Raw genomic sequence first — 57,671 nt, 5'->3', positions numbered from 1 at the left:
GGCGAGGGAACGGTGCCGAGGTTGTCTGAATTCGAAATTGAAGCGTAGCGGAACCCCTGTTCGAGCAGGGCATCAAGCACGCCCGAGGTGAGAAGGGCCGTGTAAATATCGCCGTGGCCCGGCGGGCACCATTCCAGCTCCGGGTTCTCGGGGAATTCGACGGGCGTGAGATCGTCGCGGCGAAGCTTCGGTTCCTTATTCTGAAGGAAGTCGAGCGGCAAATCCCCCACCTGAAGGTCGGGATATTTAGCGAGCACCTCGAGAGTGTCCTCGCGCGTGCGGAACGAGTTCATAAACAGCAGCGGGAGGCGGGCGCCAGTCTTCTTTCGAGCGGCGAGCACCTGTTCGACGATGATCTCGAGGAAGCTCTTGCTATCGCGAACAGGGAGGAGCGACTTCGCGCGATCCATGCCCATCGAGGTGCCAAGCCCACCATTGAGGTTGATGACAACGAGCTTCGAGAAAGCATCCTTCGCAACCTCGGGATCAACCTCGACATCGGCGAGTCGATCCACCTCGGTCAGTGGCGAGATCGTCTCTTCCGGGATCGAACCGGTCACGCCCTGCTCGAGCTGGTGGTAAAAGTCGCTGAAGACGTTAATGGCAGCTTCCGCCACGCCCGCCTCGCGCATTTTCTGCTGAGCGAGGGTGAGTCCGGTGGCATTCGTGTCGTTGTCGTAACTCATGCCCCCAGGATAAGGCGCTTCCCTCATAAAAAGTCGTAGAATTGGAGCCCTATGAGTACTGTGCTTTCTGCTGTTGCCTGGCCCTATGCAAATGGACCCCGCCACATCGGCCACGTTGCCGGATTCGGTGTCCCTTCCGATGTGTTCTCGCGCTACATGCGAATGGCCGGGCACGACGTGCTCATGGTCTCGGGAACCGACGAACACGGCACGCCAATTCTCGTGGCCGCTGATCAGGAGGGCATCACGGCGCGGGAACTCGCGGACCGCAACAACCGCGTGATCGTCGAGGACCTCGTCAATTTGGGTCTTTCCTACGACCTTTTTACTCGCACGACCTCGGGCAACCACTACGCGATCGTGCAGGAAATGTTCACGACTGTGCGGGACAACGGCTACATGATTGAGCAGGTCACCCGCGGCGCAATTTCCCCCTCGACCGGCCGCACTCTCCCCGACCGCTACATCGAGGGCACGTGCCCTCTGTGTAAAACGCCGGGTGCTCGCGGCGATCAGTGCGATGCGTGCGGCAACCAGCTCGACCCGACCGATCTCATCGACCCGGTCTCCCGTATCAATGGCGAAACCCCGAAGTTCATCGAAACAACGCACTATTTCCTAGACCTTCCCGCACTCGCCGACGCACTCGGAGCGTGGCTTGACGAGCGCGAGGCGACGGGGCTGTGGCGCCCGAACGTCATCCGCTTTAGCCAGAACATCCTCAAGGACATCAAGCCGCGCGCGATGACCCGCGATATCGACTGGGGCATTCCAGTTCCGGGGTGGGAGGATCAGCCCACGAAGCGCCTGTACGTGTGGTTCGATGCGGTGATTGGCTATCTTTCGGCGTCAATTGAGTGGGCACGCCGCTCGGGTGACCCCGAGGCCTGGCGCAAGTGGTGGAACGATCCGGAGGCTCTTTCCTACTACTTCATGGGCAAGGACAACATCGTCTTCCACTCACAGATCTGGCCGGCCGAGTTGATCGCCCACAACGGGGGCGGCAGCAAGGGCGGTGAGCCCGGCAGGCTTGGCACGCTTAATCTTCCGACGGAGGTTGTGAGCTCGGAGTTCCTCACGATGGAGGGGAAGAAATTCTCGAGTTCCAAGGGCGTCGTTATTTATGTGCGCGATGTTCTCGAACGCTACCAGGCCGATGCACTGCGCTACTTCATTTCCGCGGCGGGCCCTGAGAACCAGGATGCCGACTTCACGTGGAGCGAGTTCGTGTCACGCACGAATAACGAGCTCGTTGCCGGATGGGGCAATCTTGTGAACCGAACGGCCGCGATGATCGCGAAAAACGTCGGTGAGATTCCCGCCGCCGGTGAATTCACGGATGCCGATAACGCCCTTCTCGCGAAGGTCACCGAGGGCTTTGACACCGTCGGAAACCTCATTCGTACCCACCGCCAGCGTGCCGCGATTAGCGAGATTATGCACCTCGTGGGTGAGGCAAACGCTTATGTCTCGGCGACCGAGCCGTTCAAGCTCAAAGCGGAGGAGGAACGGCCCCGCCTGCTCACGATCCTTCACGTGCTCGCGCAGGTCGTCACCGACCTCAACACCATGCTTGCGCCGTTCTTGCCGTTCTCTGCGAACGAGGTGGAGAAGGTGCTGGGCGGCACTCTTGAGGTTGCGCCGATGCCGCGCATCGAAGAGGTCGACGATCTCGACGCCGACGGCTCATACCCGATTATTACGGGCGACTACACGAACGTTCCTGCGTGGGGCCATCGCCCGGTCACGGTCGGGGCGCCTGTCGCGAAACCGAAGCCGATCTTCCGCAAGCTCGATCCGAGCATCATCGAAGAGGAACTCGAGCGCCTCGGTGTCGATAAACAGTAGGTTCGGGAGCTGGGCGTGAGCACATCTGTTCTTCTCGCGACTGCTTTCGCTCTCGCTCTGTGCCTCACTTTGACGCTCGCGCTCCGGCGTGCGTGGAGCATTCCCAAGTGGGCGGATCCTGCCGTGGCCCTCGTGCGGGCACTTTTGCAGCTTGCGATCCTCGCAAGCGTCCTTAGCCTCGCGATCACGAACGTTGCGTACGTCTTTCTCGCGCTGCTCGTCATGCTCGGCTTTGGCATCTGGACCTCGTCGAGGCGACTTGGCGGTGATGCACGCACCGTTGTGCTCGTCGCGATCTCGATGAGCACGGCTGTAGCGGTGTCTGTTCTTACCGTCTTCCTCACGGGGGCACTGTCCTTCACGGGACAAAACCTCCTTGCCTTCGGCGGCATTATTACGGGTAATGCCATGAGCGTCGTGACCCTCTCAGGCCGTAGGCTCAGCCAGGACGTCGCGCAGCATTGGGGTGAGATCGAGGGGTGGCTCGGTCTCGGTGCAACGAATCGCCGGGCGGTGCGCGATATCGCGTCCAAGGCCATGAGCGAAGCCCTCATCCCGAATGTGGATCAAACCCGTGTCACGGGAATTGTGACCATGCCAGGGGCGTTCGTGGGGGCCGTGTTCGCGGGTGCTTCCCCGCTTGAAGCTGGCCGGTTCCAGCTGCTCGTGCTCGCGGGCATCATGGCAACCGGCACGATCGCGGCAGCACTCATAATGTGGGGATCCGATCCCGTTGCCGCCGGCCGGCCGGGGCGCGCCGATAATATCAAGGAAGCGCACGTCGGGTAGGGTTTTTGGCATGACGTTATCGACCGCCCCCGCATTGATAGGTATCGCCCACGGAAGCCGCAACCCCGATGCCGCAGCCGTGACCGAGTCCCTCGTTTTCGCTGCGGGAGCCCGCCTCGGCGTCGAGGCTCACGCTGCCTATCTAGAGGATTTTGCCTCGCCTTCAATTACCGAGGTTGCGAAAATGCTCGCTGAACACGGGTATTCCTCCGCTGTCGCGGTGCCGCTTCTATTCACCGAGGCCTATCACGCGACTGAGGACGCACCGAGCGAGCTGCGCGAGGCGAAAGCCGCCCACGGGATCGAACTCGTGCAGGCCGAGGTGCTCGGCACGGGCGCAGAGATGGTGGACGTCCTCGCAACTCGGCTCGACCAGGGCGAGGGTGAGAATCCACGCGGCGAGATCATCCTCCTCGCGGTTGGCTCGTCGCGCCCGGGTGCAAACGAAGCGGTTCAAGCGCTCGGCGATGACCTCGCCGCATCCACGAGACGGAGCGTCCACGTACGTTTTGCCACGTGCGAGCCGCGCCTCAACGATCGCCTCGAAAACGCCAAAGGCCCAGGAACTGTGCTGCCACTATTTGCCGCCCCCGGCTTGCTGCTCGATAGGGCGCGCGAGCGCGCCCGGGACGCGGGCTGGGTGGTCCTCGATCATCTCGGCGACGCCCTCGCTCCGATCGTGGCTGCGCGCTACGAAAGCGCGCTTTCTCGACTCAGCGCTCGCGAGACCTGAGCTTCTCTCCCATGAGCTTGACCATTGCGCCGAGCCTTTCGCGCTCGGGGTAAAGCGGGCGCAGCCCCTCGTCCTCAAGCGGCTCGGCGGTCACGTGTCCGACGGCAACCGGGCACACATCGCTGTCGAGAGCTTCGAGAAGCTGTGTGCGAGCCCCCATCTCCTCCGCGACTTGGAAGAGCGCGACTACGGCTGGCGCCGCGGTGAACGTCACCGCATCGACCTCTCGTGCGATGATCGCGTTCACGAGAGTGTGGACCGGTGCGAGGTCCTCGGCGAGTTCCCACCGATACGGTGCCACAACGTAGAGTTCACGGTCGCCGAGCGGCGCGAGAGCCTTGTCTGGGACGTATCCGTGGCGCTGAAGCCCCACTGGCCCATCGGCGATACCGAGTTCGAGCGCGAGCTCGACCATCGACGTGCTCGTTTCCTTCTCGCTGCTCGGAGCGTCGGGAAGCCCCCACTTGCGAACGGTGCCACGGCCTTTAGATCCGCGGCAAATGATCTGTGTCGTGGAGAGGTAGTCGAGGACCTGCTGCTTGAGAGGATCCTCAAGGATGTCGAGCCATGAATTGATGCCCTGCCCGGTCGTCACGAAGAACGTCGGCGGGGCTGCCTCAAGAAGAGCATGGGTTTCTTCGATCAGTGCCGTGTCGTCTTCGACTGGAACGATGCGCATCGTGGGAGCGTGGAATGCTTCGGCTCCGGCGCGCTCGAGAGCAGCGATTTGGTCGTCGGCACGTCGTGTAGCGGTCACGGCCACGCGCAGACCGGCAAGAGGACGCTCAGTTGGTTCGGCTGCGGCGGTCGGGTTAGGGATGCTCATGGGAACTCCTCTTATTCGGTAGCGGCGAGCGGGGTTGTTTCGGCGAGTTCTGCCGAGGTTTCCCGGACGTTGACGACGTCACCGATCACGATTATCGCCGGGTTCGTCACGTTGCGCGAACGGGCATCCTCGATCGCAGCGCCGAGCGTTGTAAACGTATGGCGCTCGTGGGCGGTGTAACCCTGCTCTAAGAGCGCGACGCCAGTGGACTCCGGCAGACCAGCCGCTCGCAAGCCCGCAACGGTTGAGGGGAAGGTTGCCACTCCCATGAGAATCACGATCGTCCCGCCAAGCGCGACGAGGGCCGAAAGCTCGGCATTGTTAAACGGCTGGTGGCCCGAGATGATCGTGACCGCGCGCGTTACATTGCGATAGGTTGCCGAGACGCCCGCATGGGCGGGAACGCTGAGCGCACTCGTGATTCCAGGGACGATGTCGACGCGGATGCCGTGAGCGGCGAGAAACCGCCATTCTTCTCCCCCGCGCCCAAAAATGAACACATCGCCACCCTTGAGCCGCACCACCCTCGCCCCTTCGCGCGCAAAGGCGAGCATTGTGTCGTTTATGCGCTCTTGCGACATTTTGTGGCGTCCCGGGGCCTTACCAACGTCGAGAACGAGTGCGCCAGGCGCGAGATCCATGACATTGAGCGCCACGCCCAGACGATCGAGAAGAATGACGTCGGCGCGCAGGGTCGCCTTGAGCGCGGCTACGGTCAGGAGGTCCGGCTCCCCCGGCCCTCCACCCACGAGGGTGACAGCGCCGGGCGTGTGGGCGCGATTGTCCGACGGTTCCTGGTCTTCGGAAAGCGTCACTTTCTCGGCGTGAGGCGGGCAAGCGTCGGAACGAATCTGCCCACGTGGCTCGCTCGCCCACTGAAGCACGAGCGCCTCGTGCCCGAGTTCCCGCGCCTGTTGATCGAAACTGCACGCGCGCTCGTGCTGGGCCGCATCACCGAGGTAAACAATGGCGCCTTCGCGGGCAAGCGCCTGCGCAGCACGCCAACCGGCGGGACCGCGGTGATCCGTCAGATCAACGACGCGGCCCCGCCACTGGTGTGCAACAGAGAGGTCAGAAGCCTTCACGAAGCTACTGGCGTTCGAGGACCTGCTCGGCGGGAACCTCTTGGCCGTGCGCATCGCGGAAGGAGATCACTGGACCGGAGATGAGCACCTGTTCGCGCTCCTCGAGCGTGGCCGGGCGGTTCTGATCGCGCATCGGCACGCGCGCGAATAGCGGATCTGGCGTGTCGGGGGCGTTGATGAAGGACCGGAAGCGCGAAAGCTTCTGGGGATCCTTCACGGCCTCGACCCATTCGTCCTTGTGGTTGTCCACGAACTTCTGCATCTCGTGCTCCCACTGCTCGCCCATGCCGAGTGAATCCTCAAGCACGGCTTCCTTAACGTGGTCGATGCCCCGAGCCTCAACCCATGAGGCAGTGCGCTGAAGCTTGTCGGCATCCGAGATGTAGTACATGAGGAAACGGTCGACGTACTTTACGAGCTCTTCGTCACTCAAATCGTGCGCAAACTCGTCGGCGTGGCGCGGCGTGAAGCCACCGTTGCCGCCAACGTAAAGGTTCCAACCCTTATCTGTCGCGATCACGCCGATGTCCTTGCCGCGCGCCTCCGCACATTCGCGCGCGCAGCCCGACACACCGAGCTTGAACTTGTGCGGCGAACGCAGGCCCTTGTAGCGGTTCTCGAGGAGCACGGCCATGCCAACCGAGTCCTGCTGGCCGAAGCGGCACCAATCCGTACCCACGCAGCTCTTGACCGCGCGAAGGCTCTTGCCATAGGCCTGGCCCGATTCAAACCCGGCCTCCACGAGGCGCGTCCAGATATTCGGAAGCTGCTCAAGGCGGGCACCGAACAGACCGATGCGCTGCGCGCCTGTGATCTTCGTGTACAGGTTGAAGTCTCGTGCAACCTCAGCGAGGACAACGAGAGCTTCGGGGTTCACCTCACCGCCAGGCATGCGCGGGATCACCGAGTAGGTGCCGTCCTTCTGCATGTTCGCGATGAAGCGGTCGTTCGTGTCCTGAAGCTCCTGGAGCCCTTTGCCGAGGATGTAATCATCGCGGAGCGACGCGAGGATCGACGCGACGACGGGCTTACACACGTCACAGCCATTGCCCTTGCCGTAGCGGCCAATGACTTCGGGGAAGCTCTTGAGGTCGTGTTCCTTAACGATCTGGAAGAGCTCGGCGCGAGGCATCGAGAAGTGCTCGCAGAGGCCGCGCGACATGGCAATGCCGGACTTCGCGAGCTCGTTTCCAAGGATCTTGGTCAAAAGCGGCACACACGAGCCACATTGAGTTCCGGCCGTCGTTGCGGCCTTGATCGACGGAATGTCGTGGCACGCTTCGGCGAAGTCACCCTCACCGTTAATCGCTGCCTTGATGGTGCCCGCGGAAATGTTGTTGCACGAGCAGACGATGACGTCGTCGGGCATGTCGCCGGAATCGGGAACTTCGCCGCCGCCGGCTGCAAGATACGCCGCCGGATCTCCCGGAAGTTCACGACCGATGTAGGCGCGAAGCGTCGAGTAGTTAGAAGCGTCGCCCACGAGGATGCCGCCGCGGAGGACGGCCGCGTCAGGACTCATGACGAGGCGCTGATAAATGCCGCGGGTGGGATCGGCGTAGACCACGTCGAGCGAGTCTTTCTCGGCGCCCTTCGCATCGCCGAAGCTCGCGACATCGATGCCAGAAAGCTTGAGCTTGGTCGAGCCGTCAATTTCGCCGAAGAGCTTCTCGCCACCAAGGAGCTGATCGGCGACGACCTCGGCCATCGTATTGGCGGGGGCAACGAGACCGATCGTGCGGCCTTCCATCGCGGCGCATTCACCAATCGCCCACACGTGTTCGACCGAGGTGCGGCAATCCTGACCGACCATGATGCCGCCGCGCGGGCCCATCTCGAAGCCGTTGACCTTACCGAGTTCGTCGCGAGGGCGGATGCCAACAGCGAGGCACACGAGATCGGCGTCAAGCTCGGTCCCATCGGAAAGTTTGACGCCACGAACGTTTGAGGCAGCAGCGTTAATGGCCTCTTCGTCCGCGGTATTGCCCTTGCGGTACTCAATGCGCGGTAGAACTTGCTCGAGACTCACACCCGTATGGAGCACAATGCCGCGCTGCTCGATAAGGCGGTTGAGGAGGTTGCCACCGCCTTCGTCAAGCTGAGCCGGCATGAGCCATCCGGCGAGCTCAACGAGGTGAACTTCGTAGCCCTCGCTCGCGAGGCCACCGGCGGCTTCGAGGCCGAGGAGACCGCCGCCGAGAACAATGGCCTTACCCGTGCGCTTTTCATCGTCCTTGAGCGCCTCAACCGTCGCGCTCATGCCGTCGACGTCGTCAACGGTGCGGTATACGAACACGCCCTTCGTGTCCCAGCCATTGATGGGAGGCGTAAAAGCGTTAGATCCGGTCGCCAGTACTAGCTCGTCGTAACCGTACACAGTGCCGGAGGAGGTGCGCACGAGCTTCGATTCGGTATCGATCGAGTTCACGCGATCGCCGAGGCGCAGGTCAATGTGCGGGTCTTCCCACAGCGAGCGATCGCCAAGTGTCAGGTCGTAGCTCTTATCCCAACGCTTCGCGAGATTGACGCGATCGTAAGGCTCAACCTTCTCTTCCGAGATGACTGTGATCTTGTAGGCGCCTGCTTTATCGCGCGCCTGCATCGTTTCCGCGAAGCGTTGGGCGGCAGGTCCGCCACCAACGACAACGACGTGCTTGACGAGAGTTTCCTCGCCAGCGGTTTCAGAGTTGGGGGCAACGTCGGCAGTGCTCACGGCAGCTCCTACATCAAGGCTAGGGGTGTAGACGTGGTCTCACCCTACACAAAATCTGCCGTCGTTTTCGAGTACAGTGGAGTTGCAAGAACGAGGGATTTTTGCGTCACCCCACAGGAGTCCCGCATGGGACTTTGGTCCGCGAAGTCGCAGGCCAGATACCGTACTGGCCGCATTCCCCCGTCATCGACATTGCCCGCCACTTGAGCCGACAAGCGAGGACACCCATGAGCAACTGGCAGAGCATCTGCAAGGAGAACGACATCAACCAGGATCTGCCTGAAGCGGCACTTTTCGGCACCGAGCAGGTTGCCGTAGTGAAGGCCTGGGACGGCAAGATTTACGTCGTCTCAAACGTGGATCCGCGTACCCAGCAGGGCGTCATGTCACGCGGGATCGTGGGCGATCGCGAGGTAGACGGCATTCATCGCGCTACCCTCGCAAGCCCAATTTACAAGGAGGTGTACGACCTCGAAACCGGCAAGTGCTACGCGAGCGATGACTACACCCTTCCCGTTTACGCCTCGCGCGTGACCGACGGTGTCATCGAGGTCGATCTCGATTCAAAAACTCCTGCCTGAGCTCAGTCTTCTTTATCGCGCCACGGCGCAAGTGCGGTGACCGTCGGAATCAAAAACACCTGAGCTTCCTCGGCGAGGCGATGTGACGAGATGCGTGTCCACGATTCCTATCGCCTCCATCAGTGCAAAACAGGTTGTCGGTCCCACGAAAGAGAACCCTCGTGCTTTGAGATCCTTTGACATCTGCGTCGAAGTCTCATCGCGCGAGGGTATTTCTTCTTGCGTCCGAGGAGCGTAGGTCCTTTCGGGAACGTACCTCCACAGGAGCGTGGCGAGGTCAGTACCTTCTTCGCGCAAGGCCTGTGCGGCGCGAGCATTGCCAATGGTCGCCTCAATTTTCCGACGGTTACGGATGATCCGCCGGTCCCCCATGAGGCGCTCGACGTCGCTCTCCCCCATCGCTGCGACCCGGTCCACCTCGAAGGAGTGAAAAACCTCGCGGAAAGCCTCGCGTCGTGCAAGTATCGTTGACCACGAGAGCCCGCATTGGAAGACCTCGAGACTCACACGCTCAAAAACGCCGGTCTCATCAGTCACAGGGACACCCCATTCCGTGAGGTAGTAGTGCTCCATAAGCTCGCTTGTGCGTGCCCAGCTTGGCAGCGTGGTGAGAGTGCTGTTCATGTTTCGAGACTAGCGACTGTTCTTCGCAGCATGTTCTCGGCAGTGCAAGTACTTGGAAAACACCAAGGTGTGGAGCACGAGCCGTAGCAAGACCGCCCTCAGTCGGGGTCGATGCGACCGATCGCTTCGCGCTTTTCTGCCTGGAATCGATCTTCCACTCGGCCGAGCGCCCAATACGCCGAGATCGAAATGTCTTCGCGCGCAATGCCTCTTTCGCGCACGAGACGGGCACGCAACTGCTTCGTGAGGCCGCGTTCGGCGTGACAAAAGACATGGACGCCACGCTTGTCGATGATGTCGTGTGGAATATCGAGCGTTTCGACAGCCACGAGCAGCCCCTCGCGCGCTCCAACAACCCATTGGAGCGAAAAGCCCTCCGGGTGAGAAAGAGGGAGGATATCGGCTTCGTCTTCGATGTGAATGACGGCGTGGCCCCGCGCGCTCGACGGCATTGCTTCTAGTGCGGCGGCGATCGCCGGAACTGTTGCGTGGTCTCCAATGAGCACGTGGAGATCAGCGTCCAGTTGCGGAGAGTAGCTCCCACCTGCACCCAACAGCGCGATTCGGTCACCTTCTTGCGCACGTGCAGCCCAGTCGGATGCAAGGCCGTGCTGACCCGGAGCGTTGTGCACGACAACGTCAATCCAAAGCCTCTCGTTCGCATCATCCCAGCGGCGGACCGTATACGTGCGGCGTGCGGGCAAGAGTTCGGGGGCTTCGTCTCGGAGCCGCTCCATATCGAAAGGTGCTGCAAGACCGCTTCCGGGCTGCGGCAAAAGGAGCTTGACGTAAGCATCCGTACACGAATTGCGATTGAGCTTTACGTAGTCAGAGCCGCCAAGGCAGAGCCTCACGAGATTCTTACTCAACTGCGTCTTGTCCTGAACGGTGAGCACCGCCTGCTGGCGCTTAGGTTTGCTACGGGGAGGGAGCGCGGAGCTTTCCGATGTCATGCGCAGCACTATACCGACAGCTCCCCATTTTCAAAACCGTACACTTTCAAAAAATAAGGGGGAAGGGGCTCGTCTCTTCTGGCGAGCCCCTTCCCTCTTACAAAGAGCGAGTGCTTACTTGCCCTGCTTTGCCTGCTGCTCTTCGTAGGCCTTGCGGACCTCATCCATGTTGAGGCCGCGCACCTGCGCGATGAGCGAGTCAAGATCAGCCTGACGAAGGGCGCCGGGCTGGCCGAACACGGGGATGCCATCGCGGTACGCCACGATGGTGGGGATCGACGTTGCGCCGTACTGCATTTGCAGTTCGGTTTGGTCCTCCGTGTCAACCTTCGCAAAGGTCACGTCGGGGTTCTCCTCCGAGGCCTTCTCGAAAATCGGGGCGAAGCGCTGGCACGGGCCGCACCATTCTGCCCAGAAGTCGATGAAGACGATCCCGTCCTTGACGAGTTCGTCGTGGTTTTCCTTGGTCATCTCTACGGTAGCCATATCGTTTCTAACTCCCTTAAAAGCGTTCTTATTTCAGGTTATTTGGTCGAGGTGGTCGCCACCACACGCGCGGTCATGTCGTCTTTTGGCGGCTGCCACGTGTGCGCGTCGGCTGGGGTCTGTTCGCCGCTACGAATGTCTTTAACTTCTCCCCTGCCATCCTCGGAGGGGAAGAACACGAAGGGAATCCCGCGGCGATCCGCGTACTTGATCTGCTTGCCGAACTTCGCAGCACTCGGTGCGACTTCGGCAGAAATACCTCGCGAACGAAGCACACGGGCGACGTCGACGCTCGCCTCACGGTGCTCCTCGTCCGCTACCGCGACGAGTGCAACGGTCGGCACCGCTCTCGTGGAGGTCGCGAGCGACCGCGTCACGAGCCGCGAGACAAGACGAGAAAGACCAATCGAAAGACCGACGCCCGGGTAGGAGTGGCGGTTGTCGGTTGCGAGCGTGTCGTACCGACCGCCCGAGCAGATCGAACCAAGATCCTCGTGGCCTTCTACGAAGGTTTCGAACACCGTTCCCGTGTAGTAGTCGAGACCTCGCGCGATCGAGAGATCGGCGATGCAAGCGCCCGGCACCGAGGCGTTGACGGTGCGGATCACGAAGCTCAGCTCCTCGAGTGCATGCGTAATCGCCTCGCTTGAGACGCCAAGGGCGTTGACTTTCTCGGCGAGGTCCTCATGGGTCGCCTTGATCCGCGCGAAAGCAAGGCAGCCGTCAGCCTGTTCTTCGCTCGCTCCCGCGTGCTCGATGAGGAGTGTGCGCACCTCCGCTTCGCCAACCTTGGCGAGTTTGTCGAGCTGCCTGAGGACACCTTCGATATCGGTGAGCCCCAGTGCCTCGAAGACGCCCTGCGAAAGCTTGCGATTGTTCACCGAGATCGTGAAGCCAGGAATCGGGAGTTTCCCGAGCACCTCGGCCATCACGATCGCGACATCGGCATCCATGTGAGGAGGCAGCGTATCTTGCCCAATGATGTCGATATCCGCTTGATAAAACTCGCGGAAACGGCCGTCCTGGGGGCGTTCGCCGCGCCACACCTTTTGAATCTGGTAGCGGCGGAAGGGGAACGCGAGATCGTTTTGATGCTCGAGAACGTACCGCGCAAGCGGGACGGTGAGGTCGAAGTGAAGGCCGAGCTTCTGGCCCTCCTTATCGCGATCCTCATCGTCGGCTTGAAGACGTGAGATCAGGTAGACCTCTTTACTGGTCTCCCCTTTGCGCAACAGTTGATCGAGCGGCTCAACCGCACGGGTCTCGATATTGGAGAAGCCGTGCAGCTCCGCGACATCCCGGAACGTGTCCATCACGTGCTGCTCGATGCGTCGCTCGGCAGGGAGCCATTCGGGAAATCCGGAAAGCGGCGTCACTTTCGCCATGGGGCAATTCTCCTTGACAGATTGTGGTGTCTTCTACGCTGATCCAGCCTCAGAAGGCGGTGCGCAGGTATCCATTATCCGCCAGTTCGTCCCGGAAAATGCTCAGGGGACCGTGGCCCGGCACAATCACTGCCTCAGCATGCTCAAGAGCGAACCCTCGAAGCTTCGTAAGCGAAGCCTTCATCTCTTCGGGGTTGCCGCCCGGAAGATCGGTGCGTCCGATCGTTCCCTTGAACAGCACGTCTCCAGTGAAGGCCAAGGCGGGCGCGGTGAGGGCACGCAGCGTCACCCCAACGAGCGGATTGATGTGTACGGGACCGTCGAAGAAATAGAGTGTCGAGCCTTCCGTGTGTCCGGGGTGCGCGTGTGCGACGAGACGCAGGTTCCCCGCATCGAGGGCATCGCCATCCCCAAGGGGGCGCACGTCCGCGGGCTTAGACCAGCCGCGCGCGTCCCAGCGGGGTCGGATCTGGTTGGTAAATGCCGACGGCAGCTGGCCCATAGGGTCCTCCAGCCTGTATTCGTCGCGAGCGCCCACGTACACCGGTACGTCGAACTGCGAGGCTAGGAGGGCGGCGTCGGCAACGTGGTCGAGGTGGCCGTGAGACACGAGGATCGCTCGCAGGTTGAGGCCCTGCTCCTCGAGCACGTTCGTCACTTCAGCGTGGACCTCGAGCCCGGGGTCCACGACGAGAGCGTCGGTTCCGTCATTCAGGATCGAGCACGTGGCACTCAAATAGGGGGACAGCACGAAATCGAGGGTAGCGCGCAGATCAGTCATGCCTACTATCGTGCCGCGTTTCCCATGCCGCGGCATCGAATTCCGTTCGCAGTGTTATCCGCGATACAGTTTTAGGTAATGCCGTGGCTAATGCGCCGCCGTTGGTGCGAGGCAATATGCCCCGTCCCCTGTCCGAGGCACCCCGGTGCCCTCGAATCCTAGGAGAAGCTCGTGAACGAGAACGACCAGAACACCCCCGAGAACCCCGCCGTGCCCGAGGCCCCTGCGACACCTGAGGCCCCTCAATCCCCTCAGGCCACGCAGACTCCTGAATCAGCAGAGGCAAGCGCGCAGGCCACCGAAGCAGAAGCGCCGCAAGCGACTGAGGCGTCGGAAGAAACAGCCGAGACGCCGTCACCGAAGCCGAGTGTTCCAAAGCCGGGAGCACCGAAGCCCAGCGCACCTAAGCCAGGCTCCCCCGCACAGCTCAAAGGTAAGACTCCGCGCACCCCGCTCGTTCCTATCGTTCCCACCGCAACAAGCTACGACGACGCCAAGGTTGCCGAAGCCCTCACGTTCGGCGACGTGACCGACGAAGGAACCGTCACGGTGAAAGACGGCACCCAGATCCGCGAAATCGGCACCGTTGAAAAAGGCACCGAGCGCGAGAAGGCTCTCACCCCCTTCGCCCACGCCTACCTCGATCTGAGCGCCTTCCTCGACGTGGTCGAGCAGAAGCTCCAGGTTCCCGGGCTCACCCAGGCAGACCTCAACCGCATCCTCGAGCAGATGCGTAAGAACATGAAGGAGCCGAAGGTCGTCGGCGACATCCCCGCGCTGCGCGAACGCGCCCACGAACTTCGAGAGAAGGCGAAGGAGCTCATCGGCGAACTTGAGAAGGCACGCCTCGCTGCCCGCGAGGAGTCGACCAAGAAGCGCACCGCGTTCGTCGAAGGAATCGAGGAGCTCGTCGCCACCGACTCCCACCGCATCTCCTGGAAAAAGGCCGCCGAGACGATGCGCTCGATGGTGCCAAATTGGAAAGAGATGCAAAAGAACGAGGTGTCGCTCGAACGGGAAGTCGAGGACAAGCTGTGGAAGCGCCTCTCAGCCGCCCGAAGCGAATTTGACCGCAAGCGCCGGGCGCACTTCAGTGAGCTCGATGAACAGCACGCGAAGGCGGAAAAGATCAAGGCACGCCTCATCGAACAGGCGGAGGCTATCCGGGACTCTGAAGACTTCGGCCCTACGGCCCGAGAGTTCCGCTCGCTCATGGATCAGTGGCGTGCTGCTCCCCGCGGTAACCGCAAGAAGGACGACGCCCAGTGGGCAAAGTTCAAAGCCGCGCAGGATTCCTTCTTTGATCGCCGCAACGCCGACCTCAAGAAAATCGAGGCGGAACAGTCCGAAAACCTTAAAGTGAAGGAAGCCCTCCTCGCCGAGGCTGAGGCTCTTTTGCCCATCACCGATTTGGACAAGGCAAAGGAGCAGTTCCGCTCGATCGAGGACCGCTACGACGCCGCTGGCCGTGTCCCCCGCAACGCGATGCGTCGCGTCGAGGACCGTATCCGCGCCGTTCGCGCCGCGTTCCAGAAGGCTGAGGACGACGAGTGGCGCCGGACCGACCCGCGCACCAAGGCGCGCGTCGAGGGCGCCTCCTCGCAGCTGCACGCAGCCATCGCGAGCTACGAAGAGGATCTCGAGAAGGCCAAAGCCACGGGTGATGCAAAGAAGATCGAGAAGGCGCAGGCCGCTCTTGACGCTCGACGCGAATGGCTCGAAGTGATCGAGCGTAGCGCTCAAGATCTTGGTTAGGCGTTGAACTTGCTCAACAGCTAAAGTTCTCCACAATGAAAGGCGGGGGCCCTGCGGGCTCCCGCCTTTCATGTGATTCTGGTGCCATGACTCGCCCCGCACAAGCCATCGCGACAACATGCCTCGCGCCTCACCTTCGCGAAGCAGGCCGCGCGCCGTTCGCCTTCGACGTGGGGCACGCACTCCTCCTCGAGCCCGGCGCATCGCTTCCGTTTCTCGCGCGAGACCTACCGCTCGCCTCACTCGGCTCGGGATTCGCCCTGGCCCTCACTCCCACGGTAGGCGTACGCGAGCGGGCAGCCGCCGTCGGCGTTGCCCTCGAACGGATGTCCCCTACCGCGACCGCGCCGGGGGCAGTCATCGCAGATCACACCGCGGCTTGGGTATGGTGTGGCGGCGACTACTCCCCTTCACGCCTCATCGTCGCCTCAGAACGGCACAGCCAACGCTATGACGACCTCGAGCTTCGCAAAATCACCCTCGCCACCGGAGACATCGCCTATCCCGCGGGAATCCCCACGCTCGCGCCCCACCGCGCTTTCGCTGAACTCGCACGCAAAGGCGCAGACGAAACCGCCCGCATCTATGCCGAAAGGCTCGTCGCTCAGGGATGGGTGACAAGCAGCGACCTCACGCGCATCGCCTATCGCGCGTGTCGCTCAGGCCGGGGCAACGGTTACTCGGGACCACGGACGGGGCGAGCCCGCTACAAAAAGCTCGCAGCACTCGCTAAAGAGATCGAAAAGACGCTCGAAGGTCGCGCTGCCAAAACGCACCATCAGACCGCAGATCACATCGGCTTGCCATCGCTCGTCACGCGGTAAGCATCGAATACGCCCGACACCTTCCGCACCTGCGTGAGCACGTTACGAAGATGAGAGGGATCCGCAAGCTCAAAGGAGAAGAAGACGACACCGATACGATCCGGAAGCGAGTGCGCTGAGGCCGAAAGGATATTGACCTCAAGCTCGGAGATCACGTCAGCGAGATCAGTAAGAAGCCGTGATCGATCAAGTGCCTCGACCTTGATATGAACCATGTAGGCCTGGTTCGTCGCGCCAGACCACCTCACCGGCACGAAGCGATCGGCTTGCTTCTCACGCATCTGCTCCGCATTCGCGCACGCTGCATGGTGCACGCTCACGCCATTGCCACGCGTCACAAAACCCACGATGTCATCACCGGGCACGGGGGCACAGCACTTTGCGAGCTTCACCCACAAATCACGCTGACCATCCACAACGACGCCCTGATCGGCATGTGAGGCGCGGCGCGGCTTCGCGAGCACCCGCGATGGCACGACAGATTCGGCCATGTCGTCCTGAACGCCCTCGGCGCCGCCCACCTCAGAAATGAGGCGACCCACGATATTCTCGGCGCTCACATGGTGCTCACCGATCGCCGTATACAGCGCGTCGACCGAGTCGTAATTGAGGTCCGCCGCGACGTTTGTGAGCATCTCGTGCGTGAGCATGCGGCGCAACGGCAGATTCTGCCGGCGGAGCTGAAGCGCAAGCTCGTCACGGCCTCGCTCGAGCGCCTCTTCGCGTCGCTCTTTCGAGAACCACTGTCGAATCTTCGTGCGTGCACGAGTCGACGCCACGAAATTCAGCCAATCCTGGCTGGGACCTGCACCCTCTGCCTTCGACGTGAAGACCTCGACGACGTCGCCCGTGTTCAGCTCCGATTTAAGCGACACGATCTTGCCATTCACGCGCGCGCTCATCGTGCGGTGGCCGACCTCCGTGTGGACCGCGTACGCGAAATCGACGGGAGTCGCCCCCTGCGGGAGTGAGACAACATCGCCCTTGGGCGTAAACACGTACACTTCATTCGAGGCCATCTCGTAGCGCAGCGACTCGAGAAATTCATCGGAATCCGTCGTGTCCTTCTGCCAGTCAAGAAGCTGGCGAAGCCACGACATATCCCCGCCGACGGCAGAGCTCTGCGGGGAATCCTCGATCTTTTCGCCGCGGGCCGTAGCGGCTTTGTACTTCCAGTGCGCGGCAACGCCGTACTCTGCGCGGCGGTGCATATCCCACGTGCGAATCTGTATTTCAACGGGCTTGCCGCCAGGTCCGATGACCGTCGTATGAAGCGACTGGTAAAGGTTGAATTTCGGAAGAGCGATGTAATCCTTGAAACGCCCCGGCATAGGGCTCCAACGCGCGTGCAAAATACCGAGAACCGCGTAGCAGTCGCGTACCGTGTCCACGAGCACGCGGATCCCCACAAGGTCATAGATATCGCTGAACGAGCGCCCGCGCACGATCATCTTTTGATAGACCGAGTAGTAATGCTTCGGCCTACCCGTCACCGTGCCTTCGATGTGCGCGGATTTAATGTCTTCCTCGATAGTGCCGATCACGCCCGCAAGGTACTCTTCGCGCGCCGGAGCGTGCTCGGCAACGAGCGCCACCACTTCGTCATAGAGCTTCGGATAGAGCACCTGGAAGCTCAGATTCTCAAGCTCCCACTTAATCGCGTTAAGTCCAAGGCGGTGCGCGAGCGGTGCATAGATCTCGAGTGTCTCTTTTGCCTTGCGCTCGGCGCTCGAACTCGACACAAACTTCCATGTGCGAGCGTTGTGAAGACGATCCGCGAGCTTGATGAGCAGAACACGAATGTCGCGGCTCATCGCAATGATCATTTTTCGCACGGTCTCGGCCTGCGCGGCTTCGCCGTACCGCACTTTGTCGAGCTTCGTGACGCCATCAACCATGACGGCGATTGTCTCGCCGAAATCAGTCGTGAGCTCTTCAAGCGTGTATTCGGTGTCCTCAACGGTGTCGTGAAGAAGGGCCGCCGCGAGCACATCGGGCGGGGAACCCATGCCCGCGAGGATCGTCGCGACCGCAATCGGGTGCGTAATGTACGGCTCGCCGCTCTTGCGAAACTGGGGGCGATGCCAGTACTCGGCGACGTTATACGCGCGATAGACGAGGGAAAGGTCGGCTTCCGGATGAAGTTCACGGATTGCGTCGATGAGCGGCAGGAGAAGGGGATCATCTTTCGTTCCCCAAACTTTGCGCGGGCGGGAGTCCTCACGATCCGCATCCATGCCGCTCACCGCCTTCCTCGTGTCGGAATTATCCCAGTTTAAACCCAAAAACGCCCGTGGCCATGTCCAGGGCACTCAAAGTCAGTTCTGGATGCTCCACACGGTGTGCAGCGGGATGTCACCGAGCTTTTCACGGCCACCGAGTCCGAGAAGCTCGATGAGGAAGCTGGCAGCCACGACCTCGGCACCGAGCGATTCAACGAGCTGGATAGTCGCCGCGGCCGTGCCGCCGGTTGCCAGAAGATCGTCGAGAACGAGAACGCGCGCCCCCTTCGGGACGGCGTTTTCCGCGATTTCGATCGTTGCTGAACCGTATTCGAGGTCGTAGGTGAGAGAGTTCGGCTTCCCCGGAAGCTTGCCTGCCTTTCGCACAGGCACAAAACCGCGGTCCATCTCGTACGCGAGCGGGGCACCAAAAACGAAACCACGTGCCTCCGTTCCCACAACCAGATCAACCTCGGCGGGAACGGTGCTCGCCCAGTACTTGATGACGGTTTTCATCGCTTTGGGGTCACGCAGAAGCGGGGTGATATCGCGAAAGAGGACGCCGGGCTGCGGAAAATCCTGGTAGAGCCCGATGTGTGTGCGTTCGATTTCGGCAATTTCGGGGGGTACTGGCGTAGTGGTCATGCCGTGACAACGTCCTTTTCATGTGTGCGCTCAACGCGCAGTGTGTGGTCCTTGATAGATTTTTCGCCCTTACGCAGGTCCACGAGGAAGCTCGGCGCAAGGAAGATGGATGAGTAGGTGCCGGCGATGATGCCCACGAACAAGGCGAGCGAAATATCCTTCAGCGTTCCGGCTCCAAGAATAAATGCGCCGATAATCAGGATCGAGCCGACGGGCAAGAGCGCAACAACCGACGTATTGATTGAACGCACGAGCGTTTGGTTCGTCGCTCGGTTGACGAGGGTCGCGAAGCTCGCGTCAGTGCGCTCGAGGAAGCCCTCAGTGTTCTCTCGCACCTTGTCGAAGACGACGACCGTGTCATAGAGCGAGTAGCCAAGGACCGTAAGAAAACCGATCACCGTGGCGGGGGTGACCTCGAATCCGATCGCGCCATACGCCACGATTGTGAAGAGAAGGTCGTGGGTGAGCGCGGCCATCGCGGCAACCGATGACTTGAAGTTTCGGAAATAGAGCGCCATCACAATGGTCACGAGCAGCATGAAGATGACGATGCCCTGAATAGCCTTCGCGGTGACGTCCCCGCCCCAGTTGGGCCCGACGAATGAGCTCGAAACATCCTCCGCAGGCACGTTGTAGGCCTTCGCGAGGTCTGCGCTGAGCGCCTTCGTCGCATCGGTGGAGAGCTCTTCCGTTTGAACGCGCAGAATATTGCCACCCACCTGCGAGATGCGCGGCTCGTTCGAGGGCACGTGTTCGCGCACAACATCACGGGCGAGAGCTTGGTCCGGGTTCTTCACGTGCGAGATCTGGAACTCGCTGCCACCCGTGAATTCGATACCCCAGTTCACGCCCCGCACCCCCGTGATCGCTGCGAGGATCACCAGGATGAGCGCAGAGCCCAAGTACCACCATTTGCGGCGAGGAACGATGGGGATTGAGCGTTGACCGGAGTGGAGTTCGTTGCCGAACGTGGAAAAGCGCGACATCAGCGGTCCTCCTTCGGGGTTGTGTCCTCGGGCGAGGAGGCTTCGGTGGTCGCTGAGTGCGAGCCGGTAGGAGTGGCGTTGTGGTCGGCACCATGCGAGTCCTCCGCGGCTTCGCGTGCGAGGCGCGCCTTGCGCTCGGCAAGGGTTTCAGTTCCGACGCCAGCCGCGCCCCTATCGCCGCCCTTGGCTTTACGCCCCTTTCCGCGTTCTTCGGAGCTGCGGAAGCGCGCGCGGCCCGCATACGCTGGAACGTCGCGCCCGAGCAGTGCGGGGTCGAGGCCCGAGGCTGGGTGCCCTTTCCCGAAGAAGTTCGTGCGCCCAAGGCTCTGCAGGAGCGGGTGCGTAAACAAGAACACCACGAGAAGGTCGAGAACCGTTGTAAGACCGAGCGTGAAGGCGAAGCCGCGTACGCTGCCCGCGCTCACGAGATACAGCACGACAGCAGCGATGACGTTGACGGCGTCGGACGCGAGGATCGTACGCTTCGCCCGGTCCCAGCCGTGGTCGATCGCTGCGACGATGCCGCGCCCATCGCGGATTTCGTCGCGAACACGTTCGAAGTACACAATGAACGAATCCGCAGTGAAGGCAATCGACACGATAAGGCCGGCAACTCCTGCAAGAGAAAGGCGATAGCCGATCTCAGGCATGTTCGACATGAGCGTGATGATGAGGTAAGCGAGCACGCCCATGATGGCAAGCGATGCGGTTGTCACGATTGAGAGCACTCGGTATTGGAATGCGGCATAGATGACGACGAGAGCAAGGCCGATAAGACCCGCGATGAGGCCCGAGGTGAGCTGATCGGAGCCGAGCGTCGCGGAAATCTGTTGTTCTGACTGCACCGTGAACTCGAGCGGGAGCGCGCCAAACTTGAGCTGGCTCGCAAGTTCCTTCGCCTGATCGGCCGTGAAGTTGCCCGTAATCGTGGATTGGGTTGTCGTCACGGCCTGGACCTGCGGTGCAGAGATCACGAGGGAATCGAGCACGATTGCGAACTGCTTAGTCGCTCCCTGATCGCCGTAGAGCGCCGAACTCATTTCGCCGAAGGCCTTACCGGCCGCATCGTTAAAGGTCAGATTGACTGCATAGAAACCCGTATCCTGACCGGTTTTGTTCTTGTCCGCACCGGCGCTCGCGTCCTTGATCGCTTCGCCGCTGACGACAACTGGACCGAGGATCAGCTTCGAGGTTCCACCGGCTCCGCAGGCGACGACCGCCTCGTCGTCGCGGCCTGTAACCGAATGGTTGTTGAGCGTGTCGGGGTCGGTGCAGTCGAGCTTGGCGAACTCTTTTTGGTCGACCGTTGAGAGCCATTCTTGACTCCAGGCCTTCGCCCCTTTATAGGTGTTCACGCCTTTGCTTGCAGAAGATGAGGATCCCTCTCCCCCGCCATCCGAGGCAGGTGCAACGTCCTGCGCAACGGGACCGAGCGACGCAGCATCCTCGCTCGTCCCGTCGCTTGCCCCGCCTGCATCGGAAACACCGGCGTTGGGCGCCACCTGCAGAAGCACGGGACGGAAGCTCATGGTGGCGGTGCGCCGCAGTGCATCGCTCGTAGCCTCATCGAGTTTCCCGGGAACGTTCACGACAATATTCGTGCCGCCTTGGACGGAGATCTCCGTCTCCGCCACGCCCATCGCGTTCACGCGCTGGGAAATGATCTGGCGTGCCTGCTCCATCTGCTCAGGAGTGATCGCCTCACCGCCGTGAGACTTGGCTTGCAGGATGACCTGAGTGCCTCCTTCGAGATCGAGCGCGAGCTTCGGGGCGGCCTTCCACCCGTTGTTCGCCACGCCGAAGCCAAGGATGCCCCCGAGGACGAGAATCAGGACGGTGAGCGTCGTAAGCGCTATGCGTCGTGCTGGCATGAACGGTCCTTTAAGTCATACGAAGGCGACGCACGTGGGTACCGCGCGTCGCCTTCTTCGATTCAGTTCTTGCTGTCGTCAGCGAGGAAGTCCGAGCTCTTCTCCGCGTCACTTCGCAGGTCGGCATCGGAGGCGGGAGCATCGCTCAAGGTCGCTTCGGTCGAGTTTTCGCCGAAGCTGTCGACACGCTCGGCGATCGCGTTGCGGTTCCACTTGAGCTGCGAGCCGTCCTCGGTTTCCAGGATCACCGTGTCGCCCTCTTCTTCGACGATCATGCCGTAAAAGCCCGAGTGGGTACGGACTTCATCACCAACGCCAAGAGACTTCACAAGTTCCTGGTGCTGCTGCACCCTCTTGCGCTGACCGCGCGACATGAGAAACATCGGTACAGCCATCACGACGAGCATGATGATCATCAAAAACATGGGGTTTTGCACGAGACGAGCCTTCCATCGGGAGTCACAATCCGTTCCACTGTACCCGCGTATGGCCGCTATTCCCCACTCAGTTAAAGCGACCGTCCTCACGTCCGGGCTCATCGAAGAGTGTTCCGCCACGCGCGGGGTCGACGGCGGGAACGTCAAGCCCCAGGTGCTCCCATGCCGCGGGTGTCGCGATGCGGCCTCGCGGGGTGCGGCCGAGGAGACCTTCGCGAACGAGGAACGGTTCGACGACGGTCTCGACGGTCTCTGTTTCTTCCCCTACCGCGATCGCGAGGGTAGAAAGGCCAACCGGTCCGCCGCCAAACTTTGTGCACAGTGCTTGCAGCACTGCTCGGTCCAAGCGATCGAGGCCACCGGGGTCGACCTCGTACACCGTGAGCGCTTCGAGAGTGGAATCCATCGTGATCGCGCCGCCGCCGCGCACCTGGGCGTAGTCGCGTACGCGCCTCAGAAGTCGATTAGCGATACGCGGCGTACCGCGCGAACGTGAGGCGATCTCGTGCGCGCTTTGAGGATCGATATCTATCTCCAGCCGCGCGGCACTCCTTGCGATGACAAGGGCGAGTTCTTCGGCCGTGTAGTAGTCCAGGTGACCCGTAAATCCAAACCGGTCGCGAAGAGGCGAGGGAAGCATCCCGGCGCGCGTCGTCGCTCCGACCGCCGTAAATGGGGGAAGTTCGAGTGGGATCGCCGTGGCCCCGACCCCTTTGCCCACCACAACATCGACGCGAAAATCCTCCATAGCCATGTAGAGCATTTCCTCGGCGGGGCGTGCGAGGCGATGGATTTCGTCGATGAACAACACCTCACCCTCTTCAAGCGACGAGAGAATGGCGGCGAGATCACCGGCGTGTTGGACGGCTGGCCCGGACGTAATTTTGAGCGGCGAGCCCAGCTCGTGCGCGATGATCATCGCGAGTGTTGTCTTCCCGAGGCCCGGAGGCCCCGAGAGGAGCATGTGCTCAGGAGGCGTTCCCCGCAGCGATGCGGCATCGAGCACAAGCGAGAGCTGTTCGCGCACCTTCTTCTGCCCCACGAAGTCGGCAAGCTCACGGGGCCTCAGGGCACCCTCTGCTGCGCGGTCAAGGGCGCCGGCTTCCGCACCGATGATCCGCTGGAGAGTCTCGCCTGTCTCAGCTCCCTCGCCGCTCACCCCGGAATGTTCAATCATGAGCGACCACCCAGCTGACGGAGCGAAAGACGCAGCAGCACACCCGAATCGAGGCTCGCACTCGATCCTTGCTCGGACTCTTCATAGCTCAGCAGCACCGCCTCGACGGCCTCCTTGGCTCCCTTCTCGGGCCATCCGAGGCCCTGAAGGCCCTGCACGACGTCTTTCGCGGCGCGCGAATCGAGAACCGAACTTTCGTTGGTCTCCGGCGCCGAGGGTACGGGGGCTGCGCCCTCCGACGTGCCCGCCGCGAAGGGAGCGACCTTGTCCTTCAGCTCGAGGGTCATGCGCTGAGCCCCCTTCTTTCCGATTCCAGGCACCGAGGTCAGGGTTTTGAGGTCCTCGTTGAGGACCGCGCGCGCGAATGTTGCGGGGTCCATGACTGCAAGCACGGCGATCGCAATTCGCGGACCGATCCCCGAAACCGATTGAATCGTGCGGAAGAGATCGGCTTCGTCTTTCGTCAAGAAGCCGTAGATCGTCATCGAATCCTCGCGCACCACAAGCTCCGTGTGCACGAGCACCTCTTGCCCCGTGCGCACAGCAGACAGCGTTTGTGGTGACGTGTTGACCAGGTACCCCACCCCGCCAACATCGAGGACGAAAGAATCGAGAGCGATGGCGCTCACGGCGCCGCGAAGGGAAGCAATCACGCCCCCGATTTTAGAACACGCGTACGACTACAGGCGGGAGGTCGACCTCTCCTGGGCGAGTCGAGCCTTTCGCTCGGCCTCGGCCCACTGAGCTTGGGCGCTTGTTCGCCGGGCACCGTCGGAACCTAACTTGACCGGACCTGAGCCTCGCCACAGCTGCGTGATCCCGATCGCCACCGCATCCGCCGCATCCGCGGGCTTGGGCGGCGCATCCAAATGCAAAATCTTCTGGACCATCGTTTGAATCTGCGCCTTGTCGGCGCGGCCGTTGCCCGTGATCGCGCGTTTAACCTCGGAAGGAGTGTGCATCGCGACCGGGATTCCCCTCTCGGCCGCGAGCACAATCGCGAGACCCGACACCTGCGCCGTCCCCATGACGGTCGAAACGTTATTTTGCGAGAACACACGCTCGACCGCGACGATATCCGGTGCATACTGCTCGATCACGTGCACGAGTCCCTGATAAATCTCGAGGAGGCGTGCATCCACGCCGGCGTCCCGGGCCGATGTGATCACGCCAACGGCTTCAAGGCGCACGGATCGGGCGGGGCCGCCATCGACGACCCCAAACCCGCACCGGGTGAGACCGGGATCAATTCCCAGAACTCGCATACAGCCCTCGTGTGGGCCGACTATTCGGCCTCGAGCTGCGCGGCAACGTCCTCGGGGATATCGAGGTTTGAGTACACGTTCTGCACGTCGTCGCTGTCTTCGAGCGCGTCGATAAGGCGCAGCACCTTTTGGGCACCTTCAAGATCCACCGCAGTTCGCATGGTCGGCACGAACGAGGCCTCGGCACTGTCGTAGTCCACGCCGGCTTCCTGGAGTGCGGTGCGGACGCTGACGACGTCCGACGCCTCCGAGATGATCTCGAAAACCTCGCCCTCGTCGTTGATCTCTTCGGCACCAGCGTCGAGCACGATCTCGAGCAGCTCATCTTCCGTGTGGCCGGCCTTGGTGACGGTCACAACGCCCTTGCGGTTGAAGAGATAGGACACCGAGCCGGAGTCAGCCATGTTTCCACCGTTGCGCGTGAAGGCCACGCGCACCTCCGAAACGGCGCGGTTCTTGTTGTCGGTAAGGCACTCGACGAGAAGCGCGACGCCGCCGGGGGCATAGCCTTCGTACATGAGAGTCTCGTAGTTGACTCCAGCGCCATCGAGCCCGCCGCCACGCTTAACCGCGCGATCAATGTTGTCGTTCGGGACGGAGCTCTTCTTAGCCTTTTGGATCGCGTCGTAGAGCGTGGGGTTACCGGCGGGGTCGGGGCCGCCAATGCGCGCCGCAACTTCAATGTTCTTGATGAGCTTCGCGAAGAGCTTCGAACGCTTAGCATCGATCGCAGCTTTCTTATGCTTCGTTGTTGCCCATTTAGAGTGACCTGACATCGGTTTCCCTCATTCTTCGGAAATTATCGCTGAACCATTGTACGCGCCGGCGCAACCGGATACGTGAGCGCGGCCAGCACTCGTCGCGTTTCAGTCAGTTGCGAAAGCAACATGGCTTCGGATTCCTTGATCCTGGAGGACGTGTGTCCCGCAAGCGCAGCTTGCCGCTGTGCGGCGAGGCGCAGCGCCACGCGCTGGAACTCTTTCATCGACCAAGCGGTAACTGCTCCATAGCTTGCGGCCCAGGCCACGGCGCGGCGACGGCGGCGCAGGCCCACGAGCATGTCAACCTCGCTCGGGGTAAACCACCCGGCACGCCCGTAGTCGGAAAGACGCCAGCGCAGAATCCGCCTCTCGCGCCAACGAAGGAAAATGAAGAGCAGCGCAAGTGTGAGGAAGATCGGCACCTCGATGATCGCGTACCAGAACAAAAGCCCTTTCAGACTCGTCACGCCATTGAGTGCGAGGAGCATCGAACCGCCATTCCACAGGGCATGCAGGCCCATACCGAGACTCAGTCCGCCGGCTCCTAAGAAAAAGTAGAGAGGAAGGCTCCGGCGCTCCGCCGCGATACCGACACCGAGCCCGACGAGCGAGGTGAAACTCGCGTGCGCAAACGGTGAAAGAAGCCCACGTAAGAAGAAGGTCTGCCAGAAAACAGTCGAGTTACCCTCGACTTGAGCAGCCGCGAATGACCGTGCGAAATACGTGATGTTTTCGGTAAAGGCGAAGCCAGCAGCGATGAGCATCGCGTAAATAACGCCGTCGATCGTCCCAGAAATGTAGCGCCGCCCGAAAAGGAGGAGCAGCACGAGCCCAAACGCCTTCGTCGACTCCTCGACGACCGGGGCCTGGAATGCCACCGCGAGGAATTCCTGAGAGCTTGCATCCTTGGCCTGCATGGCGATCAAAAAGATGACGGCCGTGCCGAAAATATACGTCATGGCAATGGAGCCGATAGATCCCCACAAATAGGCATAGGTCTTTGTGAAGCGCGGCTGAGGGGTATTACGGTCAAGCCACCACACGGCGCTGAGCACAATGCCGAACGGTACGAGGGCGGCCGTGAGCGAGACGAGGCTCGTCCCAATCCCCTGCGGCAGGATCACAAAGTAGAAGAGCAGCAGTGCGGTGATGGCGAGCGCGAGAAAGGCGAGAAAAAAGATGATCCACGTGGCGACCTTGCCGCGCGGCTTCTTTTTCGCACGTTCCCCGAACGATGGCATCGCATGGGCGATGTCCTCAGGGACATCGCGGTAAACGTCGTAGCCGTAGCCGCGCGACTGCCCTGTAGTGCTCACGTGTGCTCCTTTGCGCCTTTCTTCCCTGCCTCGGGCCACGCTTCAGCAAACATGTCGCGTGTGTGCGAGAGCAGGAACGGGAGGGCCTTGGTGCGCCCCACGATTGGAAGGAAATTCGCATCGCCGAGCCACCGCGGTACGACGTGCTGGTGAAGGTGCGCGGCGATTCCAGCCCCGGCAACCTCTCCCTGGTTCATCCCGAGGTTGAAGCCCGCGGGATTGGACACGGCACGTACCACGCGCATCGCCGTTCGCGTGAGCTCCGCGATTTCGAGGTATTCCTCGCGCGTGAGGTCGGTGTAGTCGCTCACGTGACGGTAGGGGCACACGAGAAGGTGCCCGGAGTTGTAGGGGAAAAGATTGAGAATCACGAACGCGAAGTCGCCTCGGTGAACGATAAGTGCGTCCTCATCGCTCTTGTCCGGCCCCGTGCAAAACGGGCATTCGTCGGTAGCCTCCGCGCTCGAGGGTTTCCCCTCCCCCTGAATGTATGCCACGCGGTGCGGTGTCCACAGGCGCTGGAGGGAGTCGGGGGTGCCGGCGAATGCGTGGGCGTCCTCGAAGGCCTCCCCGACTCGAGCCTCCTGCTCACCGTTCATCGGGTTCACACTTGAGCCTTCGTGCGGATCGCTTCGAGGATGCGCTCGACTGCATCGTCAACCGGAATGCCGTTGTCCTGGCTTCCGTCGCGCATGCGGAAGCTCACGGCTCCGGCGTCGCGATCCTCACCGCCAGCGATCAGCATGTACGGCACCTTTTCCTTGGTGTGGTTGCGGATCTTCTTCTGCATGCGGTCATCAGACGCATCGACTTCGACGCGCACGCCGTGAGCGCGAAGCTTCGCTGCAACCTCCTCGAGGTAGGGCACGAATTCTCCCGCTACGGGAATCCCCACGACCTGCACCGGCGCGAGCCACACGGGGAAGGCACCCGCGTAGTGCTCGGTGAGAACACCGAAAAAGCGCTCGATGGAGCCGAAGAGCGCGCGATGGATCATGACGGGTCGCTGGCGCGAGCCGTCAGGCGCCGTGTATTCGAGATCGAAGCGTTCGGGCAGGTTGAAGTCGAGCTGAATGGTCGACATCTGCCACGTGCGCCCAATCGCATCTTTCGCCTGAACGGAAATCTTGGGGCCGTAGAACGCTGCGCCACCCGGATCGGGAACGAGATCGAGCCCGGAGGCGGTCGCGACTTCTTCGAGCGTTCGCGTCGCCTCTTCCCACACGTCATCGCTACCCACGAACTTCTCGGGGTTCTTCGTCGACAGTTCGAGATAGAAGTCGTCGAGGCCGTAATCCTTGAGCAGGTCGAGCACGAAGGTCAGAAGCGTTGTGAGCTCATCGCGCATCTGCTCGCGCGTGCAGTAAATGTGGGCGTCATCCTGGGTGAAACCCCGCGCACGCGTGAGACCGTGGATCACGCCGCTCTTTTCGTTGCGGTACACGGTGCCGAACTCGAACAGTCGCAGGGGAAGCTCACGGTAGGAGCGCCCGCGGGCGGCGAACACGAGATTGTGCATCGGGCAGTTCATGGGCTTGAGATAGTAGTCCTGGCCCTGCTTGGTGACGTTGCCCTCAGCATCGCGTTCTTCATCGAGATGCATCGGGGGGTACATGCCGTCGCGATACCAGTCGAGGTGCCCGGAGGTTTCGAAGAGCTGCCCTTTGGTCGCGTGAGGGGTATACACGAAGTCGTACCCGGCCTCAACGTGCCGCTGACGGGAGTAGTTTTCCATCTCCATGCGTACCATGGCGCCCTTGGGGTGGAACACGGCAAGGCCAGAGCCGATTTCATCGGGGAAGCTGAACAAGTCGAGCTCGCTGCCCAGCTTGCGGTGATCGCGCTTTTGCGCTTCCTCGAGGCGGAACTTGTAGGCCTTCAGGTCGTCCTTCGTCGCCCACGCCGTTCCATAGATGCGCTGGAGCATGGGGTTCTTTTCACTGCCGCGCCAGTAGGCGGCTGCGGAGCGCATGAGGGAGAAGCCATTGCCGATGAGGCGCGTCGAGGGCAGGTGCGGCCCGCGGCACAGGTCGGTCCACACGACCTCGCCCTTCTTATTCACATTGTCGTACATCGTGAGGCCACCGTCGCCGACTTCGACGCTCGCGCCTTCGGCGGCGGTATCGGCATTCGATTTCAGGCCAATCAGCTCAAGCTTGTACGGCTCGTCCTTTTCCTCTTCACGCGCGTCGGCGTCATCGATGTCGCGGCGCTGGAAGCGCTGCCCTTCCTTGACGATACGCTGCATGTCCTTCTCGATCGCTTTGAGATCTTCGGGGGTGAAAGGCTCGGCGACGTCGAAGTCATAGTAGAAGCCGTCCGTAATAAACGGGCCGATACCGAGCTTGGCGTTGCTGTCGCGACGCTGAACGGCCTGCGCGAGAACGTGTGCGCACGAGTGACGCAGAATGTTGAGGCCATCCTCACTCGCGATGTCCACGCCCTCGACGGTGTCGCCTTCGGCGGGCGCGATGTACAGGTCCTTCAGTTCGCCGTTGATGCGCAGGGCGACGATCTCGCGGCGACCCTCGTACAGCGTTTCTCCCGTGGTCCCCTGCTCGATCGTGGTGGGTGAGCCGTCGAGGACGATGGAAAGCTGGGACACGGATGACTCCTTTAGTTCTCGGGTGCGAACCGACCTACACTGCCGGCTCCACCGCCCAGTCTAACGAGTGAGGTCTCAAGGTTTCTGCGCCTGCGAGAGGGAATCGATCGTGTGAAAAGAGGATCACTCACTTGCCAAAGGGCCTCGCGCTAGCGAACCATAAAAACATGACTGCTCCCCTTGTTTCAGCTGGATCTCCCTCCACTCGCCCCACCAAGATCGCCGTGATCGGCGCCGGCAGTGTGGGCTCGTCCGTCGCGTACGCCGCGATGCTGCGCGGGAGCGCGCAGACGATTGCCCTGTACGACCTCGCGACCGCTAAGGCCGAGGCCGAGGTTCTCGATCTCGCTCACGGCGCACAGTTCGGTTCAGGAGCGACGATCCTTGGCGGGAGCGACATTTCGTGCGTGGCCGACGCCGACGTCGTCGTGATCACCGCTGGTGCGCGTCAAAAGCCCGGCCAGACCCGTCTCGATCTTGCGGGCACCAACGTCAAGATTCTTCGCTCCCTTATGCCGCAGCTTCTCGAGCAGGCGCCCGAAGCGATGTTCATGCTCGTCACGAATCCGTGCGATGTCCTCACGGTTGCCGCCCAGCAGGCCACTGGACTCGATCCGTCTCGCATCTTTAGCTCGGGAACCGTTCTGGATTCGAGCCGGCTCAAATGGCTCTTGAGCAAGCGGATCGGCGTGAACCCACGCAGCGTGCACGCACGCATTATTGGTGAACACGGCGATAGCGAGTTTGCCGTGTGGTCAAACGCCAATATCGGCGGCATTCCGCTTCGCGAGTGGAGGAATTCCGACGGTTCCCTCGCCTTCACCGAGGCCGAACTGGACGCGGTGCGCGACGAGGTCGCAAATTCGGCGTACCAAATCATCCAGGGCAAGGGCGCAACAAACCTGGCGATCGGGGTTTCCGCGGCCCGGATTTGCGAGGCCATCATTAATGACGAAAAAGCCGTGCTGACGGTCTCGACGGTCCTGAATGACTACCGTGGCGTCAGCGGTGTGGCGATGAGCGTCCCGAGCGTCGTGGGCCGTGGCGGTGTCGAGCGCGTGCTCGACATTCCGCTCGATGAGCACGAAACCCATCTGTTGAGGGCGTCGGCCGGTCAGCTTTCCGCCATCCAGGAGGAGCTCGGCCTCGAGCTCGAGTAGGGCTACACGAGTCCCAGCTTTTCGAGCGCGTCGGCAAGACCGCCTTCGCGCGGCCCACTCATGACATAAGCAGGGTCGCTGATGGCGCGGGAGGCGTCAGACCCCTCGACCGGCACCGGGACTCCCACCCCGCTAAGCATGCCGACATCGTTCACGCCGTCGCCGAATCCCACGGCACGCTCGAGCGGGATGCCCACGTGCTCGAGCACACGCTTCACGCCGTCAATCTTGTCGATCGCCGCGAGCTGGAGTTCGCCGGAGGTTTCTTTATCGTCGCCGATCGAGTAGGGCATGTCGCGCACTTCGGGACCAATCTTGCGGGCGACCTCGGTGATGCTCATCGGGATTTGCCACGCGACTACCTTGGCGAACGAGATACCTGCGAGATCGTCGCGCAGAACGAAGGCATCGAGCAACTCTGACGCTCCCCCGCCCAGAGTCCCCTCCTCTTTTGCGGGCAGCTTCCCTGATTTTTGGAAGGAACGCGTGAGGCGCTCGCGAATGTACCGTTCGGCGGTGCTATTTCCGACGGTTGCCTCGGGGGATTCGAGTACAAACGGGAAAGTGCCCGCTTCCTCAAGAACGCGCAGTGTGCGCTCGGCGAGGTCATCGGGAAATCGCGAATCCTCAAGAATCGTATCGCCAATTTTCACATAGGCACCCGCAGAGCCGATCACTCCATCAAGTGCGACTTCGACATCGTGCGGGATGAGGGAATGGGGGCGGCCCGTGCAGAGGAAGGCGAGGTGGCCGGCCTCTCGAACTCGTTTCAGGGCGTCGACGTGAGCCTTAGGGACGATTCCGTGGTCGGCAAGTGTGCCGTCGAAGTCGAGAAAGAGTGCGTGCTGTCCGCTCATACTTGTACTCTCTCACGGCAAGGGAAACGAGAGATGACAATAAAAAAGACGCCCCGCGGGGCGTCTTTATCTGTGGGCGATACTGGACTCGAACCAGCGACCTCTTCCGTGTCAAGGAAACGCGCTAACCAACTGCGCCAATCGCCCTTATGAGACCGTGCGGTCTATTTTGCGTGGCTGCGGGCCACACGAGAGGTGGGTACGGGATTCGAACCCGTGTATACGGCTTTGCAGGCCGCTGCCTCGCCTCTCGGCCAACCCACCACGTGGAAACCTGAGATTCCAGAGCGGATGACGGGACTCGAACCCGCGACCCTCACCTTGGCAAGGTGATGCTCTACCAACTGAGCCACATCCGCATTTTTGGTCGATCTCTCGAACCAACGAATAGATACATTACGTCAGGATCGCGTTCCGCGCAAAGTAGGCCGCCCGCTTTTGACTCAAATCACCTCGAGCAGCTTTGCGAGCGTGTCAACTCGCCCCTCACGGGCGATTTTCCAGCCATAGAGCTTCATGACGCAGCGCAAGGAGCTTCATAGCGCAGCGCGAGCCGCGAGCGAGCGCCACACTTGCGAGCCTCACCACAAAAGACCGTCACGAACCCCACCACAATTTGGGGCCGCGCGCCGGTGGTGTATTGTTGTCTAGTCGCAAAGAGCGAACAGGCGAGTTTCCGCCGGCTCTTATGCGGGCGATTGGCGTAGTGGTAGCGCGCTTCCTTCACACGGAAGAGGTCACTGGTTCGATCCCAGTATCGCCCACGCGGATGTGGCTCAGTTGGTAGAGCATCACCTTGCCAAGGTGAGGGTCGCGGGTTCGAGTCCCGTCATCCGCTCCACTTCAAGGCCCCGTGCACGTGCACGGGGCCTTTCTCATTCCACGAAACTTCGGGCTTCTGCCAGCCCATCGGGCCACAATGTCGATACACACATGTTTTCGCGCAGCCATTGGCTGCCTCAGCGCAAGGATTCTTCGACAGTGCAGATTTGGCCAGGCTCCCCGTACCCGCTCGGTGCAACCTTCGACGGAAGCGGCACGAACTTCGCCCTCTACTCAGAAGTTGCCGAGAGAGTCGAACTTTGCCTCATCGGCGACGACTTTTCGGAACGACGTGTAGAAATGACGGAAGTCGATGCCTTCGTGTGGCACGTGTATCTTCCAGCCGTCCAGCCGGGTCAACGCTACGGATTCAGGGTCCATGGCCCCTATGATCCGGCGGCCGGGCACCGCTGCGATCCCTCGAAACTCCTTCTCGACCCGTACGCGCGCGCAATCGCGGGCATGCCCGACACGGACGCGAGCCTGCTCAGTTACGAGCTCGACGATCCTTCGCAGATGAGCAACCTGGACTCGAAGGATCACACGATGCATTCAGTCGTCGTCTCGCCCTACTTTGATTGGGGCAACGACCATCCTCCGGCCCACGAGTACCACGATTCGATCATTTACGAGGCGCATCTCAAAGGCTTCACGGCTACGCACCCGGATATCCCCGAGAGTATCCGGGGCACCTACGTGGCGATGGGGCACCCGGTCGCGATCGATTACCTCAAGTCCCTCGGGGTCACGGCGGTTGAGTTCTTGCCGTTGCACCAGTTTGTTCAGGACGGTCACCTTCAGGATCGCGGACTTCGCAACTACTGGGGCTACAACACGATCGGCTTCTTCGCGCCGCACAACGAGTACGCGTATGCGGGCGAGACCGGCCAGCAGGTCCAAGAGTTCAAGCAAATGGTGAAGAACCTTCACGCGGCGGGTATCGAGGTCATTCTCGATGTGGTCTACAACCACACCGCTGAGGGCAATCACTTAGGCCCAACCCTGTGCTTCCGCGGAATCGACAACGCCAATTACTACCGCCTCGTCGACGACGATCTCACGCACTATTACGACACGACCGGCACGGGCAACAGCCTTCGCATGCGCACCCCGCACGTGCTTCAGCTCATCATGGATTCGCTTCGGTACTGGATTACCGAGATGCACGTTGATGGCTTCCGCTTCGACCTCGCCTCGACTCTTGCCCGCGAGCTGCACGAGGTAGATCGGCTCTCGAGCTTCTTCGACATCATCCAGCAGGACCCAATTATTTCGCAGGTCAAGCTCATCGCGGAGCCGTGGGATCTCGGCGAGGGCGGATATCAGGTCGGTGGCTTCCCTCCCCTGTGGTCGGAGTGGAACGGTAAATACCGCGATGCCATGCGCGACTTCCACCGCGGTGAGTCAGGCATGCTCGCAAAGTTCGCAAATCGGTTTGCTGGCTCGAGCGATCTCTATCAGCACACGGGCCGCACGCCCATCGCCTCCGTCAATTTCCTTACCGCCCACGACGGATTTACCTTGCGAGATCTCGTGAGCTACAACGAGAGGCATAACGAGGACAATGGCGAGGGCGGCAACGACGGCGAATCGAATAACCGTTCGTGGAACTCGGGGGCGGAAGGTGCCACGGATGACGAGGCGATTCTCGACCTCCGCCTCCAGCGCATGAAAAACATGATGGCCACCCTGCTCCTCAGCCAGGGTGTTCCCATGATCCTTCACGGCGACGAGCTCGGCCGCACCCAAATGGGCAATAACAACGTGTACTGCCAGGACAACGAGATCGCGTGGATGAATTGGGAGATCAGCACGCGCCAGCAGGACATGCTGAACTTCACGCGCATGCTTATCGAGCTGCGGCGCTCGCACCCTATTTTCCGTCGCCGGCGCTTTCTCTTGGGCGAGGTCCGCGACGGAGCGTCCTCGAGCCTGCCCGATGTCGCGTGGCTCGGAGTCGACGGCACCCCCATGACCGATGAGGAATGGAACGATCCGGTGGCAAAGTGCCTCACGGTGTTCTTTAACGGAAGTGCGATCCCCGAGCCGAACACGCGAGGCGAACACATCGTCGATGATTCCGCGCTCCTCATGTTCAACGCCTCCGAGACGGACGTGGAGTTCACGATCCCGGAGGGCGAGTATGGCGAAGAGTGGACGGTCACGGCAGAAACCTCTGCGTCGCTCAGCCCCGGCGATACCGTCAAGGCGGGCGAGGTCCTCATTCGCCCTGCCTACACGACGCTCGTGCTCGGCAGGGCCCCCATGACGCCCCCGGGAGAAGAGGATGACGCGACGGCTCTCTCAACTCCCCTGTCTCCTCCCACATCCGTTTTGACGCCCACGGCGCCGAATGATCCAGGTACCGACGAGGGCCCCGCGCTCTGACGGAGCCACAGCGCACCCACGACGAAGGAGGGCCCATGCCCGGCGCGCCAATCAGCACGTACAGGCTTCAGATCACGCCTGAATTCACCTTCCAAGATGCGACACGACTCGTGCCGTACCTGGAGCGACTCGGGGTGAGTCACGCGTTTATTTCACCGATCTTGCAGGCGGCGCCGGGGTCCATGCATGGCTACGACGTCGTGGATCATTCCCGCGTGAGCATGGATAACGGTGGCGAAGAGGATCTGCGGGGGCTCGCAGATGCTCTCCATGAGCGAGGTATGGGCCTCATCGTCGACGTCGTCCCCAACCACATGGCGATCCCCACCCCCATGTGGCATAACCACGCGCTGTGGTCTTTCTTGCGGGATGGGGCATCGAGCCCCTACGCGTCGTGGTTCGATAGTGATCCTCACGCGGAGCACGGAATTCTCCTGCCGGTTCTCGGCCGCCCGGTCGGCGCGACGATTCTCGACGATGAGCTCAAGCGAGGGACCGCGGAGGTTCCTCAGCCTGATGGCTCGCGGCGAATCGAGCATGTCCTTCGATACTTCGATCATGTGTTCCCTCTCGCCGAGGGCACCGAGAATCTGCCAATCGTGGATCTTCTCGAGGCCCAGCACTACCGCCTTGCCTATTGGAGGGTCGCCAATGACGAGTTGAACTATCGCCGCTTTTTCGACGTCCAGACTCTCGCGGCCCTCAAGGTTGAAGACCGTGCAGTCTTCGACGCGACTCACGCGACCCTCCTGCGCTTGCAATCGGAGGGCGTGATCGACGGGTATCGGATCGATCATCCCGATGGCCTTGCCGACCCGCGCGGGTATCTGCGGCGCCTCGAGAGCGCCACCGGTGGCGCATGGACCGTGATCGAAAAGATTCTCGAAGGCAACGAGTCGCTCCCACCGGACTTTCCCGTCGCCGGAACGACGGGTTACGACGCCCTCTGGCGCGTCCAGGGCCTTTTCCACGACCCTGCGGGCGCGGCAGCCCTCACGCACACGTGGCGGACATTCACCCACGATTCGCGCTCCTTCGACGAGATCACTCGCGAGAGCGCCAAGGAGGTCATCGACACCTCGCTGTGGGCCGAAATTGCACGTCTCGTCGATCTCGCCCAGCGGATCTGTGATGCCGACATAATGCTGCGCGATACGACCGAGCGGCAGCTCGAACACGCGATCATCCAGCTCCTCATGGCGATGGATCGCTACCGCGCCTATATAGTCCCCGGGGAGAAGGCCCCCGCGTGTGAGCGCCAGGTGCTTGCCGAGGCCGCAGATCGAGCAGCCTTGGCCACCGGTGACGACGAGGGGGATCGTGCCGCTCTCGAGATCGTCACGGCATTTGCGGGTGGTCAGGGGCAGTTCACGTCCGACGGTTCACTCGATCCGCTGCGCGCGGAGTTTGTCACGCGTTTCGCTCAAACGTGCGGGCCGGTTCACGCGAAGTCCCTTGAGGACACAGCTTTCTACCGGTACCACCGGCTCCTGGCAGTCAACGAGGTGGGTGCCGACCCGAACCGCATTGGCGTGGATCCCGAAGAGTTTCATCACTTCTGCGAGCGGATGCTCGGGACTTTCCCCACATCGATGACGACGCTCTCTACGCACGATACGAAGCGCAGCGAGGACGTACGCGCAAGGCTCGCGTCGCTCACCGAGTATCCGTCGGAATGGTCCACACACGTGGCTCGCCTCCATGCCGTGAGCGCACAGAAGCGAGGACCGCTCGTCGATGCGCCGTTTGAGTATTTTGTGTGGCAGACGCTTGCGGGGATGTGGGACCTACCCGGCTCGCGGCTTGCGTCGCTGAGCGAGGAACGCCTGGCGGAGTACCTCGAGAAGGCCATGCGCGAGGCAAAGGTCCATACGGGATGGGTCGATGGCAACGATGAGTACGAGCGCGAAATCCGCGACTTTGCCCTGTGGGCTCTCGGGAACGACGACGTGCGGGCGATCCTCGACGAGTGGACCTCGCTGACGTTCGATTCGCAGCGCGCTGCTATTCTCGGCCAGAAACTCCTCCAGCTCACGATGCCCGGTGTGCCCGATGTGTATCAAGGCAATGAGACTGTTGACTTGAGCCTCGTCGATCCCGATAACCGACGCCCAGTCGACCACGCGGCGCACGCGGCGCGGCTCGAGGACCTCCTGTCAGGTGCGGCACCCGAGGGCATCGCCGATGAAAAGCTCCTCCTCGTCTCACGCGCTCTTGACACGCGACGGCACCACCGCGAGTCGTTCGTCGGCCCGGATGCCACCTACACGCCGCTGCCAACGACGTCCTCCCACACGATCGCTTTCGCCCGTGGATGCACGGATAGCCCCGCCAATGTCGTGGTTATCGCCACACGCTTGCCGCACGTGGAGGCTTCGCAGGGACCCGGGTGCACCAAAGCACGGATCGTCGTCGATGAAGGGCGCTACACAAACGTCCTCACCGGGGAGCGTGTGGACGGCGGCGCTGTCGAACTCGCCTCCCTCGTGCGCGAATGGCCCGTCGCGCTCCTTGTACGGGAAAAACCGGAGCACTCGGAAGGATAGGCCGATGAGAGACTATTCGCGTTTCGAGGTATGGGCGCCGAAGGCCGGCACGGTCACGCTTGCACTCGAACCCCGGTTCGAGGGAAAGCGCCGCGAAATCACCATGGAACGCGGGGAGGGTGGCTGGTGGCATGCCCCAGGGGTCGAGGCACACCCGGGCGATCGCTACGGCTTTCTTCTCGACGACTCCTCCGTCGCGCTGCCGGATCCACGCGCACTGGCGCAACCCGAGGGCGTCCACGCCTTAAGCGAGGTCGTCGACCCGCGCACATTCACCTTCACGGCTCCGTGGGAGGGCATGGATCTTCGTGGGAAAGTCATTTACGAGCTTCACATCGGAACGTTCGCGGCGGATCGAGATACCGGTGCGTCGGGGACCTTCGACTCAGCGATCACGCGCCTGGATGCGCTTGTAGAGCTCGGCGTCGACGCCGTTGAAGTGATGCCTGTCGCGGCGTTTCCTGGCGAGCGCGGTTGGGGCTATGACGGCGTCGGCCTTTTCGCTACCCATGAGGCCTACGGCGGGCCCGAAGCGTTCGCGCGGTTCATCGACGCTGCGCACGAGCGCGGGCTTGCCGTCATCGTCGACGTCGTTTACAACCACCTCGGTCCCGACGGAAATTACCTTGGGGAATTCGGCCCCTACTTCACGCACACGCATACCACCCCGTGGGGGCCCGCTATCAATTTCGATGCCGAAGAAGGTGCCGAGGTGAGGGCGTTTGTTGTTCAGAACGCGCGCCAGTGGCTCATCGACTTCCACCTCGACGGCCTTCGACTCGATGCAGTGCACGCCCTTCGAGATCACTCCCCCACGCACATTCTCGCGGAACTATCGAGCGCGGTTGCGGATATGAGCAGAGAGGTCGCTCGCCCGCTTACCCTCATCGCGGAGTCCGATCTGAACGACCCCGCGATGGTGACCCCCGTCGCCGAAGGTGGTTTCGGCATGCACGCTCAATGGGCGGACGACATCCACCACCATCTTCATGCGTGGGCGACCGGCGAACGCGCGGGCTACTACGTCGATTTCGGCGCGGCGGCCGGCGTGAAAAAGACCCTCGAGCGCATCTTTGAGCACGATGGGTCCTATTCGACCTTCAGGCGGAAGAACTGGGGGGCGAAGGTCGACGCCGCGAGTGCGCACTACGATGCTCACGCCTTCGTCGCCTTCATCCAGGACCACGACCAGGTGGGCAACAGGGCATCGGGCGACCGCATCACCGACACAATCGGTTATGGCGCGCATGCGGCGATCGCCTCGCTCTACCTGCTGGGCGCGAGCACGCCGATGCTCTTCATGGGCGAGGAGTGGGGCGCGCGAACCCCCTTCGCATTCTTTAGCGACCACGGGGAAAGGATCGGCCCGCTCGTCAGCGCAGGTCGAAAGGAAGAGTTTGCGCGCATGGGGTGGAGCGATGCGGTCCCCGATCCGCAGGCACGCTCAACCTTTGAGGAGTCATTCCTCGACTGGAGTGAAGCCGAAAGCGGCGAACACGAGGCGCTGCTCGAGTTTTACCGGGCGCTTCTTTCGCTGCGGCGCAAGAATTCTGACATCCAGAAAGGCGCATTCGACTCGATCGTGGTGGACGTTCTCAGCGAGGGGGCAATCCTCATGCATCGCGGACGCATCGGCGTGCTCGCCTCGCGCGGGGACGCACCCGTGACATGGGAGCCAGGCTCCCGCGTGCAGGTGCTCGCCTCCTTCGGTGGGGAAAGTGATGGTCGCGCGCTCACGCTCGACGGTGCGGGAGTGCTCGTATTCGAAAGGTCCGACGCCTGATGGCTTCACACGCTCACGATAAAAACACGCCGCTCACCCGCCTCATTGGCGCCGGTGTCCCGGTTACGCCCGAGGAGTTTCGCCTCGACGATGAGGGCGCCCGCGCGCTCGGTAGCCTGCTCGCATTTCCCTCGGACCGCGTCCACGTGCGCTCGATGATGAACCAGAGCCTTGACGGCGCGATCGCGGGGGGCGATGGGACGTCAGCCTCGCTCTCGAACCCGTGGGATTTTTTCACTCTCACTGTTCTTCGGGCGCTTGCGGACATCATCGTGTGCGGCGCCAATACGGTGCGCAGCGAAGACTACCGTCGTCCCTCTGGCCGGCCCGCGCTTCGCACCGAGGCGCTACGTCCTCGCGGCGCGGAGTTCCCCGCACTCGCGATCGTGACGACGAGCGGCGAGATTCCCGAGCACATTGACCAAGCCTGGCCGACGTTCCTCATCTGTCCACCTGGCCGCGGAACTCACGTTGCCCGTGTCAGTGGCTTTGAAAGCGAGGCCATTATCGAGGCGGGCCGTGCCCAAGAGATCGTACGCGCACTCGCAGAGCGTGGATTTCTCGGCATTCAAGTCGAGGGCGGCCCGCGGGTAAATGGAATGTTTGCCGAGGATGAAGCGTTCGATGAACTTGTCTGGACGCGCTCGGCGATTACCGTGGGAGGCGATGCGCCGCGCGCAAGCGTCGGAAGCGCACACCACCTCGCGTGGCGCCTCGCGGATCTCTTCCACAGTCCCGGCGCCCAGATCGAACGCTACGTCCGCACTCACCCCAAGGAGACTCCATGAACGTGCCTCTCGGCGATGGCCGCTACCCGATCTCGCTTACGAACGACGAATGGCGCAAGCGCCTCAGCCCCGATGAGTACCACGTTTTGCGTGAGGCTGGAACCGAGCGGCCCTTCACGGGTGAATACGAAGAGGTGCGCTCAGCGGGCACGTATGCGTGCCGGGCCTGCGGGGCCGAGTTGTTCCGCGCAAGCGAACAGTTCAACGCGCACTGCGGGTGGCCCGCTTTCTGGGCCCCAGCCGAGAGCGACCGCGTGGAACTTATCGAGGATCGCAGCCTCGCAATGGTACGGACCGAGGTGCGCTGTGCTTCATGTGGATCACACCTCGGGCATGTCTTCACCGGCGAGGGTTTCCCCACCCCAACCGACGAACGCTATTGCATCAATTCCATTTGCCTCGTGCACAGCGAAAACGAGGACCCGGCTGCGCACTGATGGAGGCGCGGCGCGCCTCCGCCACGACGCGGTAAGTCAACGATAAGTTAGCGGCCGTGGCCATTCATCACTTTCCCCAGGAACGCGAGGAATTCGTGAGCGCGATCGATGCGCTCACCGCTGCGCCCATTCGCCACGAGGTCAAGTGGGAGGAGATTCCCGCTCCTTCCAGACTCGCTCCCTTTTCGTGGGCAGCCGAGGCCGATGTCGTCATGCACGACGCTGATCTCGCGAGCGGAAAGTTCATCGTGCTCTACGACCCTGAGGGCAGGGAGGACTGGAGCGGTCGCGCACGAATCGTCACCTTGATGCAAGCCCAGCTCGAACACGAGTTCGCGCTCGAGTCCATGCTCGGCGATGTGGCGTGGAGCTGGGTCACCGAATCGCTTGAGCTTGCGGGGGCCGAAGCCCACGAACTTGGGTGTACCGTGACGCGCGTCGTTTCCCAAAGCTACGGTTCACTCGCCGCCCGCCCCACGACGGTCGACATCGAGATGCGCGCATCATGGAGCCCGGACTCCCTCGACCTCGGCGCCCATTTCGGCGCGTGGTCCGCGATCCTCTGCGCCGCAGGTGGCCTTCCGCCCCAGCCACTCTCCGTGAGCCCTCTGCATCCGTCCCACCGCGCGAGGGCGCCTCATCTTTCAGCCTCGAAGGATCACTAGAACGTTCATGACTGATTCCCACGACCAGTTGCCGGATCCCGAGTGCGCGCCCCTCATTAAAAAGCCCGCGGGTGGCACGCCGCCCCTCGTCACGACCGTTCAGGGCATCCTCGAGTGGTGCGCGCGTGTCAAAGCCGACGAGGACCTAGCGATCGACGTCGAGCGCGCTTCGAGCTACCGATACTCCGCTAAGGCCTACCTCGTGCAGATCAAGACGGAGGCGGCAGGGATATTGCTGCTTGATCCCCTCGCGTGCCAACTGCCTGGAACCTTCACGGACATCATGAACTCGCATCCGTGGATTCTTCACGCCTCGAGGCAGGACCTTCCCTCACTCGCCATGCTCGGGCTTGAACCGGTCGCACTTTTCGACACCGAGGTAGCTGCGCGCCTCCTCGGACTTCCCAGGGTGAGTCTCGGGGCTCTCACGGAAGAACTGCTCGAAGTTCGGCTTGCCAAGGAGCATTCGAGCGCCAACTGGTCCAAGCGCCCACTTCCGGAATCGTGGCTCGACTACGCCGCGCTCGACGTCGAGTACCTCGCCGAACTCAAAACCGTGCTCACACGCATGCTCGACGACGCTCACAAGACGTCGTGGGCACGTGAGGAATTTGCCTTCGAAGCCACGTTCGCCCACCCGGAAGTTCCCGACGAGCCGTGGCGCGGCCTGCACGGCCTCGGCCAGCTCAAAAGCCCCCTGCAACTCGCGGTCGCGCGATCGATGTGGGAAAGGCGCGATGCAATCGCGCGTAATTCGGACGTCGCGCCGTTTATGGTGCTGCGCGACAAGGCACTCGTGGCCATGGCAAAAGCCTCGAGCAAGGGACGCCAGGAGTTCGACAACGCCGCACCGAAGAACCTCAAGCACCGCGAGCAGTGGTGGCGATGCGTCCGCGAAGCGCGAGAACTGCCCCGCGTTCACTTGCCGTCGAAGCGCGACCTGGGCCCCTACCCCAATCATCGTTCGTGGTCTAGGCGCTACCCCGAGGTTCTCGAGGCCTACAAACAGGTGCGCGAGGGGCTTCTCACACGCGCCGAAGAGCTTCACATGCCCGTCGAGAATCTCATCTCCCCCGGTCACATGCGCCACTGGGTGTGGAATCACTTCAGTGCAGAGGCCGAGCATCGCATCCCACACGCGAGCCCCGAACAGATCGTGCAGGAGCTCGAAGCGGTCGGCGCGCGCCCGTGGCAAGCCGCTCAAGTCACGCCAGCGATCATCGAATCTCTGCGCTCGTACGCGCGCTCGCGCAGTTAAGCGCCGGGGGCCTCGCCGCGGCGCACGCGTGCCGTATAGGCGAGCGTGGCGATGATCAGCGCACTGTTGTGAAGGCGACCTGACAGCGCGGCATCCTCGAGCTCGTCAAGGGGCACCGTACGAGTGAGGATTTCGGCTTCCTCGTCGACGCGTTCGAAGTCGACGCCCTTCGCCTCCGTGCAGTCGAACGCAACATACACGCTGATTTTCTCGTTCGAGCCGCCCGCGCTCGGGTAGTAATCGAGAAGGTGGTGCGCTGCGCCGGCCGTGTAGCCCGTTTCTTCTTCGAGTTCACGGACGGCTGCCACGGCTGGGTCTTCCCCGGCCTTATCGAGTAGACCAGCGGGCAGCTCCCACATGTGAGCGCGAGCCGGATGGCGATATTGGCGAATCACGACGACTTCACGCTCTGGCGTGAGCGCGAGGATCGCGACGGCGCCCGTGTGAGCGACGTAGTCGCGTGTAAACCTCACACCGGGCGCGAAATCGACGGTATCGCGCGCAACATCCCACACGAGCCCCGTATACACGGTCCGACTCTCAGCGACGGGTCGCGCGCAAAAATCGTCGGCGAGCGAATTCTCGGAGGTGGTCATGAGTGCTGGTTCTCCTCGTCGTCGGCGAACGTGAAAAGCGCGGATTCGAGCTGAGCGATCAAGTCCTCTTCGGTTGGGAGTTCAGCGGCGCGTGCTCGGGAGGCAGCCCGAAGCTCGTCGAGGCGTTCCTCAGATCCCGGGTGTCCGGGCACGAAGGCAATAAGCCGTTCCGCCAGCTCGCGCGCATTCGCCGGCGCGACGAGAGGAATGCGCTCGCCCGTCACCCAGCGCGTCCCGCCGGCATCGGTGGCGATGATCGCCGCGCCTTCACCGATCGCTTCCTGAATCGCGACCGGCTGTCCTTCCCACACGCTCGTTTGGACCACCACGTGCGCCTCGCGCATGAGGGCGCGGGTGTCCTCTACACGCCCAAGCAGCTCCACGGGAAGCGCATGTTTCTCGATAAACTCTTCGAGCCGTGCGCGTTCCGGCCCCTCGCCCGCGATCTTTACGCGAAGAGATCCCGGATACTGCTCTTCCACAAGCCGCACTGCCTCGCACAGGCAGGCGAGGTCTTTTTGAGCAGCAAGGCGCGCGACGCACAGAACCTCGAGGACATCGCCGTCGAACGCTCGCAACGACCCGCAACTCGCGGGGCGCGCAGCGGGAATGAGAGCCCTTTGAACCGCGCGTGCACCACTCGCGCGCGCGGCATCGGCGAGATCAGGCGAGACCGCGAGTACAAGATCGCTACGGCGTGAGGCAAGCGTGAACAATGCTCGCCCGATGACTGCGCCAACGCCGGTACGCGGCATCCGATTATGAAGCGTCGTCACGAGCCGAATGCGGGGGCGAAACCCGGTCATGAGCGCAAGGGCAGTGAGTGCTCCTGCACGCGCGCCGTGGGCATGAACCGTGAGCCGTTCGCCCTGTGCACGGCGATGTTCATCCCGAATGATCACGCGCAGATTCGCCCGTGCGCGAAGCGCCGCAAGCGGAGAAGCCCCCGAAGCGATCGCGAGGTGCCGATGTTCGACTCCGGGCCCAGCGGTATGCGAGGTGGCGTCGTCGAAGCACGGCGCTTCCCCCGCGTCCACAACGTGTACGCCTGCCCGAGCGAGCACGCATGCCTCATCGCGCACGTGCGCGAGCAAACCGCCTTCCGCGCGGGGCCGCACGAGGATCACACGCCGCATGCCCTACCCCTTCTTCGTCGCCTTGACGATTCGCGCGCCGAGCTCCACGATTGGCGCCGCAAGAGAGCGATCGGCGATCATCAGCACGCCCAGACACACCGCTGCACCAGCCGTACCCGTCCCGAGGCCAAGCACGAGCGAGCCCCACGCGCCACGAAAAGCGTCACTCGCGAGCTGTGCGAGAGCGAGCCCCGCAATTGAGCCGAGGACCGACGCCACAACCGAGGCGAGGACCGTCGTGAAAAGGGGACGCACGTGTTCGCGAACCATGATCCGCTCGCGAAGGATGTTGAGCCCGCCAATCGCCGCGATCCACATGCCGATAGATATACACAGACCAAAAAGGACTCCGGCAGTGGCCGTCGATCGCGGTGGGGACGTCACGACCGTCACGAGAATAAGCACGCCCGCGATTCCCCACCCGGTCGCACCGATCGCGAGAGACTCCCCGGGCCTCAGCGCCGCATTGAGAACCCTCGCGGTCAGCATCACGATGCCGTACGCGATCAGCCCTGTGGCGAGCGCCGCCGTGACCGCGCCAACGCCGCGGATCCCCGCGCGATCGATCGCCACAAAAAACTTATCGATGGGGAGTCCCGCACCCCAAAGCGCAGCCCCACCCACGGCTGCGAATGCCACGACCGCCTGGACGGATCGAAGCGTCAGCGCCGAAAACTTTGCCCTATCACCGAGTGCCCGCAGCTCGGAAAGCTCGGGAAACACGCTCGTCATAACGGGGACGAGGAGAACCGCGTAGGGCAGGAGGTACACGGCCTGACCGTACTGGAACAGCGGAAGGGTGCCCGTTCCACCCGCGCGAACGGAGAGGGCAAGAATCAGGGCGGTCGTCAGTTGCTGGGCGCCGACGGTTGCCACACCCGAGCCGGCAAGTCCCAAGGCACGCGCACGCACGCCTCTGGTGAGGGCGAGTTGGGGCGTATACACAAACCCCGATCGCAACGCGGGAAACACTACGCATACCGCCATCGCGACAACCCCGAGAGTTGTCCCCCACCCGAGGGCAGCTTCAGAGAGATTCGAGAGCGTTCCCGCAGACACGCCCACGGGGACGGTGAGGGCATAGAGGCCGTACGTTGCCATGACGACGAGACTCGAGATGAGCGGTGCGAGCGCGGGCCAGAGAAACTTGCGTCGCGCCTGCAGGTAGGCGCCAAGGACGATCGTGATCGCATAGAACGGCAGCTGAAGGGCGAAAACCCGCATGAGGCGAGCGCCAAGATCGATCGCTGCGGCATCGGCGGCTTGCGCACCGGTTCCAAGAATGGCTCGAGCGAGTGTGGGGGCAAGCGCCCACAGCACGAGTGCGAGGATGAGCGTGAGCAGAACGCTCCACGTGAGCAGCGCTGAGACAATGCTCGAAGCGTTTCCGCGCGGGGCAACGCGGCTGCCTCCTTCACGCGGGCGGGAAGGCTCGTCAAGAAGACCCGCGATAAGCGGGATGACCATGCTCGCGAGCGCCCCTCCAGCGGCAACCTCGAAGACGACACTCGGCACAAGATTGGCACTCGCATAGGCGGTTCCAATCTCACCCGCTCCCACGCTCGCGCCGAAAACGAGGTATCGCGCGAACCCTGCGAGCCGCGCGAGAACCGTGATGACAGCGATGAGACCCGTCGCTCGAACGAGCGACGGAGTCCGCGACGAAGCGCTCATGACCGCCCCCATTCGTCAATCGCGCTCAGAAATTCCGAGGAGGAAATGATGCGTGTGAAGCTCACCCGTTCACTCACGAGCGTGAGCCCCACGGCCACAGACGCTGCCGCAGTGCGGAAGGCACGCGAGGATGACAGCGCGGCGAGGGTGCCCGCATTCGCCCCGAGGACGTTTGCTCCCGCATCCCCGAGCATCCCCCGAGCACCGAAGTCGCGCGGAGCGGCAAGGAGTGTCGCAGCCGCATGCGCGGCGGCGAGGGCCTTGCGAGAGCGCGAGGCTTCCTCGCACGACGGCCCACACAGGGCTATCAGGACGCCAATGCTCGTGGCCTTCAGCGCCCTCGAAGGTCGCACATCAAAAAGGTTGGCGAGGTTCGCGCAGGCCGCGATCAACACGGTGTCAAGGCCACGATCGACGACGGCAAGAGCACTGCCGCCGAAGCCGGCGTCGGACTCGCCCCTGCCCCGGACACGTTCACACTCGCGCGCGAGCACGTTCGCCGCCACCGCGATCCCGAGAATCTTGATGTTTCCCGTGGTGAGCTGTCCGTGCGCAAGCGCCCCGAGATGCCCCTTGAGCCCCTTCGGGGGTGCGGTCTCAGCATTGCGCATGAGCATCGGTTCGACGATGTCATCAGCGAGCCCCACCGCACCGACGAGCGCAGCGGCACCACTCGACGGCACGCCGAGCCCCACGAGTGCACCTGCCGAGAGTGCGCCGGCCACCTCAACCCCCTCGGCGAGAGTGACGGGCTCACCGCGAAAGTTGGTGCGGTCAAGGTGTGCACGAAGCGACTTAGGACACTTGGCGAGGGCACGAGCGCATGTACGCGAGGCAAGCGCCGCCGCTGCGGCGCTGAAACCCACCGTCCGGAGGATACTCGTCACTGTCCACCGCCGTCGCTCGAGGAGGCCTCTTCATCGTTCGTCTGCCCTCCCGCATCCGTGTCATCCGAGCGCTTCTTTTCGCTTCGATCACCATTGAGCTCTTCGACCTTCTCGCGGATTGCGGACGCATCGGGCACGAGCGCCTCGGCATCGGTCGCTGATCCGTATGCTCCCGGCATCTCGACCTGGGCACCGGCAAGCGCGAGCGTAAGCGTCGCCGGACCCGACGCATACGTCAGCATGTCGATGCTCGAGACTCGCTCACGAAGATCACTCGTGCGCACAGCCGAAACAAGACCCTCCGAGCCTCCCCGCACGGATGAGGAACCTCCAACCGCTACCGTGACGCCTTCGCCGTCGAATGCCGTCACGAGCGCGCGGCGCGACTTATCAAGGTTGTCCGAGCGGGTCGCAGCAGCCTCCGGCGAGTCACTCGTGACCGAAAAGAGCGACTCTTCGCCCGAAAGCACCAAAACGGAGTCCACCGCTTCAATATCACCTTTGAGCGTGAGGACGCCGCTTGCGCTCAGAGCCTTTGCGATCTCGAGCCGCGCTGCATCGTCAAGATCCTCGCTTGGGGCAAGAATCGTCGCGATGACGGACGCAAGCTGTTCTGAGGTCGACGTTCCACTCGGCTTCACGCCTGGCCACGTCTGGGTGATTGTCGTCAGGGCCGAACGCCGCTCGCCTTCCGCCGCGGGATCCCACAGCGACTGACCGAGCTCGATCTGGGGTCCGGTTTGTCCCCCGGCAGCCTCAATAAGCGTGCGCGTCGCCTCGACTTCGGCATGCATCGAGGAATGATCGGCAATCGTCGCGACCTTCTCACCGTGCATGGTGCCCGTCACCAGGCCCGCACCCGCGGCTTTGACGAACCCTTCGAGGTCAGAGTTCTCAGCGTTCAAAGCATCGTTCGAGGCTCGCATTTCGTCTCGCTCAACCCTCAACTGCTCGACCTGCGCGGTCAGGGTATGCCCGACGCCGTCTCGAAGAGGGCCCGCACCGAGCACGATGCCGATCGCGAGCGCGAGGAACACCGCCACGAGCGAAACGAGGTGATAGCGAAAGTCGATCATGGGATCGGTCCTCCCTGGACAAACAGAGCAGTGAAAAAGCGCAAGGTGTCATCGAGCCTTGCACCGAGAATCTGAATAAGCGTCTGGCCACCGTCGGTAACCGCCATGGCGACGGCGAGCGCCAGGAGCCCCGCAACGACGAGGAGAACGAGCTGGAAAGTCGAGATGCGTTGCCGGTAGAGGCGAGAGACGCCCTTCGCGTCCACGAGCTTCGAACCCACCCGGAGCCGCGTGAGGAACGTCGAACTCATACCCGCGCGCCCCTTGTCGAGGAACTCCTCGAGCGTTCCGTGAGTGCCGACGGCGACGATTACGTCGGCGCCGCGATCGTCAGCAAGAAGCATCGCAATATCTTCGCTCGTTCCCGAAGCCGCGAACGTCACGGCATCGTCGGCGAGTCCAAGCGCACGGACGCGCTCCATACCCGGAGCGCGGCCATCGCGGTAGGCGTGCACGACAATCTCAGCGCCGCTCGCAAGCGCCCGATCGGACACCGAGTCCATGTCGCCAATAATCATGTCGAGCCCGTAGCCGGCATCGAGCACGGCATCTGCTCCCCCATCGACCCCGATGATGATAGGCCGGTTTTCACGAATGAATGGCATGAGGGCCACGAGGTCCTCGCGGTAGTGGTAGCCGCGCACGACAATAAGGACGGGCCGGCCTTGGAATCGCGTACGGACCTCCGGCGTGCCAACGCCGTTGATGAGAAGCTCACGCTCACGAAGCATGTATTCCATCGTGTTGGAGGCAAACGCCTCAAGCTGCTCGCTGAGCCCCTCACGCGCCTTGTCGAGCTTGTCGTTGAGAACCGCAGGCGTGTAAAGCTCTGCTTCGAGCCGCTCCCCCGTACTGAGAGATACACCGCTCTCGTCGATCTCCACGAAGCGCCCCTCGCGAACCGTCGCGAACAGATCCTGGTCCAGGACATCGAGCACCGGGATTCCCGCCTCGACAAGGATCTGGGGGCCCGCGTTCGGGTAGCGCCCCGAGATCGACGGTGACGCATTGAGGACTGCAGCAGGCGCGCGATCGACGAGTGCCTCGGCCGCAACGCGGTCGAGATCCTCGTGGTCGATCACCACGATGTCTCCAGCCTCGACGCGCTTGGTCAGGTCTTTCGTCCGTTTGCCCACCTTTGCTCGACCGGCAATAGGGAACGTAAATCCAGGTTTCACGCGCCGCGAGCCTCCGTTGACGTTGCGAGAAGCTCAGCGGCATGCTCAAGCGCAGCGTCACTTTCTGCATCTCCCGCGAGCATGCGCGCCAGTTCGCGAACGCGCGCTTCTCCCTCGAGCGGTTCAATCCTCGAAACCGTGCGGTCCTCGCCGCCATCGCTGTGCGTTTCTTTCACGATCCTGACGTGGCAACTCGCCCACGAAGCCACCTGCGGGAGGTGGGTCACGACAATGACCTGGGCATTTTCGGCGAGCCTCGAAAGCCGTTCTCCTACCGCACGCGCCGCGCGGCCGCCAATACCCGCATCGATTTCGTCAAAAACGAATACCGGGGGCGTGCCGCCTTCTGAAACGTCCGTAAGAGAGGCGATTGCCACCTCGAGCGCGAGCATCACACGAGAAAGTTCGCCGCCTGATGCGCCCGTCGCGACGGGCATGTATTCGGCACCGGGGTGCGGCTGCATCGTGAACGACACACCGTCGGTGCCGCTCGCACTTCGAGGTGCCGGCGTCACGTCAATACGAAGAGATGCCCCGGGCATCTCGAGCCCGGCAAGTTCGTTCTCGATTTCGGCTGCAAGCTTCGCCGCGGCCTCGTGGCGTTCTCCGCTCAGGGCATCGGCGATTCGTGCGAGTTCGGCGTCAAGTTCTACGCGACGCTTGTCGAGCTCGCCAAGCCGCGCCGCGCCGTTCTCGAGCGCACGCAGCGCCTCGAGGGCCTCACGCGAGTGGAGCAGAAGCTCACTCACGTTCTCCGCCCCGCCGAGGCGAGGACCGTACTCACGCACGAGCACTGTGAGCTCGTGCAGGCGCTCTTGCGCTTCCTCGAGACGGCCCGGCGACGCCTCCCACCCGTCTCGCAGAAGCGAGATCTCACGCGCAATATCGCTCGACTCGTCTCGCAAGGCGATAATGCGGTCCAGAACCTGCGACGCACCGGACGCCTGAGTCAGCGATGCCGCGGCGGCATCGGCATGGGTCAGGACGCTCGAGGCTTCGTCGCCCGCAAGGTGCATGAGCGCACCTTCGAGGGCAGTGAGCGACTGAGCAGTATCATCCAAGCGTTCGATTTCCGCGCGCAGCGCGTCATCTTCGCCCTCAAACGTGCCCGCCCGCTCTATCTCCTGGAGGATTTCGGTGAGCTCCGCCTCGCGCTGCTCGCGATCGCGCAGAGACGATGACAGCTCCTTCAGCTCGCGTTCGAGCGAAGCGAACTCCCGAAAGAGTAAGCGGTGCTCGGCGAGCAACCGTCGGCCCTCCGCCCCCAACACCGAATCGAGCGCTCCAAGCTGCGCCGCCGGCTCGCGCAAGCGAAGCTGATCGCTTTGGCCGTGAATCGTAATCTCCCCGCCAACGATCTCGCCAAGCGTGCCCACGGGAACCGGAACGCCACCAATGTGGGCACGCGAGCGCCCGTCCTTCGTCACTCTGCGCACGACAAGAATTTCGTCGTCCTCAACCTCGGCACCAAGCTCATCGAGGCGTTCGTGCACGGGCGTTCCCAGGGCGAGGCCTACGCGGCCCGACACCGTGCTTGACACACCGGCGCGGCGGGAATCGAGGCGACGCCCCATGAGGAGGCCGAGGCCCGTGATGACCATCGTCTTACCAGCGCCGGTCTCGCCCGTGAGCGCGGTAAAACCCGGCCCAAATTCGATCGACGCGTCGTCAATAACTCCGATCTGGCGAATCGACAGGGAACGCAGCATTCAGCTCTCCCCCGCGTTCGAGTCGTAGCGCGTATCGGGATTACCGCCGCGCCACCCCTCAACGGGAAGCTTGAACTTCTCGACGAGTCGATCGGCAAATGGGGTCTCCGCGAAACGAGCGAAATGAACGCTACTCTTCGACAGGTGCGTCTCGAGCCTAGATCCGGGCGGAAGCTCAACCTGTCGCCGTCCATCGAGCGTCAACACTGCGGCCGACGGCGACTCAGGCGACACCTCGATCTCCACAACCGACGAGCGCCCCATCACGAGGGGCCGTGCGAAAAGGGCATGCGCCGCGAGCGGAATGAGCAGCATCGCGTCCACCTCGGGCCACATGACGGGCCCGCCCGCTGAAAACGCGTACGCGGTCGACCCCGTAGGGCTCGACAGGAGCACCCCATCGCAGCCGAATTCGGAAACCGGACGCCCGTCGATGCCGACGACGACGTAAATCATGCGCTCGCGTTCGCCCTTTTCGAGGCTCGCTTCGTTGAGGGCCCAATCCGAATGCAAGAGCGAACCATCGGCAGCATAGGCTTTCGTGCGGATGACGCTTCTGGCCTCAAGAATGTAATCGCGCGATAGAAGCCTGCGCACCGTTGTCCCGAGTTCCGCTACCTCGCTCTCCGCCAGGAATCCCACGTGCCCAAGGTTGACACCGTGCACGGGAATGTTAAGGGGGCGGATCAACTCGAGGGCCCGCAAGATCGTGCCATCGCCTCCAAGAACAATGCACAGTTCCGTTTCCGCCGGCAATTGCTCGTGGTCAAGAACCTCGAGTCGACCCGCACGGATCGTGTCAAGGAGCGCGAGAGCAGCCGGATCTTCCGGCCGAGAGGAGATTTCTTCCACTTGCGCGGAGGTCACGATTGGCCTCACGCCCGCGGCGTGCAGGTCCTCAGCGACCTGACGCGCTGCCTTGAGAGCCACTCCTCGACCCGAGTGAACGTACAGCAAAAAGCGCCTCAGGGCTCTCCTCCTCCCTTACGGTCAGCACTCGCGGCACTCATGAGCCGGCGGGTGCCTCACGACGAAGACCCTCGGCTTCGGCAAGGGCCTCCTCGATCATTCCACATTCACCTTCTGGATCCCGTACCCCGGCGGGCAATTTTTCGCACAGAAGAAAAAACTCGACATTCCCGTCTTGCCCGGGAAGCGGGCTCGGGTGCAGAGCCTGGAGAGCAAGGCCGACGCTTGCCGCGCACTCGGTGACGCTCACAAGGGCATCGCGCCACGCCTGCAGGTCAGTCACGACACCCGATTTTGGCAAGCGCGCTCTTCCCACCTCGAACTGTGGCTTTAGCATGAAGAGCAAGCTCGCATTCGGCTCGACAAGGCGCGATGCGCCGCCAAGGATGTGCGTGAGAGAAATAAAGGAGACGTCGGTGACCACGACATCGGGAATGCCTACTCCGCTGGGTTCATGCGCCGCGAGCATGGTCCGGGTCACGCAGCGCGCGTCGGTCCCCTCGAGATTGGCCAGCCGCGAATGCCCTGCAAGACGAGCAATGAGCTGCCCATGGCCGACGTCCACAGCCCACACGTGGGAAGCGCCCCGGCGCAGGCAAACGTCGGAAAACCCGCCGGTCGAAGCCCCCAAATCGAGAACTCGAGCTCCCGCGAGTTGAGGCGCTCGGGCACCGAGGCGCTCAAGCGTACCCTCGAGCTTCAAGGCCGCACGCGAGGCGAACTCGCCGCCTTCGGGAACCCCGAGCACCTCGAGAACATCACCCTCCGCCACGGTCATTGAGGGTTTGCGGGCGACGCTACCGTTGACGTGTGCGCGTCCTTCCTCAACGATGCGACGCGCATGCGTACGTGAGGACGCGAGATTGCGCGCAAAGAGTGCGGCATCGAGGCGTGGCACAGCGTGAACCCTTATTCGCCAAATGGCCCAAAGAGCTCACCCGAGGCGGCGCGAATCACACCCTCAAACGTGCTTTCGGGGAATCGCGCGTTCACGAGCGACAGGACGACCTGTGCCGCGCGCCAGCTCGACGCATCGCCTGTGACGACGATGTCACCGCCCTCGAGGTGCGCCGCGGTAGAGCCGAGATGCGCTCGCTCCGCGTCAATGACAGGGTGCGCGGCGCTCTTCGCCAAGAACGAGAGGTTGGGCCGCACAAACACGGGACGTTGAATAGCCGGCGCATGCGCCGCATCGATCCAACTCGACACCCCCGTGAGCGTGTGGAAGGTTGGAACGTTCGCGCGGTTGCCGCCCTCGAGGTCCGTATCGAGGCGATCCCCGATTGCCAAGGGGCGGCTCGAGCTGGAGATTTCTGCCGCGACCTTGAACATCGCAGGCTCGGGCTTGCCCGCAGCTACAGCCTTGACACCCGTCGAAAACTCGAGCGCGTGCACGAGCGACCCGTTGCCCGGCGCGAAGCCCTTCTCGGTGGGAAGGGTCGAATCAATATTCGTCGCGACGAAAAATGCGCCGCGCCGAATCGCGTACGCCGCCTCCGCCAGATCCGCCCACCCAACGGTAGGCGCGAAGCCTTGAATCACGGCCTTGACGTCATCGCGGTCTTCGCGCGTCACGGTGTAACCGTTTCGTTCGACTTCCTCCACGAGCCCTCGGCCGCCCACGACGAGTATTGTGCTGCCGGGTTCAACGTGCGCCCTCACGAGGCTCATCGCAACCATCGGCGAGTTCACGACCTCGTTCGCGTGGGCTTCGTAGCCGAGCGACGCAAGGTGCTCGACAACCATGTCCGGGGTGCGCGAGGCGTTATTCGTCGCGAAGGCAATCGCGAGTCCTCTCGCACGAGCCGCTGCCAGAGCATCGACCCCGTGCTCGATCACTGTGGAACCGTTCATCAGCGTCCCATCCATATCGAACAGGAGTGCATCGAAAAGGTCGAGGAACGTTGGGTCGGGGCGCTTCACGTCACTCCTTGTCGGATCGTAGGTCTTCTTCGGTGGGCTCGTGAGGGAGCAGCGGGGGTTCAGCCGATTGATCCGGGTTATCCCTGGACTCGTCCGCGGCCTCAAGGCCAGCGTTGGCCTCACTCGTCGTATTCGAGGCGTCAACATCGCCATGCGACTGCTCGGAGGGACCGCTGTCCTCGCTCGTATCTGGATCGTCGTCCGCATCGTGGTGATCCGACGCTTGCTCGGCTTTCGCCGCTTCTCGTTCAGCTGCTTCGCGCTCTGCCCGCTCAAAGTCAGCCTCGACGTCGAACACGCCGATCTCTTCCTCCGTCCGTTCCACGGCCGCCTCCCTCGGACGGGGCGCACGGCCAAGGCGCGCGTAGGCATCGGTCTCCTCGTTAACGTCTGCGTCGGCAGCGAGCGTAACCCACTTCTTCGCCTCATCGGCACGCCCTGCGGCTTCGAGAAGATCGGCGTAAGCCAGCCACAGCCTGAACTGCCACTTGCCGTCGACCTTCGAGCGCAGTGCCGGAATCTCGAGCGTCGCGATGGCCGTATCAAGATCTCCAAGATCGGCGTACGCACCGGCAACGACCATCATGAGCTCGATCGTTTCCGCATTCGTGAGCTTCGCTGCCTCGTCGGACTGCGCGATATCGAACGCTTTTTCAGGGCGCCCCAGGCCCCTCTCACAGTCGGCGACGATCGGGAGGAGATCGACTTTTCCGCTCATGCGCATGGCGGCGCGCATTTCCCGAATGGCGCCGCGGTAATCGCCTGCCTCGTACAGCAGGGCGCCGTAGAGCTCGCGAACGGATGCGACTCGCGCGCCGAAACGAGCAGCCCACTTCGCATGCTCGAGGGCCCGCTCCGGTTCATTCTCGGTCAGCATCGCGCACGCAACGAGGTGGCGCGACACACGCTCCATCTGTTCCTTCGTAAGAGCCTTGAGGGTGGCGCGGAGTTCGGGAGCAAGCTCGTTTCCGGTGATGTCTGCCGGGACGAATGGTTCGCGCCCTTCGCGAAGGCGTTCTTGGCGATCTGCCTCAAACCCTTCCGCGCTTGACATCCGCTCACGCTGCTCGAAACGCCGCTTATCGCGCTGGTCACGATAGCCGCGCTCCCCTTTGCCGAAGCGTTGCCCGCGGCCCTGGGCGTCACCACGGCGACGATCACCATCGCGGTTTTTGCTATCACTCTTATTCCAGCGACGATCCCCGTCGCGGCGCGGCTTATCGTCCCTAGACCAACGACGCTCACCATCGCGGCGCGGCTTATCCCCCTCGCGACGATCGCGCCAGTTGCCGTCGCCGCCATCGCGCCCATTCCGGTTGTTCTTCCAAGCTCCGTCGCGTCCCGAACGGGAGTCACGAGAACGTCGATCCGAACCGTATGAGCGTCGCTTGCCGTCACGACCGCGCTCTCCCCAAGAATCACGATCACCACGCTTGCTCGCACGGCGCTCCCCGCGACGAGCATCGGTGCGCGGCTTTCGCGATCCATACTCGCCTCGAGTACGGGGGCGGCTTTCGCTCGCGGAACGCGAGTCAGGTGCAAAGTTCTCGTTGTCGGACAATCCGCAACTCCTCCAAGGGGGCGAGCCACGAAGGTAAACGTGGCCGCAGGAATAAGGCTCCGTTGGCGGTCCCGCGACAAATCGCGGTACACAACGTAGCTCTACGCTAGTGGACTACTTCCCCGTAGCCTCGACTATGGAATGGTTTTCGGGCCAAGTTCACATCGCGCGTCGATAAGAAAAGATGCTTTCGTGATAACCATTGACCACCCGGCCCCCTTCTCACGCGCCCTGGCGCGCTGTTGACCGCGGTGACCCGCGCAGCCCCGGTCCCCGTCCCATTTCGGGCTGTGGATGCGGGAGACACCCGCGTTAAATACGTGTGAGCCCCGACCACCAGGCCGGGGCTCACACCAACAAAAGAATAGTTCGGCGGCGTCCTACTCTCCCACACCCTCCCGAGTGCAGTACCATCGGCGCAGTTAGGCTTAGCTACCGGGTTCGGAATGGAACCGGGCGTTTCCCCAACGCTATGACCACCGAAACAACCAAAACCCTCCCCACAAACAAGCAGGGGGTGTGGAATGTCAACCACACAGTGAACGCGAACACACAAACAAAGCAAACAAGAGTGCAAGTAAGTCATCGGCCAATTAGTACCAGTCAGCTCCACACGTTACCGCGCTTCCACATCTGGCCTATCAACCCCGTCATCTACAGGGGACCTCCCACACAAAAAATGTACGGATATCTCATCTCGAAGCAGGCTTCCCGCTTAGATGCTTTCAGCGGTTATCCCTTCCCAACGTAGCCAACCAGCCATGCCCTTGGCAGAACAACTGGCACACCAGAGGTTAGTCCATCCCGGTCCTCTCGTACTAGGGACAGGCCTTCTCAAATATCCAACGCGCGCAGCGGATAGGGACCGAACTGTCTCACGACGTTCTAAACCCAGCTCGCGTACCGCTTTAATAGGCGAACAGCCTAACCCTTGGGACCAACTCCAGCCCCAGGATGCGACGAGCCGACATCGAGGTGCCAAACCATGCCGTCGATATGAGCTCTTGGGCAAGATCAGCCTGTTATCCCCGGGGTACCTTTTATCCGTTGAGCGACACCCATTCCACAATGAGGTGCCGGGTCACTAGTTCCAGCTTTCGCTCCTGCCCGACATGTCTGTCTCGCAGTCAAGCTCCCTTGTGCACTTACACTCAACACCTGATTGCCAACCAGGCTGAGGGAACCTTTGAGCGCCTCCGTTACTCTTTAGGAGGCAACCGCCCCAGTTAAACTACCCATCAGGCACTGTCCCTGAACCAGATCATGGTTCGAAGTGAGGAATCCAAAACGACCAGAGTGGTATTTCACCAACGACTCCACCAACACTAGCGTGCCAGCTTCTCAGTCTCCCACCTATCCTACACAAGCCGTTCCGAACACCAATACCAAACTATAGTAAAGGTCCCGGGGTCTTTCCGTCCTGCTGCGCGTAACGAGCATCTTTACTCGTAATGCAATTTCGCCGAGTTCGCGGTTGAGACAGTGGAGAAGTCGTTACGCCATTCGTGCAGGTCGGAACTTACCCGACAAGGAATTTCGCTACCTTAGGATGGTTATAGTTACCACCGCCGTTTACTGGGGCTTAAATTCTCAGCTTCGCCCACAAGGGGCTAACCAGTCCTCTTAACCTTCCAGCACCGGGCAGGCGTCAGTCCGTATACAGCGACTTACGTCTTCGCACGGACCTGTGTTTTTAGTAAACAGTCGCTTCTCCCTGGTCTCTGCGGCCATCAGTGCTCTCACACCTCAGGCCCCCCTTCTCCCGAAGTTACGGGGGCATTTTGCCGAGTTCCTTAACCACGATTCTCTCGAACTCCTTAGTATTCTCTACCTGATCACCTGAGTCGGTTTAGGGTACGGGCAATAGTGCTCGTCACGCCGGAACTTTTCTCGGCAGTCCAGGATCACCCACCTACCCCAATAAAGGGTCCTCATCACGACTCACCCACAAGAGCACAACATTACTCGCACTCGGGCTGCTCGCTTGAACGGGGACAACCATTACCCCGCGGAAGCTACCTCACTGCGTCATCCCACACGCTGACCTACTACGCACTTGGTTCCCAGCCTCACCACCAACAACCAACCCAAAGGGAAGGAAGCAGCAGCTCGGGTGGTTAGCATCACACGCCTCGGTATGGGTCCTCACACTATCGGTACGGGAATATCAACCCGTTATCCATCGACTACGCCTGTCGGCCTCGCCTTAGGTCCCGACTAACCCGGGGCGGATTAACCTAGCCCCGGAACCCTTGATCATTCGGAGGACGGGTTTCTCACCCGTCTTTCGCTACTCATGCCTGCATTCTCACTCGCATAGCCTCCACCACTGGGTTCCCCCGCAGCTTCACCGGCCACACGACGCTCCCCTACCCACCCCACACAAAATGGAGTGACACAGCTTCGGCGGTGTACTTGAGCCCCGCTACATTATCGGCGCAGAATCACTTGACCAGTGAGCTATTACGCACTCTTTCAAGGGTGGCTGCTTCTAAGCCAACCTCCTGGTTGTCTCAGCAACTCCACATCCTTTCCCACTTAGCACACGCTTAGGGGCCTTAGCTGATGTTCTGGGCTGTTTCCCTCTCGACCATGAAGCTTATCCCCCACAGTCTCACTGCTACGCTCTCACGTACCGGCATTCGGAGTTTGGCTAAGGTCAGTAACCCGGTGGGGCCCATCGCCTATCCAGTGCTCTACCTCCAGCACGAAACACGCAACGCTGCACCTAAATGCATTTCGGGGAGAACCAGCTATCACGAAGTTTGATTGGCCTTTCACCCCTATCCACAGGTCATCCCCTCCATTTTCAACTGAAGTGGGTTCGCGCCTCCACACGGTCTTACCCGCGCTTCACACTGCCCATGGATAGATCACTTCGCTTCGGGTCTAGAGCCGGCGACT

Annotated in this window: 46 protein-coding genes, 5 tRNA genes, 1 rRNA gene, 1 pseudogene and 3 other annotated features (1 of these 56 cut by a window edge); of the genes and pseudogenes, 16 read left to right on the top strand and 37 right to left on the bottom strand. The window is 62.1% G+C overall.

Going from position 1 to position 57,671, the window contains the following annotated elements:
- On the bottom strand, positions 1 to 686 hold the 5' portion of the coding sequence (locus HMPREF1484_RS07485; RefSeq protein WP_016664428.1) for a UTP--glucose-1-phosphate uridylyltransferase. Its footprint begins 688 nt before the window's first position; only the first 686 of its 1,374 coding nucleotides appear in the window; it begins with the start codon at positions 684 to 686; its stop codon lies beyond the left edge, outside the window.
- A gap of 51 nt (positions 687 to 737) precedes the next feature.
- Between HMPREF1484_RS07485 and metG the strand changes: the two genes are divergently transcribed.
- Genes metG through HMPREF1484_RS07470 form a run of 3 tightly spaced genes read left to right on the top strand, consistent with a single transcriptional unit; the run spans position 738 to position 4,056 of the window.
- Complete coding sequence (metG, locus tag HMPREF1484_RS07480; protein WP_016664427.1) at positions 738 to 2,534, top strand: methionine--tRNA ligase; 1,797 nt, start codon at positions 738 to 740, stop codon at positions 2,532 to 2,534.
- Between the two features lie 15 nt (positions 2,535 to 2,549).
- Complete coding sequence (locus HMPREF1484_RS07475) at positions 2,550 to 3,323, top strand: ABC transporter permease (RefSeq protein ID WP_016664426.1); 774 nt, start codon at positions 2,550 to 2,552, stop codon at positions 3,321 to 3,323.
- A gap of 10 nt (positions 3,324 to 3,333) precedes the next feature.
- Complete coding sequence (locus tag HMPREF1484_RS07470) at positions 3,334 to 4,056, top strand: sirohydrochlorin chelatase (RefSeq protein WP_016664425.1); 723 nt, start codon at positions 3,334 to 3,336, stop codon at positions 4,054 to 4,056.
- Here HMPREF1484_RS07470 and HMPREF1484_RS07465 read toward each other — a convergent pair.
- The 3 genes from HMPREF1484_RS07465 to nirB are packed head-to-tail and all read right to left on the bottom strand — an operon-like array spanning position 4,037 to position 8,680.
- The gene (locus HMPREF1484_RS07465) at positions 4,037 to 4,882 is read right to left on the bottom strand and encodes a uroporphyrinogen-III synthase (RefSeq protein WP_016664424.1); all 846 of its coding nucleotides are present in this window, start codon (positions 4,880 to 4,882) and stop codon (positions 4,037 to 4,039) included. The two genes, HMPREF1484_RS07470 and HMPREF1484_RS07465, sit on opposite strands and share 20 nt — an antisense overlap.
- Before the next feature lie 11 nt (positions 4,883 to 4,893).
- Positions 4,894 to 5,967: a uroporphyrinogen-III C-methyltransferase gene (gene cobA / locus HMPREF1484_RS07460; protein ID WP_051120647.1), complete on the bottom strand. Its 1,074-nt coding sequence runs from the start codon at positions 5,965 to 5,967 to the stop codon at positions 4,894 to 4,896.
- Between the two features lie 4 nt (positions 5,968 to 5,971).
- On the bottom strand, positions 5,972 to 8,680 hold the full coding sequence (nirB, locus tag HMPREF1484_RS07455) for a nitrite reductase large subunit NirB (RefSeq protein WP_016664422.1): 2,709 nt from the start codon (positions 8,678 to 8,680) through the stop codon (positions 5,972 to 5,974).
- 227 nt (positions 8,681 to 8,907) lie between these two features.
- On the opposite strand from nirB, the gene nirD reads away from it, so the two are divergent.
- Positions 8,908 to 9,261, top strand: coding sequence for a nitrite reductase small subunit NirD (nirD, locus tag HMPREF1484_RS07450; RefSeq protein WP_016664421.1), 354 nt, complete (start codon positions 8,908 to 8,910; stop codon positions 9,259 to 9,261).
- 12 nt (positions 9,262 to 9,273) lie between these two features.
- Here nirD and HMPREF1484_RS07445 read toward each other — a convergent pair whose 3' ends face one another.
- The 5 genes and pseudogenes from HMPREF1484_RS07445 to HMPREF1484_RS07425 all read right to left on the bottom strand — a co-directional run bounded on the left by HMPREF1484_RS07445 (position 9,274) and on the right by HMPREF1484_RS07425 (position 13,490).
- On the bottom strand, positions 9,274 to 9,885 hold the full coding sequence (locus HMPREF1484_RS07445; protein WP_016664420.1) for a DNA-3-methyladenine glycosylase I: 612 nt from the start codon (positions 9,883 to 9,885) through the stop codon (positions 9,274 to 9,276).
- Positions 9,886 to 9,983: 98 nt separating this feature from the next.
- Entirely contained in the window at positions 9,984 to 10,838 is an 855-nt protein-coding gene (locus tag HMPREF1484_RS07440; protein ID WP_034374807.1) for a siderophore-interacting protein, read from the bottom strand.
- 114 nt (positions 10,839 to 10,952) lie between these two features.
- A pseudogene (locus HMPREF1484_RS07435) lies at positions 10,953 to 11,336 on the bottom strand (thioredoxin family protein); the annotation flags it as partial.
- A 26-nt stretch (positions 11,337 to 11,362) separates the two neighbouring features.
- A complete protein-coding gene (hisS, locus tag HMPREF1484_RS07430) occupies positions 11,363 to 12,709 on the bottom strand; it encodes a histidine--tRNA ligase (RefSeq protein WP_016664417.1) in 1,347 nt (448 codons plus the stop codon).
- Positions 12,710 to 12,758: 49 nt separating this feature from the next.
- On the bottom strand, positions 12,759 to 13,490 hold the full coding sequence (locus HMPREF1484_RS07425; protein WP_040386528.1) for an MBL fold metallo-hydrolase: 732 nt from the start codon (positions 13,488 to 13,490) through the stop codon (positions 12,759 to 12,761).
- Positions 13,491 to 13,661: 171 nt separating this feature from the next.
- Between HMPREF1484_RS07425 and HMPREF1484_RS07420 the strand changes: the two genes are divergently transcribed.
- The gene (locus HMPREF1484_RS07420; protein ID WP_016664415.1) at positions 13,662 to 15,245 is read left to right on the top strand and encodes a DUF349 domain-containing protein; all 1,584 of its coding nucleotides are present in this window, start codon (positions 13,662 to 13,664) and stop codon (positions 15,243 to 15,245) included.
- Between the two features lie 86 nt (positions 15,246 to 15,331).
- A complete protein-coding gene (locus HMPREF1484_RS07415) occupies positions 15,332 to 16,069 on the top strand; it encodes a hypothetical protein (RefSeq protein WP_016664414.1) in 738 nt (245 codons plus the stop codon).
- Here the strand turns inward: HMPREF1484_RS07415 and HMPREF1484_RS07410 are convergent.
- The 12 genes from HMPREF1484_RS07410 to thrS all read right to left on the bottom strand — a co-directional run bounded on the left by HMPREF1484_RS07410 (position 16,036) and on the right by thrS (position 29,354).
- Positions 16,036 to 18,306, bottom strand: a complete 2,271-nt coding sequence (locus HMPREF1484_RS07410) for a bifunctional (p)ppGpp synthetase/guanosine-3',5'-bis(diphosphate) 3'-pyrophosphohydrolase (protein WP_016664413.1) — start codon at positions 18,304 to 18,306, stop codon at positions 16,036 to 16,038. The genes HMPREF1484_RS07415 and HMPREF1484_RS07410 overlap by 34 nt on opposite strands.
- An 81-nt stretch (positions 18,307 to 18,387) precedes the next feature.
- Entirely contained in the window at positions 18,388 to 18,936 is a 549-nt protein-coding gene (locus tag HMPREF1484_RS07405; RefSeq protein ID WP_016664412.1) for an adenine phosphoribosyltransferase, read from the bottom strand.
- Positions 18,933 to 19,922 carry a protein translocase subunit SecF gene (gene secF / locus HMPREF1484_RS07400; RefSeq protein ID WP_016664411.1) on the bottom strand — a complete coding sequence of 330 codons (990 nt, stop codon included), beginning with the start codon at positions 19,920 to 19,922 and terminating at the stop codon, positions 18,933 to 18,935. The genes HMPREF1484_RS07405 and secF overlap by 4 nt, the downstream gene beginning before the upstream one ends.
- Positions 19,922 to 21,793: a protein translocase subunit SecD gene (gene secD, locus HMPREF1484_RS07395; RefSeq protein WP_016664410.1), complete on the bottom strand. Its 1,872-nt coding sequence runs from the start codon at positions 21,791 to 21,793 to the stop codon at positions 19,922 to 19,924. Before secD ends, secF begins: the two co-directional genes overlap by 1 nt.
- A 62-nt stretch (positions 21,794 to 21,855) precedes the next feature.
- Entirely contained in the window at positions 21,856 to 22,230 is a 375-nt protein-coding gene (yajC, locus tag HMPREF1484_RS07390; RefSeq protein ID WP_051120645.1) for a preprotein translocase subunit YajC, read from the bottom strand.
- Positions 22,231 to 22,297: 67 nt separating this feature from the next.
- The gene (ruvB, locus tag HMPREF1484_RS07385; protein ID WP_016664408.1) at positions 22,298 to 23,407 is read right to left on the bottom strand and encodes a Holliday junction branch migration DNA helicase RuvB; all 1,110 of its coding nucleotides are present in this window, start codon (positions 23,405 to 23,407) and stop codon (positions 22,298 to 22,300) included.
- Positions 23,404 to 24,060 (bottom strand): Holliday junction branch migration protein RuvA, encoded by a 657-nt coding sequence (gene ruvA, locus HMPREF1484_RS07380; RefSeq protein WP_016664407.1) that lies wholly within the window; start codon positions 24,058 to 24,060, stop codon positions 23,404 to 23,406. Before ruvA ends, ruvB begins: the two co-directional genes overlap by 4 nt.
- A 27-nt stretch (positions 24,061 to 24,087) precedes the next feature.
- Complete coding sequence (gene ruvC / locus HMPREF1484_RS07375) at positions 24,088 to 24,672, bottom strand: crossover junction endodeoxyribonuclease RuvC (protein WP_016664406.1); 585 nt, start codon at positions 24,670 to 24,672, stop codon at positions 24,088 to 24,090.
- A 20-nt stretch (positions 24,673 to 24,692) separates the two neighbouring features.
- Positions 24,693 to 25,448, bottom strand: coding sequence for a YebC/PmpR family DNA-binding transcriptional regulator (locus tag HMPREF1484_RS07370; protein ID WP_016664405.1), 756 nt, complete (start codon positions 25,446 to 25,448; stop codon positions 24,693 to 24,695).
- A 23-nt stretch (positions 25,449 to 25,471) separates the two neighbouring features.
- Complete coding sequence (locus HMPREF1484_RS07365) at positions 25,472 to 26,749, bottom strand: PrsW family intramembrane metalloprotease (protein ID WP_016664404.1); 1,278 nt, start codon at positions 26,747 to 26,749, stop codon at positions 25,472 to 25,474.
- Positions 26,746 to 27,348, bottom strand: coding sequence for an HIT domain-containing protein (locus HMPREF1484_RS07360; RefSeq protein ID WP_040386938.1), 603 nt, complete (start codon positions 27,346 to 27,348; stop codon positions 26,746 to 26,748). Before HMPREF1484_RS07360 ends, HMPREF1484_RS07365 begins: the two co-directional genes overlap by 4 nt.
- Positions 27,349 to 27,353: 5 nt before the next feature.
- Positions 27,354 to 29,354: a threonine--tRNA ligase gene (gene thrS / locus HMPREF1484_RS07355; protein WP_016664402.1), complete on the bottom strand. Its 2,001-nt coding sequence runs from the start codon at positions 29,352 to 29,354 to the stop codon at positions 27,354 to 27,356.
- 167 nt (positions 29,355 to 29,521) lie between these two features.
- On the opposite strand from thrS, the gene HMPREF1484_RS07350 reads away from it, so the two are divergent.
- The gene (locus tag HMPREF1484_RS07350) at positions 29,522 to 30,514 is read left to right on the top strand and encodes an L-lactate dehydrogenase (protein ID WP_051120708.1); all 993 of its coding nucleotides are present in this window, start codon (positions 29,522 to 29,524) and stop codon (positions 30,512 to 30,514) included.
- Between the two features lie 2 nt (positions 30,515 to 30,516).
- On the opposite strand, the gene HMPREF1484_RS07345 is transcribed toward HMPREF1484_RS07350, so the two are convergent.
- The 4 genes from HMPREF1484_RS07345 to HMPREF1484_RS07330 all read right to left on the bottom strand — a co-directional run bounded on the left by HMPREF1484_RS07345 (position 30,517) and on the right by HMPREF1484_RS07330 (position 31,730).
- On the bottom strand, positions 30,517 to 31,371 hold the full coding sequence (locus tag HMPREF1484_RS07345) for an HAD family hydrolase (protein WP_016664400.1): 855 nt from the start codon (positions 31,369 to 31,371) through the stop codon (positions 30,517 to 30,519).
- A gap of 73 nt (positions 31,372 to 31,444) precedes the next feature.
- Positions 31,445 to 31,518: transfer RNA gene (locus HMPREF1484_RS07340), tRNA-Val, on the bottom strand.
- A 46-nt stretch (positions 31,519 to 31,564) separates the two neighbouring features.
- A tRNA-Cys gene (locus tag HMPREF1484_RS07335) sits at positions 31,565 to 31,635 on the bottom strand.
- A gap of 22 nt (positions 31,636 to 31,657) precedes the next feature.
- Positions 31,658 to 31,730, bottom strand: a tRNA-Gly gene (locus HMPREF1484_RS07330).
- 333 nt (positions 31,731 to 32,063) lie between these two features.
- On the opposite strand from HMPREF1484_RS07330, the gene HMPREF1484_RS07325 reads away from it, so the two are divergent.
- From HMPREF1484_RS07325 to HMPREF1484_RS07285, 9 genes are all read left to right on the top strand, one after another.
- Positions 32,064 to 32,135: transfer RNA gene (locus HMPREF1484_RS07325), tRNA-Val, on the top strand.
- A 1-nt stretch (position 32,136) separates the two neighbouring features.
- Positions 32,137 to 32,212: transfer RNA gene (locus HMPREF1484_RS07320), tRNA-Gly, on the top strand.
- A gap of 140 nt (positions 32,213 to 32,352) precedes the next feature.
- Entirely contained in the window at positions 32,353 to 34,581 is a 2,229-nt protein-coding gene (gene glgX / locus HMPREF1484_RS07315) for a glycogen debranching protein GlgX (RefSeq protein WP_016664399.1), read from the top strand.
- A 35-nt stretch (positions 34,582 to 34,616) separates the two neighbouring features.
- Positions 34,617 to 37,127, top strand: a complete 2,511-nt coding sequence (gene treY / locus HMPREF1484_RS07310; RefSeq protein WP_016664398.1) for a malto-oligosyltrehalose synthase — start codon at positions 34,617 to 34,619, stop codon at positions 37,125 to 37,127.
- A gap of 4 nt (positions 37,128 to 37,131) precedes the next feature.
- On the top strand, positions 37,132 to 38,910 hold the full coding sequence (treZ, locus tag HMPREF1484_RS07305) for a malto-oligosyltrehalose trehalohydrolase (protein WP_016664397.1): 1,779 nt from the start codon (positions 37,132 to 37,134) through the stop codon (positions 38,908 to 38,910).
- Entirely contained in the window at positions 38,910 to 39,698 is a 789-nt protein-coding gene (locus HMPREF1484_RS07300; RefSeq protein ID WP_016664396.1) for a dihydrofolate reductase family protein, read from the top strand. The genes treZ and HMPREF1484_RS07300 overlap by 1 nt, the downstream gene beginning before the upstream one ends.
- A complete protein-coding gene (gene msrB, locus HMPREF1484_RS07295) occupies positions 39,695 to 40,135 on the top strand; it encodes a peptide-methionine (R)-S-oxide reductase MsrB (RefSeq protein ID WP_016664395.1) in 441 nt (146 codons plus the stop codon). Before HMPREF1484_RS07300 ends, msrB begins: the two co-directional genes overlap by 4 nt.
- A 56-nt stretch (positions 40,136 to 40,191) precedes the next feature.
- The gene (locus HMPREF1484_RS07290) at positions 40,192 to 40,800 is read left to right on the top strand and encodes a DUF3000 domain-containing protein (RefSeq protein ID WP_040386525.1); all 609 of its coding nucleotides are present in this window, start codon (positions 40,192 to 40,194) and stop codon (positions 40,798 to 40,800) included.
- A 7-nt stretch (positions 40,801 to 40,807) separates the two neighbouring features.
- Positions 40,808 to 42,058, top strand: coding sequence for an HRDC domain-containing protein (locus HMPREF1484_RS07285; protein ID WP_016664393.1), 1,251 nt, complete (start codon positions 40,808 to 40,810; stop codon positions 42,056 to 42,058).
- Here HMPREF1484_RS07285 and HMPREF1484_RS07280 read toward each other — a convergent pair.
- The 12 genes from HMPREF1484_RS07280 to rrf form a co-directional block, all read right to left on the bottom strand.
- Positions 42,055 to 42,654, bottom strand: a complete 600-nt coding sequence (locus HMPREF1484_RS07280; protein WP_016664392.1) for an NUDIX hydrolase — start codon at positions 42,652 to 42,654, stop codon at positions 42,055 to 42,057. The genes HMPREF1484_RS07285 and HMPREF1484_RS07280 overlap by 4 nt on opposite strands.
- Positions 42,651 to 43,790, bottom strand: coding sequence for a glycosyltransferase (locus tag HMPREF1484_RS07275; RefSeq protein ID WP_016664391.1), 1,140 nt, complete (start codon positions 43,788 to 43,790; stop codon positions 42,651 to 42,653). The genes HMPREF1484_RS07280 and HMPREF1484_RS07275 overlap by 4 nt, the downstream gene beginning before the upstream one ends.
- Before the next feature lie 3 nt (positions 43,791 to 43,793).
- On the bottom strand, positions 43,794 to 45,464 hold the full coding sequence (gene murJ, locus HMPREF1484_RS07270) for a murein biosynthesis integral membrane protein MurJ (protein ID WP_016664390.1): 1,671 nt from the start codon (positions 45,462 to 45,464) through the stop codon (positions 43,794 to 43,796).
- Positions 45,461 to 46,330 carry a hypothetical protein gene (locus HMPREF1484_RS07265; RefSeq protein ID WP_040386931.1) on the bottom strand — a complete coding sequence of 290 codons (870 nt, stop codon included), beginning with the start codon at positions 46,328 to 46,330 and terminating at the stop codon, positions 45,461 to 45,463. Before HMPREF1484_RS07265 ends, murJ begins: the two co-directional genes overlap by 4 nt.
- A gap of 17 nt (positions 46,331 to 46,347) precedes the next feature.
- A complete protein-coding gene (locus tag HMPREF1484_RS07260; protein WP_016664388.1) occupies positions 46,348 to 47,427 on the bottom strand; it encodes a copper transporter in 1,080 nt (359 codons plus the stop codon).
- Positions 47,424 to 48,605, bottom strand: a complete 1,182-nt coding sequence (steA, locus tag HMPREF1484_RS07255) for a putative cytokinetic ring protein SteA (RefSeq protein ID WP_016664387.1) — start codon at positions 48,603 to 48,605, stop codon at positions 47,424 to 47,426. Before steA ends, HMPREF1484_RS07260 begins: the two co-directional genes overlap by 4 nt.
- Positions 48,602 to 50,314, bottom strand: coding sequence for a DNA repair protein RecN (recN, locus tag HMPREF1484_RS07250; RefSeq protein WP_016664386.1), 1,713 nt, complete (start codon positions 50,312 to 50,314; stop codon positions 48,602 to 48,604). Before recN ends, steA begins: the two co-directional genes overlap by 4 nt.
- On the bottom strand, positions 50,315 to 51,283 hold the full coding sequence (locus HMPREF1484_RS07245) for an NAD kinase (protein ID WP_040386523.1): 969 nt from the start codon (positions 51,281 to 51,283) through the stop codon (positions 50,315 to 50,317).
- 37 nt (positions 51,284 to 51,320) lie between these two features.
- A complete protein-coding gene (locus tag HMPREF1484_RS07240) occupies positions 51,321 to 52,181 on the bottom strand; it encodes a TlyA family RNA methyltransferase (protein WP_016664384.1) in 861 nt (286 codons plus the stop codon).
- An 11-nt stretch (positions 52,182 to 52,192) separates the two neighbouring features.
- A complete protein-coding gene (locus HMPREF1484_RS07235) occupies positions 52,193 to 53,206 on the bottom strand; it encodes an HAD-IIA family hydrolase (RefSeq protein WP_016664383.1) in 1,014 nt (337 codons plus the stop codon).
- Between the two features lies 1 nt (position 53,207).
- A complete protein-coding gene (locus tag HMPREF1484_RS11815) occupies positions 53,208 to 54,767 on the bottom strand; it encodes a hypothetical protein (RefSeq protein WP_051120644.1) in 1,560 nt (519 codons plus the stop codon).
- A 367-nt stretch (positions 54,768 to 55,134) separates the two neighbouring features.
- Positions 55,135 to 55,251 (bottom strand): 5S ribosomal RNA (gene rrf / locus HMPREF1484_RS07225).
- Positions 55,252 to 55,352: 101 nt separating this feature from the next.
- Positions 55,353 to 56,220, bottom strand: a sequence feature (23S ribosomal RNA rRNA prediction is too short).
- 2 nt (positions 56,221 to 56,222) lie between these two features.
- Positions 56,223 to 57,065, bottom strand: a sequence feature (23S ribosomal RNA rRNA prediction is too short).
- A gap of 4 nt (positions 57,066 to 57,069) precedes the next feature.
- Positions 57,070 to 57,667 (bottom strand) — a sequence feature (23S ribosomal RNA rRNA prediction is too short).
- Between the last annotated feature and the right edge of the window lie 4 nt (positions 57,668 to 57,671).

This window comes from Dermabacter sp. HFH0086 (assembly GCF_000413375.1).
GTDB classification, from domain to species: Bacteria; Actinomycetota; Actinomycetes; order Actinomycetales; family Dermabacteraceae; genus Dermabacter; species Dermabacter hominis.
The sequence above is the reverse complement of the archived record's forward strand: the minus strand, read 5'-3'. Positions and strand labels throughout refer to the sequence as shown.

Excerpts from the sequence above, each read along its gene's own strand:
- metG (WP_016664427.1), top strand. The coding sequence starts at position 738 with ATGAGTACTGTGCTTTCTGCTGTTGCCTGGCCCTATGCAAATGGACCC.
- HMPREF1484_RS07470 (WP_016664425.1), top strand. The coding sequence starts at position 3,334 with ATGACGTTATCGACCGCCCCCGCATTGATAGGTATCGCCCACGGAAGC.
- HMPREF1484_RS07465 (WP_016664424.1), bottom strand. The coding sequence starts at position 4,882 with ATGAGCATCCCTAACCCGACCGCCGCAGCCGAACCAACTGAGCGTCCT.
- nirD (WP_016664421.1), top strand. The coding sequence starts at position 8,908 with ATGAGCAACTGGCAGAGCATCTGCAAGGAGAACGACATCAACCAGGAT.
- HMPREF1484_RS07445 (WP_016664420.1), bottom strand. The coding sequence starts at position 9,885 with ATGAACAGCACTCTCACCACGCTGCCAAGCTGGGCACGCACAAGCGAG.
- HMPREF1484_RS07440 (WP_034374807.1), bottom strand. The coding sequence starts at position 10,838 with ATGACATCGGAAAGCTCCGCGCTCCCTCCCCGTAGCAAACCTAAGCGC.
- hisS (WP_016664417.1), bottom strand. The coding sequence starts at position 12,709 with ATGGCGAAAGTGACGCCGCTTTCCGGATTTCCCGAATGGCTCCCTGCC.
- HMPREF1484_RS07425 (WP_040386528.1), bottom strand. The coding sequence starts at position 13,490 with ATGACTGATCTGCGCGCTACCCTCGATTTCGTGCTGTCCCCCTATTTG.
- HMPREF1484_RS07415 (WP_016664414.1), top strand. The coding sequence starts at position 15,332 with ATGACTCGCCCCGCACAAGCCATCGCGACAACATGCCTCGCGCCTCAC.
- HMPREF1484_RS07410 (WP_016664413.1), bottom strand. The coding sequence starts at position 18,306 with ATGGATGCGGATCGTGAGGACTCCCGCCCGCGCAAAGTTTGGGGAACG.
- HMPREF1484_RS07405 (WP_016664412.1), bottom strand. The coding sequence starts at position 18,936 with ATGACCACTACGCCAGTACCCCCCGAAATTGCCGAAATCGAACGCACA.
- secF (WP_016664411.1), bottom strand. The coding sequence starts at position 19,922 with ATGTCGCGCTTTTCCACGTTCGGCAACGAACTCCACTCCGGTCAACGC.
- secD (WP_016664410.1), bottom strand. The coding sequence starts at position 21,793 with ATGCCAGCACGACGCATAGCGCTTACGACGCTCACCGTCCTGATTCTC.
- ruvB (WP_016664408.1), bottom strand. The coding sequence starts at position 23,407 with ATGATTGAACATTCCGGGGTGAGCGGCGAGGGAGCTGAGACAGGCGAG.
- ruvC (WP_016664406.1), bottom strand. The coding sequence starts at position 24,672 with ATGCGAGTTCTGGGAATTGATCCCGGTCTCACCCGGTGCGGGTTTGGG.
- HMPREF1484_RS07370 (WP_016664405.1), bottom strand. The coding sequence starts at position 25,448 with ATGTCAGGTCACTCTAAATGGGCAACAACGAAGCATAAGAAAGCTGCG.
- HMPREF1484_RS07360 (WP_040386938.1), bottom strand. The coding sequence starts at position 27,348 with ATGAACGGTGAGCAGGAGGCTCGAGTCGGGGAGGCCTTCGAGGACGCC.
- HMPREF1484_RS07350 (WP_051120708.1), top strand. The coding sequence starts at position 29,522 with ATGACTGCTCCCCTTGTTTCAGCTGGATCTCCCTCCACTCGCCCCACC.
- HMPREF1484_RS07345 (WP_016664400.1), bottom strand. The coding sequence starts at position 31,371 with ATGAGCGGACAGCACGCACTCTTTCTCGACTTCGACGGCACACTTGCC.
- treY (WP_016664398.1), top strand. The coding sequence starts at position 34,617 with ATGCCCGGCGCGCCAATCAGCACGTACAGGCTTCAGATCACGCCTGAA.
- treZ (WP_016664397.1), top strand. The coding sequence starts at position 37,132 with ATGAGAGACTATTCGCGTTTCGAGGTATGGGCGCCGAAGGCCGGCACG.
- HMPREF1484_RS07300 (WP_016664396.1), top strand. The coding sequence starts at position 38,910 with ATGGCTTCACACGCTCACGATAAAAACACGCCGCTCACCCGCCTCATT.
- msrB (WP_016664395.1), top strand. The coding sequence starts at position 39,695 with ATGAACGTGCCTCTCGGCGATGGCCGCTACCCGATCTCGCTTACGAAC.
- HMPREF1484_RS07285 (WP_016664393.1), top strand. The coding sequence starts at position 40,808 with ATGACTGATTCCCACGACCAGTTGCCGGATCCCGAGTGCGCGCCCCTC.
- HMPREF1484_RS07280 (WP_016664392.1), bottom strand. The coding sequence starts at position 42,654 with ATGACCACCTCCGAGAATTCGCTCGCCGACGATTTTTGCGCGCGACCC.
- HMPREF1484_RS07275 (WP_016664391.1), bottom strand. The coding sequence starts at position 43,790 with ATGCGGCGTGTGATCCTCGTGCGGCCCCGCGCGGAAGGCGGTTTGCTC.
- murJ (WP_016664390.1), bottom strand. The coding sequence starts at position 45,464 with ATGAGCGCTTCGTCGCGGACTCCGTCGCTCGTTCGAGCGACGGGTCTC.
- HMPREF1484_RS07260 (WP_016664388.1), bottom strand. The coding sequence starts at position 47,427 with ATGATCGACTTTCGCTATCACCTCGTTTCGCTCGTGGCGGTGTTCCTC.
- recN (WP_016664386.1), bottom strand. The coding sequence starts at position 50,314 with ATGCTGCGTTCCCTGTCGATTCGCCAGATCGGAGTTATTGACGACGCG.